The sequence below is a fragment of the Streptomyces sp. NPDC002889 genome, from assembly GCF_042888425.1.
Classification (GTDB): Bacteria; Actinomycetota; Actinomycetes; order Streptomycetales; family Streptomycetaceae; genus Streptomyces.
On sequence record NZ_JBIAPT010000001.1, the window covers coordinates 570,176 to 620,297 of the forward strand.

The 50,122-nt window shown below is 69.6% G+C and carries 39 protein-coding genes (1 of these 39 only partly in view); 24 read left to right on the plus strand and 15 right to left on the minus strand.

Translation table 11 applies throughout. From position 1 onward, the window contains the following. The 8 genes from nusA to ACFYWI_RS02615 form a co-directional block, all read left to right on the plus strand. A protein-coding gene (gene nusA, locus ACFYWI_RS02580; RefSeq protein WP_389224281.1) for a transcription termination factor NusA crosses the window boundary here: on the plus strand, positions 1 to 960 show its 3' portion. Its footprint begins 36 nt before the window's first position; the window shows 960 of its 996 coding nt (coding positions 37–996); its start codon lies beyond the left edge, outside the window; its stop codon occupies positions 958 to 960. A 119-nt stretch (positions 961 to 1,079) separates the two neighbouring features. Next, positions 1,080 to 1,358: a YlxR family protein gene (locus tag ACFYWI_RS02585; RefSeq protein ID WP_389224284.1), complete on the plus strand. Its 279-nt coding sequence runs from the start codon at positions 1,080 to 1,082 to the stop codon at positions 1,356 to 1,358. 154 nt (positions 1,359 to 1,512) lie between these two features. Beyond that, the gene (infB, locus tag ACFYWI_RS02590; RefSeq protein ID WP_389224287.1) at positions 1,513 to 4,638 is read left to right on the plus strand and encodes a translation initiation factor IF-2; all 3,126 of its coding nucleotides are present in this window, start codon (positions 1,513 to 1,515) and stop codon (positions 4,636 to 4,638) included. A 148-nt stretch (positions 4,639 to 4,786) separates the two neighbouring features. Then, positions 4,787 to 5,080, plus strand: coding sequence for a DUF503 domain-containing protein (locus ACFYWI_RS02595; RefSeq protein WP_389224290.1), 294 nt, complete (start codon positions 4,787 to 4,789; stop codon positions 5,078 to 5,080). A gap of 37 nt (positions 5,081 to 5,117) precedes the next feature. Continuing rightward, positions 5,118 to 5,561, plus strand: coding sequence for a 30S ribosome-binding factor RbfA (gene rbfA, locus ACFYWI_RS02600; protein ID WP_389224292.1), 444 nt, complete (start codon positions 5,118 to 5,120; stop codon positions 5,559 to 5,561). Further along, on the plus strand, positions 5,558 to 6,484 hold the full coding sequence (truB, locus tag ACFYWI_RS02605; RefSeq protein WP_389224295.1) for a tRNA pseudouridine(55) synthase TruB: 927 nt from the start codon (positions 5,558 to 5,560) through the stop codon (positions 6,482 to 6,484). The genes rbfA and truB overlap by 4 nt, the downstream gene beginning before the upstream one ends. Positions 6,485 to 6,849: 365 nt before the next feature. Next, complete coding sequence (locus tag ACFYWI_RS02610; protein WP_389224298.1) at positions 6,850 to 10,596, plus strand: trypsin-like peptidase domain-containing protein; 3,747 nt, start codon at positions 6,850 to 6,852, stop codon at positions 10,594 to 10,596. Between the two features lie 41 nt (positions 10,597 to 10,637). Next, positions 10,638 to 11,594, plus strand: a complete 957-nt coding sequence (locus ACFYWI_RS02615; RefSeq protein ID WP_389224301.1) for a bifunctional riboflavin kinase/FAD synthetase — start codon at positions 10,638 to 10,640, stop codon at positions 11,592 to 11,594. A gap of 143 nt (positions 11,595 to 11,737) precedes the next feature. On the opposite strand, the gene ACFYWI_RS02620 is transcribed toward ACFYWI_RS02615, so the two are convergent. The 9 genes from ACFYWI_RS02620 to eccE form a co-directional block, all read right to left on the minus strand. Then, positions 11,738 to 12,718 (minus strand): ABC transporter ATP-binding protein, encoded by a 981-nt coding sequence (locus ACFYWI_RS02620; protein WP_389224304.1) that lies wholly within the window; start codon positions 12,716 to 12,718, stop codon positions 11,738 to 11,740. Between the two features lie 268 nt (positions 12,719 to 12,986). Next, positions 12,987 to 13,985, minus strand: coding sequence for an ABC transporter ATP-binding protein (locus tag ACFYWI_RS02625; RefSeq protein WP_389224308.1), 999 nt, complete (start codon positions 13,983 to 13,985; stop codon positions 12,987 to 12,989). Beyond that, the gene (locus ACFYWI_RS02630) at positions 13,982 to 14,941 is read right to left on the minus strand and encodes an ABC transporter permease (protein ID WP_389224311.1); all 960 of its coding nucleotides are present in this window, start codon (positions 14,939 to 14,941) and stop codon (positions 13,982 to 13,984) included. The genes ACFYWI_RS02625 and ACFYWI_RS02630 overlap by 4 nt, the downstream gene beginning before the upstream one ends. Next, positions 14,938 to 15,987, minus strand: coding sequence for an ABC transporter permease (locus ACFYWI_RS02635; RefSeq protein ID WP_389224313.1), 1,050 nt, complete (start codon positions 15,985 to 15,987; stop codon positions 14,938 to 14,940). Before ACFYWI_RS02635 ends, ACFYWI_RS02630 begins: the two co-directional genes overlap by 4 nt. Positions 15,988 to 15,990: 3 nt before the next feature. Then, entirely contained in the window at positions 15,991 to 17,886 is a 1,896-nt protein-coding gene (locus ACFYWI_RS02640; RefSeq protein ID WP_389224315.1) for an ABC transporter substrate-binding protein, read from the minus strand. Between the two features lie 198 nt (positions 17,887 to 18,084). Beyond that, a complete protein-coding gene (locus ACFYWI_RS02645; RefSeq protein WP_389224318.1) occupies positions 18,085 to 21,258 on the minus strand; it encodes an SCO5717 family growth-regulating ATPase in 3,174 nt (1,057 codons plus the stop codon). Between the two features lie 541 nt (positions 21,259 to 21,799). After that, the gene (locus ACFYWI_RS02650) at positions 21,800 to 22,033 is read right to left on the minus strand and encodes a DUF397 domain-containing protein (protein ID WP_389224322.1); all 234 of its coding nucleotides are present in this window, start codon (positions 22,031 to 22,033) and stop codon (positions 21,800 to 21,802) included. Positions 22,034 to 22,274: 241 nt separating this feature from the next. Further along, a complete protein-coding gene (locus ACFYWI_RS02655; protein WP_389224325.1) occupies positions 22,275 to 22,991 on the minus strand; it encodes a hypothetical protein in 717 nt (238 codons plus the stop codon). Next, positions 22,991 to 24,325: a type VII secretion protein EccE gene (gene eccE / locus ACFYWI_RS02660; RefSeq protein ID WP_389224328.1), complete on the minus strand. Its 1,335-nt coding sequence runs from the start codon at positions 24,323 to 24,325 to the stop codon at positions 22,991 to 22,993. Before eccE ends, ACFYWI_RS02655 begins: the two co-directional genes overlap by 1 nt. Positions 24,326 to 24,505: 180 nt before the next feature. Between eccE and eccB the strand changes: the two genes are divergently transcribed. The 7 genes from eccB to ACFYWI_RS02695 all read left to right on the plus strand — a co-directional run bounded on the left by eccB (position 24,506) and on the right by ACFYWI_RS02695 (position 31,889). Beyond that, positions 24,506 to 26,032, plus strand: coding sequence for a type VII secretion protein EccB (gene eccB / locus ACFYWI_RS02665; RefSeq protein WP_389224331.1), 1,527 nt, complete (start codon positions 24,506 to 24,508; stop codon positions 26,030 to 26,032). 14 nt (positions 26,033 to 26,046) lie between these two features. Continuing rightward, a complete protein-coding gene (gene mycP, locus ACFYWI_RS02670; protein ID WP_389224334.1) occupies positions 26,047 to 27,288 on the plus strand; it encodes a type VII secretion-associated serine protease mycosin in 1,242 nt (413 codons plus the stop codon). 235 nt (positions 27,289 to 27,523) lie between these two features. After that, on the plus strand, positions 27,524 to 27,985 hold the full coding sequence (locus ACFYWI_RS02675; protein WP_389224337.1) for a hypothetical protein: 462 nt from the start codon (positions 27,524 to 27,526) through the stop codon (positions 27,983 to 27,985). A 6-nt stretch (positions 27,986 to 27,991) separates the two neighbouring features. Beyond that, a complete protein-coding gene (locus ACFYWI_RS02680; RefSeq protein WP_389224340.1) occupies positions 27,992 to 29,761 on the plus strand; it encodes a hypothetical protein in 1,770 nt (589 codons plus the stop codon). A gap of 25 nt (positions 29,762 to 29,786) precedes the next feature. Continuing rightward, complete coding sequence (locus ACFYWI_RS02685; RefSeq protein WP_389224343.1) at positions 29,787 to 31,061, plus strand: S8 family serine peptidase; 1,275 nt, start codon at positions 29,787 to 29,789, stop codon at positions 31,059 to 31,061. Positions 31,062 to 31,180: 119 nt separating this feature from the next. After that, positions 31,181 to 31,519: a WXG100 family type VII secretion target gene (locus ACFYWI_RS02690; protein WP_389224346.1), complete on the plus strand. Its 339-nt coding sequence runs from the start codon at positions 31,181 to 31,183 to the stop codon at positions 31,517 to 31,519. Between the two features lie 67 nt (positions 31,520 to 31,586). Continuing rightward, positions 31,587 to 31,889, plus strand: a complete 303-nt coding sequence (locus ACFYWI_RS02695) for a WXG100 family type VII secretion target (protein ID WP_389224349.1) — start codon at positions 31,587 to 31,589, stop codon at positions 31,887 to 31,889. A gap of 249 nt (positions 31,890 to 32,138) precedes the next feature. On the opposite strand, the gene ACFYWI_RS02700 is transcribed toward ACFYWI_RS02695, so the two are convergent. From ACFYWI_RS02700 to eccCa, 3 genes are all read right to left on the minus strand, one after another. Then, complete coding sequence (locus tag ACFYWI_RS02700) at positions 32,139 to 32,642, minus strand: hypothetical protein (RefSeq protein ID WP_389224352.1); 504 nt, start codon at positions 32,640 to 32,642, stop codon at positions 32,139 to 32,141. 5 nt (positions 32,643 to 32,647) lie between these two features. After that, entirely contained in the window at positions 32,648 to 33,334 is a 687-nt protein-coding gene (locus tag ACFYWI_RS02705; RefSeq protein WP_389224355.1) for a hypothetical protein, read from the minus strand. 247 nt (positions 33,335 to 33,581) lie between these two features. Continuing rightward, positions 33,582 to 37,556 (minus strand): type VII secretion protein EccCa, encoded by a 3,975-nt coding sequence (eccCa, locus tag ACFYWI_RS02710; RefSeq protein ID WP_389224358.1) that lies wholly within the window; start codon positions 37,554 to 37,556, stop codon positions 33,582 to 33,584. A gap of 224 nt (positions 37,557 to 37,780) precedes the next feature. Between eccCa and eccD the strand changes: the two genes are divergently transcribed. The 6 genes from eccD to ACFYWI_RS02740 all read left to right on the plus strand — a co-directional run bounded on the left by eccD (position 37,781) and on the right by ACFYWI_RS02740 (position 44,869). Next, entirely contained in the window at positions 37,781 to 39,280 is a 1,500-nt protein-coding gene (eccD, locus tag ACFYWI_RS02715) for a type VII secretion integral membrane protein EccD (protein ID WP_389224361.1), read from the plus strand. Between the two features lie 156 nt (positions 39,281 to 39,436). Continuing rightward, complete coding sequence (rpsO, locus tag ACFYWI_RS02720) at positions 39,437 to 39,727, plus strand: 30S ribosomal protein S15 (protein ID WP_147988422.1); 291 nt, start codon at positions 39,437 to 39,439, stop codon at positions 39,725 to 39,727. A 272-nt stretch (positions 39,728 to 39,999) separates the two neighbouring features. Next, positions 40,000 to 42,243, plus strand: coding sequence for a polyribonucleotide nucleotidyltransferase (locus ACFYWI_RS02725; RefSeq protein ID WP_389224365.1), 2,244 nt, complete (start codon positions 40,000 to 40,002; stop codon positions 42,241 to 42,243). After that, positions 42,240 to 43,619 carry a M16 family metallopeptidase gene (locus ACFYWI_RS02730; protein WP_389224367.1) on the plus strand — a complete coding sequence of 460 codons (1,380 nt, stop codon included), beginning with the start codon at positions 42,240 to 42,242 and terminating at the stop codon, positions 43,617 to 43,619. Before ACFYWI_RS02725 ends, ACFYWI_RS02730 begins: the two co-directional genes overlap by 4 nt. Before the next feature lie 31 nt (positions 43,620 to 43,650). Further along, positions 43,651 to 44,403, plus strand: coding sequence for a 4-hydroxy-tetrahydrodipicolinate reductase (dapB, locus tag ACFYWI_RS02735; RefSeq protein ID WP_389224370.1), 753 nt, complete (start codon positions 43,651 to 43,653; stop codon positions 44,401 to 44,403). A 13-nt stretch (positions 44,404 to 44,416) separates the two neighbouring features. Continuing rightward, positions 44,417 to 44,869 (plus strand): hypothetical protein, encoded by a 453-nt coding sequence (locus tag ACFYWI_RS02740; protein WP_389224373.1) that lies wholly within the window; start codon positions 44,417 to 44,419, stop codon positions 44,867 to 44,869. Between the two features lie 20 nt (positions 44,870 to 44,889). Here the strand turns inward: ACFYWI_RS02740 and ACFYWI_RS02745 are convergent, their stop codons facing one another. Continuing rightward, entirely contained in the window at positions 44,890 to 45,444 is a 555-nt protein-coding gene (locus ACFYWI_RS02745) for a hypothetical protein (RefSeq protein WP_389224376.1), read from the minus strand. Between the two features lie 128 nt (positions 45,445 to 45,572). Then, positions 45,573 to 45,839, minus strand: a complete 267-nt coding sequence (locus ACFYWI_RS02750) for a hypothetical protein (RefSeq protein WP_389224379.1) — start codon at positions 45,837 to 45,839, stop codon at positions 45,573 to 45,575. A 188-nt stretch (positions 45,840 to 46,027) separates the two neighbouring features. Here ACFYWI_RS02750 and thyX point away from each other — a divergent pair, with 188 nt between their 5' ends. From thyX to ACFYWI_RS02765, 3 genes are all read left to right on the plus strand, one after another. Continuing rightward, complete coding sequence (gene thyX / locus ACFYWI_RS02755) at positions 46,028 to 46,768, plus strand: FAD-dependent thymidylate synthase (RefSeq protein WP_389224382.1); 741 nt, start codon at positions 46,028 to 46,030, stop codon at positions 46,766 to 46,768. A 189-nt stretch (positions 46,769 to 46,957) separates the two neighbouring features. Then, complete coding sequence (gene dapA / locus ACFYWI_RS02760; RefSeq protein WP_389224385.1) at positions 46,958 to 47,857, plus strand: 4-hydroxy-tetrahydrodipicolinate synthase; 900 nt, start codon at positions 46,958 to 46,960, stop codon at positions 47,855 to 47,857. Positions 47,858 to 47,989: 132 nt separating this feature from the next. Beyond that, positions 47,990 to 49,675: a ribonuclease J gene (locus ACFYWI_RS02765; RefSeq protein ID WP_389224388.1), complete on the plus strand. Its 1,686-nt coding sequence runs from the start codon at positions 47,990 to 47,992 to the stop codon at positions 49,673 to 49,675. Between the two features lie 158 nt (positions 49,676 to 49,833). On the opposite strand, the gene ACFYWI_RS02770 is transcribed toward ACFYWI_RS02765, so the two are convergent. Next, positions 49,834 to 50,122: hypothetical protein (locus tag ACFYWI_RS02770; RefSeq protein WP_389224390.1), on the minus strand; the 289-nt coding region annotated here is incomplete at its 5' end.

The window sequence follows — 50,122 nt, forward strand, 5'->3', positions numbered from 1 at the left end:
CAGGAGAAGGAGATTCCCTTCGAACTGCTGGTCGAGGCGATCGAATCGGCCCTCCTCATCGCGTATCACCGCACCGAGGGCAGCCGCCGCCACGCCCGCGTGGTGCTCAGCCGGGACACCGGCCACGTGACCGTGTGGGCCAAGGAGGACCCGGCCGATCTGGAGGAGGGGCAGGAGCCCAAGGAGTTCGACGACACCCCGTCGGACTTCGGCCGGATCGCCGCCACCACCGCCCGCCAGGTCATCCAGCAGCGCCTGCGCGACGCCGAGAACGACGTCACCTTCGGCGAGTACGCCCGCCGTGAGGGCGATGTCGTCGCCGGCATGGTGCAGCAGGGCAAGGACCCGAAGAACGTCCTGGTCAAGCTGGACGACAAGCTCGAGGCGATCCTTCCGGTGCAGGAGCAGGTGCCGGGCGAGGAGTACACGCACGGGCTACGGCTGCGTACCTATGTGGTCCGCGTGGCCAAGGGTGTGCGAGGTCCGTCCGTGACGCTGTCGCGCACCCACCCGAACCTCGTGAAGAAGCTCTTCGCGCTGGAGGTCCCGGAGATCGCGGACGGCAGCGTCGAGATCGCGGCGATCGCCCGTGAGGCCGGTCACCGCACCAAGATCGCTGTCCGTTCGACCCGCTCGGGTCTGAACGCCAAGGGTGCCTGCATCGGCCCGATGGGCGGCCGGGTGCGCAATGTCATGGCCGAGCTGCACGGCGAGAAGATCGACATCGTGGACTGGTCGGACGACCCCGCCGAGATGGTGGCCAACGCCCTGTCGCCGGCCCGCGTCAGCAAGGTCGAGGTCGTCGACCTCGGCGCCCGCTCGGCACGGGTGACCGTGCCCGACTACCAGCTGTCACTGGCCATCGGCAAGGAGGGGCAGAACGCCCGCCTGGCCGCCCGCCTCACCGGCTGGCGTATCGACATCCGTCCCGACACGGAGCAGGGCTCCGACCAGGACTGAGGAATGTATCCGCGCGAGATGCCGTTTCCGACAGGGCGGGGTCTCATGCGGATCTGGACAACAACCGTTCGATTCTTGCCCCGCAGGGGTGAGGTCGGTGCGGGGAGGTAGACTTAGCTGTGTCTGGCCGGACGCATGCCCGCGTATGCCCTGAGCGAACCTGTGTGGGATGCCGGGAGCGAGCGGCCAAGAGCGATCTGCTGCGCATCGTGGTGATCGAGGACGTATGTGTCCTGGATGATCGCGGTACGCTGCCCGGCCGGGGTGCATATGTACACCCCGCCTTGGTCTGTCTCGACCTGGCGGTTCGCCGCCGGGCGTTCCCAAGGGCCTTCAGGGTCCAGGGACCGCTCGAGACCGCCGCACTCCGGCGGTATGTCGAGCAGGCAGCACAGTAAGAAGCAAGAAGTACGGCACGGAAACCGCCGTGCGGTCAGGTACCTCGCGAGTTGGAAGTAGGTCGAGATTGCGATGAGCACTCGATGAGTACGCGATGAGTACGCCCATGAAGTAGCGACGGTCCGGCGGTAACCCGGACCTAAAAGGAGCGAAGTGGCTAAGGTCCGGGTATACGAACTCGCCAAGGAGTTCGGCGTAGAGAGCAAGGTCGTCATGGCCAAGCTCCAAGAACTCGGTGAATTCGTCCGTTCGGCGTCTTCGACGATCGAGGCGCCGGTTGTACGCAAGTTGACTGATGCTTTGCAGGGTCCCGGCGGTGGCGCCGGCAAGACCGCTGCCAAGCCCGGTGCGCCCCGCAAGGCGACGCCCTCCCCCGCAGCGGCAAGCCGCGCGGGTGGTTCCCCCACGCCCGCTGCGCCGTCCTCCGGCGCCGCGGCACGTCCTGCTGCCCCGAAGCCCGGCGCCCCGGCCCCCAAGCCGGCCGCCGCCCCGGTGAGCAGCACCCCCTCCGCGGCCCCGGCTCCGGGCCCGCGTCCGACTCCGGGTCCCAAGCCCGCACCGGCCAAGCCCGCTCCCGCGGCACCGGTGCCCGCTGCCGAGTTCTCGGCTCCGGCCCCGGCCCAGCCCAGTGCGCCGCAGGCCCCGCGTCCCGCGGGTGCCACCCCCGGTCCTCGCCCCGCCCGTCCGGCTCCGGCCGGCGGTCAGCGTGACGGCGGCCGTGACGGTGGTCGTGGCGGCGAGCGTCCGGCGCGTCCCGCCGGCGGCCAGGGTGCTCCGCGCCCCGGTGGCCGTCCGGCCGGTCCCCGTCCGGGCAACAACCCCTTCACCTCCGGCGGCTCCACCGGCATGGCGCGCCCCCAGGCGCCCCGTCCCGGCGGTGCTCCGCGACCCGGCGGCGGCGCTCCCGGCGCCCCGCGTCCGCAGGGTGGCCCCGGTGGCGCTCCCCGTCCGCAGGGCCAGGGCGGCGCCCGTCCGACCCCCGGCGGCATGCCCCGTCCGCAGGCGCCGCGTCCCGGTGGCGGTCCGGCCGGTAACCGTCCGAACCCGGGCATGATGCCGCAGCGTCCTGCTGCCGGTCCCCGTCCTGGCGCCGGTCCCGGCGGTGGCCGTGGTCCCGGTGGCGGTGGCGGCGGCGGTCGTCCCGGCGGTGCCGGTGGCGGTCGTCCGGGTGGCGGTGGCGGCGGTTTCGCCGGCCGTCCCGGTGGCGGTGGCGGTGGCGGCGGTTTCGCCGGCCGTCCCGGTGGCGGTGGCGGTGGCGGCGGCTTCGCCGGCCGTCCGGGTGGTCCCGGCGGTGGCGGCGGTGGCCGTCCCGGCTTCGGCGGTCGTCCCGGTGGTCCGGGTGGCCGTGGTGGCACGCAGGGCGCCTTCGGCCGTCCCGGCGGTCCCGCGCGTCGTGGTCGCAAGTCGAAGCGGCAGAGGCGCCAGGAGTACGAGGCCATGCAGGCCCCGTCGGTCGGCGGCGTGATGCTGCCTCGCGGCAACGGACAGTCCGTCCGCCTGTCGCGCGGTGCGTCGCTCACCGACTTCGCGGAGAAGATCAACGCCAACCCGGCGTCGCTCGTCGCCGTGATGATGAACCTCGGCGAGATGGTCACTGCCACGCAGTCCGTCTCCGACGAGACGCTGAAGCTCCTCGCGGATGAGATGAACTACATCCTCGAGATCGTCAGCCCCGAGGAGGAGGACCGCGAGCTGCTCGAGTCCTTCGACATCGAGTTCGGTGAGGACGAGGGTGGCGAGGAGTTCCTCGTCGCGCGTCCGCCGGTCGTGACCGTCATGGGTCACGTCGACCACGGTAAGACCCGACTGCTGGACACGATCCGCAAGACGAATGTCGTCGCGGGCGAGGCCGGCGGTATTACGCAGCACATCGGTGCGTACCAGGTCACCACCCAGGTCAACGACGAAGAGCGCAGGATCACCTTCATCGACACCCCGGGTCACGAGGCGTTCACCGCCATGCGTGCCCGTGGTGCCAAGTCGACCGACATCGCGATCCTCGTGGTGGCGGCCAACGACGGTGTGATGCCCCAGACGATCGAGGCGCTGAACCACGCCAAGGCGGCCGATGTGCCGATCGTGGTCGCGGTCAACAAGATCGACGTCGAGGGTGCGGACCCGTCCAAGGTGCGCGGTCAGCTCACCGAATTCGGTCTGGTGGCCGAGGAGTACGGCGGCGACACCATGTTCGTCGACATCTCCGCCAAGCAGGGCCTCAACATCGAGAGCCTGCTGGAGGCCGTGGTCCTCACCGCGGACGCCTCGCTCGACCTGCGGGCCAACCCGGAGCAGGACGCGCAGGGCATCGCGATCGAGTCCCACCTGGACCGTGGCCGCGGCGCCGTCGCGACCGTCCTGGTCCAGCGAGGCACCCTGCGGGTCGGCGACACCATGGTGGTCGGCGACGCGTACGGCCGTGTCCGCGCGATGCTCGACGACAAGGGCGGGAACGTGGAAGAGGCGGGTCCGTCGACTCCGGTCCTCGTCCTCGGTCTCACCAACGTCCCGGGCGCCGGCGACAACTTCCTGGTTGTCGACGAGGACCGTACGGCCCGTCAGATCGCCGAGAAGCGTGCCGCTCGTGAGCGGAACGCCAACTTCGCCCGCCGGGGTGTCCGGTTCTCCCTGGAGAACCTGGACGAGGCCCTCAAGGCCGGTCTGGTGCAGGAACTCAACCTCATCATCAAGGGCGACGCGTCCGGTTCGGTGGAGGCTCTCGAGTCCTCGCTGCTCCAGCTCGACGTCGGCGAAGAGGTCGACATCCGCGTCCTGCACCGCGGTGTGGGTGCGGTCACCGAGTCGGACATCGACCTGGCGACCGGCTCCGACGCCATCGTCATCGGCTTCAACGTCCGCGCCGCGGGCCGCGCGGCGCAGATGGCGGAGCGCGAGGGCGTCGACGTCCGGTACTACTCGGTGATCTACCAGGCCATCGAGGAGATCGAGGCGGCCCTCAAGGGCATGCTCAAGCCGGAGTTCGAAGAGGTCGAGCTCGGTACGGCGGAGATCCGCGAGGTCTTCCGCTCGTCCAAGCTGGGCAACATCGCCGGTGTGCTGGTCCGCTCCGGCGAGGTCAAGCGCAACACCAAGGCGCGGTTGCTGCGCGATGGCAAGGTCATCGCGGAGAACCTCACCATCTCCGGTCTGCGCCGCTTCAAGGACGACGTCACCGAGATCCGCGAAGGCTTCGAGGGCGGTATCAACCTCGGAAACTTCAACGACATCAAGATCGACGATGTCATCGCGACGTACGAGATGCGCGAGAAGCCGCGCGGCTGACGCACGGCAGACGCACAGCCCGGTCCGGGGCCGGTCGGCGGAGAGTATTTCCGTCGATCGGCCCCGGCCGTTGCGTGTACGGTTTGGATGTCCCTGCCAAGAACCGGCGGGGCCCCAGAACCCGAACCGGCGGGACATCCGGACATACATGTATGTGGGGACACTGTCCTTCGATCTGCTTCTCGGCGACGTACGGTCGCTGAAGGAGAAACGCTCCGTGGTCCGCCCGATCGTGGCCGAGCTCCAGCGCAAATACGCGGTGAGCGTGGCAGAGGTGGGCGGCCAGGATCTCCATCGCCGGGCCCAGATCGGCCTGGCCGTGGTGTCCGGGAACACCGGGCACCTCACAGATGTACTCGACCGGTGCGAGCGCCTTGTCGCCGGCCGGCCCGAGGTGGAGCTGCTGTCCGTTAGACGCAGGCTCCACAGCGACGAAGACTGAACTGAGCAGGACACAGCAGGAAAAGGGAGAAGGACCAGTGGCCGACAACGCGCGGGCTAAGAAGCTGGCGGACCTCATCCGGGAGGTGGTCGCCGAGAAGCTGCAGCGGGGCATCAAGGACCCGCGCCTGGGTTCGCATGTGACCATTACGGACACCCGGGTCACGGGCGATCTGCGGGAGGCGACGGTCTTCTACACGGTCTACGGGGACGACGAGGAAAGGGCCAGCGCCGCGGCGGGCCTGCAGAGCGCCAAGGGCATCCTGCGCTCGGCGGTCGGCGCGGCGGCCGGTACGAAGTTCACGCCGACGCTCACGTTCGTCGCGGACGCCCTTCCGGAGAACGCCAAGACGATCGAGGACCTCCTCGACAAGGCGCGGGCCTCCGACGCGAAGGTGCGCGAGGCGTCCAGCGGTGCGACGTACGCCGGCGAGGCGGACCCCTACCGCAAGCCGGAGGACGAGGACGAAGCCTCCGAATGACTGAGCAGAACAGGACCCCCCCGGCCACCGCCGGGAGGGGCCCCCACGACGGACTTGTCATTGTCGACAAGCCGTCCGGCTTCACTTCGCACGACGTCGTCGCCAAGATGCGCGGGATCGCGAGGACCCGCCGCGTCGGACACGCGGGGACGCTGGACCCGATGGCCACCGGGGTGCTCGTCCTCGGGGTCGAGAAGGCCACCAAACTGCTCGGGCATCTGGCGCTGACCGAGAAGGAGTACCTCGGCACGATCCGGCTCGGACAGAACACGATCACGGACGACGCCGAGGGCGAGATCACGTCCTCCGCCGATGCCTCCGGGATCACCCGTGAGGCGGTCGACGAGGGCGTCGCCAAGCTGACCGGCGACATCATGCAGGTGCCGTCCAAGGTCAGCGCCATCAAGATCGACGGAAAGCGCTCGTACGCGCGGGTGCGCGGCGGCGAGGAGTTCGACATCCCGGCCCGGCCGGTGACCGTGTCCTCCTTCCGCGTCTACGACGTGCGCGAGGCGACGACCGAGGACGGGCTGCCCGTCATGGACGTGGTCGTTTCCGTCGTCTGCTCCTCCGGTACGTACATCCGGGCTCTGGCCCGCGACCTCGGTGCCGATCTGGGCGTCGGTGGGCATCTGACGGCGCTGCGCCGGACCCGGGTGGGTCCCTACGGACTGGACGCGGCGAAGACGCTCGAGCAGCTCCAGCAGGAGCTGACCGTGATGCCGATCGCCGAAGCGGCCGCGGCCGCGTTCCCGCGCTGGGACGTGGACGCCAGGCAGGCGAAGCTGCTCACCAACGGGGTAAGGGTGGACATGCCCGCCCGGGAGAGGTCGCCGGTCGCCGTCTTCGGGCCGGACGGGCGCTTCCTGGCGCTGGTCGAGGAGCACCGGGGCAAGGCGAAGAGCCTCGCGGTCTTCGGCTGAACCGGCCGGCGGTCGCGGTGTGACGGTCGGCGTGCCACACGGTGGTGTGCCGTGCGGTGGATTCCTCTGCTGCGGGGTGCCACGCGGTGGCGTCCTCTTCAGCGACGCCGCACGTGGTGGTGTGCGACTGTCCGGCTGCCGGCGGGCCGCCTGGCCCAGCGGGTTCACCGGCTTTCTCGTGGAACGGGCAGCGGCGCGCTGCCCGTTCCACGATCCCCCTCGCTTCCCCCACGCAAAGGTCTATCCCGCACAGACCCGGTATTCACCCCATCGGGCAGGCGCACGGAGTGAACCGCGGGAGCACTGGGGGGCGCGTTCACTCCAGGGCCTCTTCTGGTGATCATCGGCGACCTACCGTCGACGTCATGGGACGCGGGCAGCTGGCAACGTTGGTACGGATCTGCGACATGGCCGGGCGGCCGCGCGGCACCGGCTTCGTCGCCGACGGCATCGGCACGGTGGTCACCAGCCACGAGGCCGTCGACGGGCAGACGAGGGTGATGCTGCACGCCCCCGACGGACGCGCATGCCTCGCCGAGGGCGACGCCATCACCGCACTGCCCGCATCCGGCGTCGCCCTGCTGCGCACCGACGGGCTGGGCATGCCACCACTGCCGATCAGCACCCGGGACACGGTCCGGCCAGGAACGTACGTACGGCTCGCGGCGCACGGTTGGCGCGAGGCCCGCGTGCTCGGCACGACCCGGGCCGGCTACAGCGCCGCCGACCACAGTCGCGTCGTCGTCGAGGCGCTGGAACTGGCGATCGGCACGGACGGCAGCGACGCACTGCACTTCGGGAGCGCGGCCGCCGGGGGCCCGGTGCTCGACGCCCGCACCGGGGCGGTGCTGGCCGTTCTGGGCACCAGCCTGCGGTGCGGCCACCCCGCGGCCCGGTGCGCGGTCCCGCTGCGCACGCCGGACCGGTCACCGGACGGGCCGCTGGCCGCGCTGCTGCGGCGCAATGGGGCGACGGCGCCCGCGTACGGCGACGATCTGAACCTGGCGGCCGTGCTGGAGCTGACCTCGAGGGGGCGCATGGACCCCCCACCTGTGGAACGGCCGGCCGTCGTACGGCAGTTGGACCGCTTCGCCGACGGCGCCACGGCCCTGGTGGCCGGGCTCGTCGGCGCGCCCGGCACGGGCCGCACGAGCGAACTCGCCGCGCTCGCAGCCCGCCGCGCGCAGGCCCCGGCGCCCGCTCCCACGCTGTGGCTCCGCGGAGCCGACCTGTGCGCCGACGACATGTCGCTGGCCGACGCGGCCGCCCGCGTGCTGTCGGCATCCGGCACCGATGCGGTGACGGCCGGCGTCACCCCCGACCGGGTTGCGCACCTCGCCCACGAGGCGGGCCGTCCGCTGCTCGTCGTCCTGGACGGCGCCGAGGAGGCGCCGCCGTTGGCACCGGCCCGACTGTCGCTGTGGACGGCGAACACGGTCGCATGGCTCACCGCCACGGGAACGCGCCTGGTGATCGGCTGCCGCCCCGAGCACTGGGAACAGGCCGGGGCGCTCTACCCGCCGGGGGCGCTGTTCGACCCGGCTGCGTCCGGAGAGCCGCTGCGCGTTCCAGGGCCGCGCACGGGGGCGTACCCGGATGCCCGCACCGCGTCGGAGCCATGGCCTGCGGCACAGAACCCGGCGGGAACCGTCCCCGGTGTGCCGTACGGGCGATCGGGCCTGCCCTCGCCGGACGTATCGGCGGGCGCCGTGGGGCGCCCGGCCCGCGCACCGGCCGGACTGCTCCCCGCAGACACGTCGGGTCGGCCCGTGGCGGGCCGAGGCGTCGCCCTGGCACTGAGGGTCGACGGCCCGGCCCCGTCACAATCGCCTGTCGGCACATCCGGTCGGCCCATGGCGGCACGAGGCGCCCCGGCGCTGTGGCTCGAGGGCCCGGCCGCCTCGCAGCCGGCCGGGCTGCCGCCCGCCGTGGACATCGGGCCGTTGAGCCCTGACGAGGCCCGCCGGATGCGCGAGCACTACCGCGTGCCGGCCGGGGCGCTCGGGGTCGACGACGAACGGCATCCCCTGGTGCTGCGGATCTACACCGAGGTACGGGACGCGCTCGGCGGCGACGTGGCCGGCCGGCCCGTGCGGGAGGACCTGCTCGGGGCTCATCTCGATCTGGTCTGTCTGCGGATCGCCTCCAGGAACGCCGCTGACGTGCCGGGCAGCGCCGTGCGCCGTCTCGCGGCCTCGGTGGCCGGTCAGGTGCACGAGGCGGCCCGGCGGTGCCTCGGCACAGGGCTGGGGGAGCTGGACCGGGCGACGTTCGAGGAGCTCTTTGCCGAGTGGGGTCCCGCCGTGCTCGCCGAGGGACTGCTCGTTCCGGCGGGCGGTGGGTACCGCTTCGGCCATGAGGAGGTCGCCGACTGGATCCATGGCGCCCACCTGGACCTCGACGCGGCGCTCGACCGGCTGGTCCACCGCCCGTGGCTGCGAACCGCGCCTCCCGTCCCGCGCCACCGCCTCGGCATCGTCATCCACTCCCTGCTGCGGCTCGGCCGGTTCCACGGGGCGGCGGCTCTGGAGCGCAGGCTGGCGGCGCTGGCCCGGGCGCTGGAGTCAGGGGCCGAGACGCCCGACGACGCCCGCTGGTGGGCCGCCCGGCTCGTCGCCGAGACCCTGCGCCGGGTTCCCGACGCGCAGCCGTATCTCGGCGTGCTGCGGCTGCTGGTCCCCCAGCGGGGTGCCGCCGAGTTCGGGCCCGCTTTCTGGGAGCGGATTGCGCTCCCGGATGCCTGCCGCCTCGAGCTCCTGCGCCGTCTCGTTCCCGCCGACCCGCCGCACGGCAGCCGCGCCGGCCGGGGCGCCGGGCGCCGGTACCTCGACGTGGTCGCCGCGCGGCTCGCCGCGGACCCCGAAGCCGTACAGCCGCTGCTGTGCCGTTGGTTCACCGACACCACCCCGCTGGCCGTCGGGCCCGACGCCGCAGTACGGCCCACCGTCGCCACCGCCGCCCAGGCCCTGCTCCACGCCCTCCGGGGCCACGCCGTCGACGGCCTCACCGAGGCACTCGTCGCCTCCGACCACCCCCGCGCACACGAACTGCTCGCCGCACTCGTCGACGACGAACCGTCCGCGCTCTGCCGGGCCGTCGCACGCTGGGCCCACGATCCGCGGCCGAGGCGCCGTGCCGCGGCCGCCGTGTACGCGCCGGTCACGGCGGCGAGAGCGACCACCCCGGCAGACCACGCACTGCTGAGGCACGCCGCGCTCGCGCTGCTCAGCGACACCGCCGACCCCGCCGTGCGCGGCCCGGCGCTCGCCCTCCTCGTCCAGGACCCGGTCAGCCGGGCCAACTACGTGGACACCGCGCTGGCGGCGTACGCGGCAGGCGAGCCCCACCTGCCCTCCCGGGCGCTCGCGGCCGCACTGGGCACCCACACCGAGCCGGTTCTCGCCGCCTTCCGGGCCCGGCTGCTGGGCCCACGCGACAGGCAGGGCGCCGACTCCGAGGACGGCGAGATCCTGGGCATTCTCGCCGAGATCGAGATCACCGCCCTCGGCCCGGCCCGCCGCGCCGCCGCCCTCGTCTGCGAGTTCATCGACCACCGGCCCGAGGCGGCCCCGGACGCCGCCGCCTACCTCGACCGCCTCATCGAACAGGGGCCGGCCGCCGGGGCCGTACTGTTCCCGCTGGTCATACACCTGCTGCGGGGCCGCCGGCCCCAGGTGCGCAGCGCCCTCGCCCCGGTGCTCGCCGCCCCCGGCAGCGCCGTGTCCCGCTCGCTGCGCGCCGAGCTGCTCGACGTGCTGCTGGAGTACGAGCAGTACGCGGCACGCGACCTGGCCGTGCTGGAGGCCGTGCTGCGCGCCGCCGCGCACGGCTGCGGGGCTCGCACCGAGGCCCGGACCCGGGCGCTGGTGCACCGCACGGGCCGGGTGCTAGCACGCCGCCCGGGCGGCGCGGCCTGTCTCGACCGGCTGCTGGTGGAACTGGCCCGCGAGCTGCCCCGTTTCGCCTTGCTGCTGGCCGGATGGCTGGCCGCGGCACCGCAGGAGTGGGCCGCGGTGGTCGGTCCGGGCACCCGTCGGCTCCTCGCGACGCACGCCCTCCCGGTGCCGATGCCAACCGCGAGCCGCGGGCATGGCAGTCTTAGACCTGCGTAAGAGGCAATCACGTACACAGGTTCGGGCGAGGAGCGGTCACAGTGCAGCGCTGGCGTGGCTTGGAGGACATCCCCCAGGACTGGGGACGCAGCGTCGTCACCATCGGCTCCTACGACGGCGTGCACCGCGGGCACCAGCTGATCATCGGCCGGGCCGTGGAGCGGGCGCGGCAGCTGGGTGTGCAGTCGGTCGTCGTCACCTTCGACCCGCACCCCAGCGAGGTCGTCCGTCCCGGCAGCCACCCGCCGCTGCTCGCTCCGCACCACCGGCGCGCCGAGCTGATGGCCGAACTGGGCGTCGACGCGTTGCTGATTCTGCCCTTCACCAGCGAGTTCTCACAGCTGTCGCCGGCCGACTTCATCGTCAAGGTGCTCGTCGACAAGCTGCACGCGCGCGCCGTCATCGAGGGACCGAACTTCCGCTTCGGACACCGCGCGGCGGGCAATGTCGCCTTCCTGACCGAGCTCGGCGCGACCTACGACTACGAGGTCGAGGTCGTCGACCTTTATGTGAGCGGTACGGCGGGCGGCGGCGAGCCGTTCTCCTCGACCCTGACCCGCCGGCTCGTCGCCGAGGGCGATGTGGAGGGCGCGGCCGAGATCCTCGGCCGCCCGCACCGTGTCGAAGGTGTGGTGGTGCGCGGTGCACAGCGCGGGCGTGAGCTCGGCTACCCCACGGCGAACGTGGAGACGCTGCCGCACACCGCGATCCCGGCGGACGGGGTGTATGCCGGATGGCTGACCGCGGACGGCGAACGGATGCCCGCCGCGATCTCGGTCGGAACGAACCCGCAGTTCGACGGCACCGAGCGAACCGTCGAGGCGTATGCGATCGACCGCGTGGGGCTCGATCTGTACGGGCTGCACGTCACCGTGGACTTCCTGGCCTATGTGCGCGGCCAGGCGAAGTTCGACTCGATCGAGTCCCTCCTGGACGCGATCGGTGAGGACGTCAAGAAGTGCCGTGAACTGGCCGGCGCGTACGACGCACGGGGCTGACACCACCGGGACGGCCGGCCCGTCGGCGCTGCGTCCGCGCCGCGTCCTGTCGGTGGGCGTCGGCCCCGCCCGTACGTGTCCGCGGTGTCGGGCCGGAACCCCGCTCACCGATCCGGCCTGATCCACAAGAACCGCCCGAGGCGTTACTGGGGCCGTGTCGCCCAGTGGCACGCCACCTGGGCGCCGGTCGTGCTCGGCAGCACCGGCAGGTCCTGGGCGTGGCACAGGTCGGCCACCCCCGCGCGGGCCGCCTCGCCCGACGACAGCACCTGGCAGCGGACGTGGAAGCGGCAGCCGTCCGGGATGCGGGACGGGTCCGGTGGTTCGCCCGTCAGCACCACGGGCGGCTCGCCCGACTCCGGCAGTACCGACAACAGCGCCTTGGTGTAAGGATGCTGAGGTGACGTCAGTACATCTTCCACCGGTCCCGACTCCACGATCCGGCCCAGATACATCACCGCGACCCGGTCCGCGATGTTCCACGCCAGACCCAGATCGTGTGTCACCACCAGCGCGGACAGGCCCAGTTCGTCGCGCAGCCGCAGCAACAGTGCGAGGATCTCGCCGCGTACGGACGCGTCCAGCGAGGCCACCGGCTCGTCGGCGACGATCAGTTCGGGCCGAAGCACCAGCGCACCGGCGATGACGACCCTCTGCCGCTGACCGCCGGACAGCTCGTGCGGATAGCGCAGGAAGAACCGATCCGGCGGCCGCAGCCCGGCCCGCGAGAGCGCCTCGGCGACGGCTTCGCGCTCGTCGCCGGCGTATCCGTGGATCCGCAGCCCCTCGGCGACCGCGTCGTAGACCGTGTGTCGCGGATTGAGCGAGCCGCTCGGATCCTGGAGGACCAGCTGCACGCGCTTGCGGTACGCCTTCAGGGCCCGCGACCCGTAACCGAGCGGCACACCGCCGAAGGCGATCCGCCCCGAGGTGGGTGGCACCAGGCCGAGCAGGGATCGCGCCAGCGTGGTCTTGCCACAGCCGGATTCGCCGACCAGGGCGACGATCTCACCGGCGCCGATGTCGAGATCGACCCCGTCCACAGCGCGCGTCGCCCGCCCGCCGCGTCGCCCGGGAAAGGCGACATGGAGACTCTCGGCCGACAGCAGGGGTGAAGTGGTCATGGCTGGCTCCTGAATGCGGCCCCGGCGGCGGTACGAACCGGGCGGTTCGACGGGCGAGTTCGAGAAGGGAGGCAGTCGGCGTGGCCCCGTGCACGGAGGCCCGGGGCCCGGTGGTCCGGGCTGGGAACAGCGCCACGGGCGGTCGAGCCCGGTGCCCGGCGGCCACCGCGGGGCCGGGGCGCAGCCGCCGCGCACTCCGCGCCGCGGACGCCCGGGGCCCGGCCGCCCCGATTCGGGCCGAAGACCCGGCGGACGACGGCGTGCCGCATCACAGGAGCTTCGTCCCCGAGGCGCCCCCGACTCCCGCCGCGCCCACATGGACGCACGCCGCCCGGTGGTCGTCGCCGGCCGTCGCAAGCACCTGGTCCATCTCGGCGCACATGTCCACCGCGACCGGGCAGCGCGGATGGAACGTACAGCCGGACGGCAGTGCCGCCGGGTCCGGGGGGTCGCCGGGCAGACCGCGAGGGGCGCGGCGCGAGGCCGGGTCGCCGATGCGGGGGAACGCCGCGGACAGCGCCCGCCCGTACGGATGCTCCGCCGCCCCGTACACCGCCCTCGCCGGGCCCTCCTCGACCACCCGGCCCGCGTACATCACCGCCAGCCGGTCGCAGGTCTCGGCGAGTACACCCAGATCGTGGCTGATCATGAGCAGGCTGATGTTCTGCTCGGCGACCAGTTGCTCGATCAGCCGCAGGATCTGGGCCTGGATCATCACATCGAGCGCGGTCGTCGGTTCATCGGCGACGATCAGCCGTGGATCGCAGGCGAGCGCCATCGCGATCATCACGCGCTGCCGCTGCCCGCCGGACAGCTCGTGCGGATACGCGTCCGCGCGCCCGAGGGGCAGCCCCACTTGCTCCAGCAGCTCGCCGACGCGCCGTGCCGCCGCGGTCTCGGTCGTCGTCCTGCGGTGCAGCAGGATCGGCTCGGCGATCTGGTCGCCGACGCGCTGCACCGCGTTCAGGGAGTGCATCGCGCCCTGGAAGACGATTGACGCACCCGCCCATCGCACGGCCCGCAGCCGGCCCCACTTCATGGCGAGGACGTCCTCGCCGTCCAGCAGGATCTCTCCCGTGAGCCGGGCGGAGGCGGGCAGCAGCCGCAGCAGGGCCAGCGCGATCGTCGACTTGCCGCAGCCCGACTCGCCCGCGACGCCCAGCTTGCGGCCGGCGGCCAGGGACAGGTCGACGCCGCGCACGGCGGGTACGGCTCGCGCCCCGGAGCCGTAGGTCACATGCAGGTTCCTGACCTCGAGCAGGCTCAACGAGCCACCCCCAGCTTCGGGTTGAGCACGGCCTCGATCGCGCGCCCGCACAAGGTGAAGGCGAGCGCCACGACCGCGATCGCGATACCGGGCGGTGCCAGATACCACCAGTGGCCCGAGGAGACCGCGCCCGCCTCGCGCGCGTCCTGGAGCATGCCGCCCCAGGAGACGACCGTGGGATCGCCCAGCCCGAGGAAGGCCAGCGTCGCCTCCGTCAGGATCGCGCTGGAGATGCCGAGCGTGGTCTGCGCGAGCACCAGCGGCATCACGTTGGGCAGGACATGGCGGTTCATGATGTGCCCGTGACCGCCGCCGAGCGCCTTGGCGCGTTCGATGTAGGGGCGGGACTCGACGGCGATGGTCTGCGCGCGCACCAGTCGTGCCGTGGTCGGCCAGCTGGTGACGCCGATCGCGATGATCACCGTCCAGATGCTGCGTGACATGACGGTGGCCAGCACGATCGCCAGCACCAGCGTCGGCATCACCAGGAACCAGTCCGTGATCCGCATCAGCACCGTGGAGAACCAGCCGCCGTAGTGACCGGCGATGATGCCGACGAGTGTGCCGATGGCCACCGAGAGCGCGGCCGCAAGCAGGCCCACGGTGAGCGAGATCCTCGCCCCCCACACCAGCAGGCCAAGCAGTGAGCGTCCGAACTGGTCCGTCCCGAGGGGGAATTGGGCGCTCGGCTTCTCCAGCGCCGCCCCCGGGGCAGTCGTCACACTCTGCACATCGGCGCCGACGAGCCACGGCGCGGCGAGCGCGACCAGGGCGATCAGCGCCAGAGCACCGAGGCCGAACAGCCCGGCGCGATGCGTGCGGTACGCCCTCCAGAAGCGGGCCACCGAGTGGCGGCGGCGCGCCCAGGCCAGCGAGGTCGCGGTCTGCCTCGTCTGCTTGCCCGGCTTCTTGTCCTGCTTGGGCTGGTCGGTCTTGGCGACCGGCGTTGTCGTCATCGGCCCACCCGGGGGTCGAGCAGCGGATACAGCAGATCGGCGAGCAGGTTCATCAGAATCATCGCACCGGCGAAGACCACGAACAGTCCCTGCACCAGCGGCAGATCGGGCACACTCAGCGCCTGGTAGAACAGCCCGCCCAGGCCCGGCCAGGAGAAGACCGTCTCGACGAGGATCGAACCGGCCGCCACATGGCCCAGGTTGATGAAGACCATGGTGACGGTCGGCAGCAGCGCATTGGGCACCGCATGCCTGCGGCGGACCGAGTCGTCACGCAGCCCCTTCGCCCGGGCTGTCGTCAGATAGTCGCTGCCCATCTCGTCCAGCAGCGAGGAGCGCATCACCAGCAGCGTCTGCGCGTAGCCGACGGCGACCAGCGTGACGACCGGCAGCACCATATGGTGCGCGACGTCGAGGACGTAGGCGAAGCCGCTCTCGTCGCCCGACTCCATACCGCCGGTCGGGAACATGCCGGGGATCGGGCCGATGCCCACCGAGAAGGTGATGATCAGCAGCAGCCCCAGCCAGAACGACGGCACCGACCACAGGGTGAGCGCCACCGAGGTGTTGAGCCTGTCGCCGATGCTGCCGTGGCGCCACGCCGAGCGGGTGCCGAGCCACAGTCCGATGGCCGAGTAGATCACCACCGCGACGCCCGTGAGCAGCAGCGTGGCGGGCAGCTTCTGCCAGATCAGCTCACCGACCGGCGCCCGGAACTGGTACGACATGCCCAGATCGCCGGTCAGCGCCCTCGCACAGTAGTCGGTGAACTGCTGCCACATCGGCTGGTCGAGCCCGAACTGACGCCGCAGCGTGGCCATCTGTTCCGCGGACGTCGGCATGCCGTGCGTCATGGCCTTCACCGGGTCGCCCGGGATGACCCTGAAGAGGAAGAAGCTGGTGACGAGCACCGCGAGCAGCGACACCGCCGCCCCGGCGAGCCTGCCGCCGACATAGACGAGATAGGCGCGCGCGCCGGCGCTCGTGGCGCGGGCCTCGGGGGCCCGCGCCACGGCCGTGGTACCGGTCGTGCTTGTGGTGCTCATCGACTATTCACGGTCTTCCGCGGTGGAACGGCGACGCATCGCGACGAAGAGCCCGAGGGCGACGGCGAGGACGACGGCCGCGCCGATGCCGATGACGACACCCGTCGACGAACCACTGTCGGAACCGCCGTCACCCGCGGCCGGCTCGGCCGACCACCAGCTCCAGTAGCCGTCCTGGCCGTAGATGTTGCCGGCGGCCTCCGGCATCGTCGTGATGGACTTGATCTGGTCGGTACGGTACGCCTCGACCGCGTTCGGATAGGTGAGGACATTCATGTAGCCCGTGTCGTACAGCCGCGACTGCATCTGCTTGACCAGATCGGCACGCGTGGCGGGGTCGTACTCGACCGCCTGCTGCGCGTACAGCTCATCGAGCTTCTTGTCACAGATGAAGTTGTCGGTCGCGCCGGTGTCCTTGGGGGTCGCGGGCAGCGCCGAACAGGTGTGGATCGACAGGACGAAGTCCGGGTCGGGATTGACGGACCAGCCGTCGAAGGCCAGGTCGTAGTCGCCCTTGAGCCAGGGGTCGGAAACGTTGTCGAGGCAGTCGACCTTCAGCCCGATGCCGAGCTCGCCCCACCACTCCTGCAGATACTTGCCGATCGCCTTGTCGTTCGGGTCGGTCGCGTGGCAGAGGATACGGAAGTCGAGCGCCTTGCCGTCCTTGCCGACACGCTTGCCGCTGCCGTTCTTCCTGTAGCCGGCGTCGTCGAGGAGCTTGGCCGCCTTGGCCGGGTCGTACGCGACCTTCTGGCTGCCTTCCGGTTTCCAGAAGTACGTCGCGAAGCGCGGTGGGATGTAGCCCTCTCCCTCGACCGCGTGGCCCTGGTAGACCTTGTCGACGATGGCCTTGCGGTCGGTGGCGTGGAACAGGGCCTTGCGCACGGCCGGGTCGAGCAGCGCCTTGTGGCCGTTGCCGAACTTCTTGCCGTCCTTGGACCGGGCGCCCGGATTGGTGGCGAGCGCGAAGAAGCGGCGGCCGGGGGCGTCGTTGACCTTGATGTTGCCGGTGTTCTTCAGGGCCGCCGCCTGAGCCGGGGTCAGGCCCTGGACGAAGGAGACCTCCCCCTTCTGCAGCGCGGCGACCGCAGCGTCCCCGTCCTTGTAGTACTTGAAGACCAGCTCGTCGAACTTGGGCGCACCACGCCAGAAGTCCTTGTTCGGCTTGAGCTTCACATACTGGTCGACCTTGAAGCCGCTGATGATGAAGGGGCCGTTGCCGACGATCGGGAACTGTTTGTCGTTGTTGAACTTCGAGAAATCGCCGACCTTCTCCCAGACATGCTTGGGCACGATCGGGACATCCAGCGCCGTCATCGTGGCCTGCGGCTTCTTCAGCTCTATCACCAGCGTCCTCGCGTCGGGCGCGGTGACCTTCTTGAAGTTGGCCGTGAAGCTGCCGTTGGCCGTGGCGGCGTTCTCGTCCTCCATCATCTTGTTGAACGTCCACGCGGCGTCCTCGGCAGTGGCCTGCTTGCCGTCGGACCACTTGGAGTCCTCGCGGATGGTGTACGTCCACGTCAGCTTGTCCGCGGACGGCTCCCATACGGTCGCCAGGCCCGGGACCGTACGGCCGTCCTTGGCGTCGTAATTCGTCAGGTAGTCGTAGGCCAGACGGTGGACCGAGGTGCTGATGAGCCGTTGCGCGAGGAACGGGCTCAGGGAGTCCACGCTCTGCGACACGGCAACGGTGAGGACCTTCTTGCCACCCTTGTCGTCCTTCGCGGCGGCCGCCGCACGCACCTGCGCATGCGACGGGGCGAGGGCGCGGTCCTGGGCCTGTGCCTGGGGGACGACCGCGCCCGCCATCACCAGCGCGGAGGCCGCGGTGCCCGTGGCGAGGACGAGTCGGAAGCGGGGGCGTTGCCGGGTGCTGTGTGGTGAAGCCGTTGTGACCATGGACGGTGACCTCGCGTCATTACTCGCTCGGAGAAGGCGGGTTGGTGATCTCTGGTTCGCCAGCTGGTGAAGCGAGGTTTATCAGCGTGATGATGCCGCGTCAACGGCCCCTCAAACCCCGTGTGGTCTGCGGGAATGCGATGAGGGCCCGCACCGTGGAGACGGTGCGGGCCCTCATTGGTTCAGACCTCTGAAACGCTACTGCTGAGGGGCTGGCGGTGCCTGCGGGGGCTGCTGCTGCGGCCAGCCGGCAGGCGGAACGGGCCCTTGCAACTCGGGCTGATCCGGACCGGCCGGAGCGCCGGGCGGCAGGGCCTGGCCCTGCTGGACCGGCTGTCCGGGCGGGGCGCCGGCCGGGTTCGCGGGCGACTGGGCCTGCGACGGCGGCGACTGCTGCCAGCCCTGCGGAGGGTAGCCCTGCTGCGGGCCGCCGTACGGCTGCTGGGGCTGCTGAGGGTGCGGGTGCTGCTGCGGCGGGTACGGGTGGCCGGGCATGGGCTGGCCCGGTACCTGCGGTTGCCCCTGCGCCGGGGGCCCGACCTGCCACTGGGGCCGGCCCTGACCCTGGCCCGGCATCGGCGGGGCCGCCTGTGGCGGCGGGTTGCCGTTCGCCGTCCACAGTCCCTGCTGCTGCTGAGCCCGTACGAAGTCCTCCGCGATCAGCGCGGAGAGGTTGAAGTACGCCTCACGGGTCTTCGGGCGCATCATGTCGAGGTCGACCTCCGCACCGGCCGACAGATGCTCGTCGAACGGAACCACTATCACGCCGCGGCAGCGCGTCTGGAAGTGCTGCACGATGTCCTCGACCTTGATCATCTTTCCGGTCTCGCGAACCCCGGAGATGACCGTGATCGAACGCTGCACCAGCTCGGCGTACCCGTGTGCGGACAGCCAGTCGAGGGTGGTCGAGGCACTGCTCGCGCCGTCGACGGAGGGCGTCGAGATGATGATCAGCTGGTCGGCCAGGTCCAGCACACCCCGCATGGCGCTGTAGAGCAGGCCGGTTCCGGAGTCGGTGAGGATGATCGGGTACTGCTTGCCCAGCACATCGATCGCGCGCCGGTAGTCCTCGTCGTTGAACGCCGTCGACACGGCCGGGTCCACGTCATTGGCGATGATCTCCAGACCGGAGGGCGCCTGCGAGGTGAACCGGCGGATGTCCATGTACGAGTTCAGGTACGGGATCGCCTGCACCAGGTCACGGATGGTGGCCCCGGTCTCGCGGCGCACCCGGCGGCCGAGCGTACCGGCGTCCGGGTTGGCGTCGATCGCGAGAATCTTGTCCTGCCGCTCCGTGGCCAGCGTCGCGCCCAGTGCGGTGGTCGTCGTGGTCTTGCCGACGCCGCCCTTGAGGCTGATGACCGCGATCCGGTAGCAGGACAGCACCGGCGTACGGATCAGGTCGAGCTTGCGCTGCCGCTCGGCCTCCTCCTTCTTGCCGCCGATCTTGAACCGGGCCGCGCTGGAGGGGTTACGGCTGGACTTGGGCTTCTGCTTGTTGTTGCGCAGAAGACGGTCGGAGGAGAGCTCGACGGCGGCCGTGTAACCGAGCGGCGCACCCGCCACGGAACGCTCTCGCTGGTCGTGCGTGACCGGGGTGGGCCAGGCGGCACCGGAGCGAGGGTCGGCGGGCGGCTGACCGTGCTGTATCTGCCCGGGCTGCGGCCCGCCCTGCTGTGCGGGCAGCTGCGGTGTCACGGGCGCGGGCAGGTTGGGCTGCGGTGCCTGTGCCTGGGGCGGGAGCGGTACGGGCGCGTTCGCGCCGGTCTGGCCTGGCTGGGGGAAGCCGTAGCCGCCTTGGGGCGCGGGCGGGTCGGTTGCCTGTGCGGCAGGCGGCATCGGTACACCGGGCTGCTGGCCGGGCTGGGGGAAGCCGTAACCGGGCTGGGGCGCGGGAGCACCGGGCTGCTGGCCCAGCTGCCCCGGCTGCGGGAAGTCGTAGCCGCTGTGGGGTGCGGGCAGGTTGGGCTGCGGTGCCTGTGCCTGGGGCGGGAGCGGTACGGGCGCGTTCGCGCCGGTCTGGCCCGGCTGGGGGAAACCGTAGCCACTCTGGGGTGCGGGCGGGTCGGTTGCCTGTGCGGCAGGCGGCATCGGTACACCGGGCTGCTGGCCGGGCCGGCCTGGCTGGGGGAAGCCGTAGCCACTCTGGGGTGCGGGCGGGTCGGGCGTCTGCGCGGCGGCCGGCAACGGCGCACCGGGCCCAGGCTGGCCGGGCTGCCCCGGCTGGGGGAAGCCGTAACCGCCCTGCGGTCCCGGCGCGGGCGGCTGCGCGGGCCACCCGGGCTGGGCCGGCGGACCGTCCTGCTCATGCGGCTGAGCGTGCGGCGGGGCGGACTGGTCGGCGGTCGGGGCGGGGACGGGCCACTGAGGCGCGGGAGCCGGTGCGGCCGGCTGGAAGGCAGGTGGCAGCGGCGGCAGTCCGGTCTCCTGTGCTGCCGGAGCCTGGGACCAGGGCTCAGCCCCCGCCGGCGTCGCGTCCTGCGGTTCGACGGTGGCCGGAGCGACGGCCGGAAGCGCGTCCTGTGGCGCGACGGCGTCCGGGACGGCGTCGGCGGGCACGGCGTCGGACGGTTCAACGGCCGCGTCCTCGGCGACCCCTGCGGAAGGCGTCTCGGCAGATGCATCCGAGCCCGGCTCGGCGTCGTCGCCCGCCGTACCCGTACCGGTGTCCGAGCCGGCGATTGTCTCGCCGAGGGACTCCTGGGCCGTGTCGGCTTCGGCGCCGGCCTCTTCCTCGGACGCGGCGCTCGTCTCGTCGGCCTGGTCCGAGTCGTCGGTGGCATCGGCGACTTCGGCAGGCGCGTCGGCAGGCGCGGCCGAGGTCGGGGTGGAGGCCGCTTCGCCGGAGCCGGACTCCTCCGTCTCCTTCGCCGCGGCACGCTCCGCCATCTCGCGCTTCAGTGCGGCGGGGGAGAACCGCATGGTCGCGCCACTCTCCACGTCGCCGCCCCCGAAGGGCGTCGGCGACGTGTCGGCGCCCGGGGCGGACGTCTCGGCGACCGGCTCAGCCGCGGGCGCAGGGGCCGACGCAGGGGTTGCCGGAGCGGCCGGAGCCGGATCGGAGGCAGCCGGCGGCGTGGGGGGCAGGGGCGCTGACTCCTGTGCGGGAGGAGCCGTCGGCGCCCAGTTCGGCTCGTAGCCACTGCCCGCGGGCAGCCCGGGGACGGCGACCGGCGCCCCGTGCGGAGGCGGCGGCGACGCAGGCGTGTGGGGAGCGGCGCCCCCGCTCGACGTGTCGCCCGCGTTCTGCGTGTACCAGGCCGGCGGGGTGTAGTCGATGGTGAACTCACCCGTCAGTTCGGCGGGCTCCGCGTCGGACTCGTCGACGGGAATGTTCCAGCCCCCGTGGATCTCGTCCCGATCGCCGTTCACTTTGCCTCCTGGTGTGCCTGGTGTGGTCGAGCACCCTCGTGCCGTGTTGAGTGGGGGCCACCGCTGATGTCCGATCGGCCCGGCTCTCCCATTGAGGGACGCGGTGGACACGCCCGCAGGTTCTCGTGCCGTGCCCTGACCCACCCTAATCGTCAACAATGCCGGACCGGCAGGGCGGACCGGCCGCCGACTGCTGTCCTGTGCATCACGCCCTGCCCTCAAGTAGTGCGCGTGCGGCAGAGCGTAAGGAAGCCGGCGGGCCAAATCAGGACAACTATGTATGGAATTCCGGCAGATCGTTCGGTCCGGCTCCGCTCATGCCACCCGTCGGCCGCCGCCCAACAATCCGGTCTCGGCATCCGTGGCCCGCGTCACCACGAACCGGTTGTCCGCGGCGCGCCCCAGTGGCCCGCGGATGCCGACCAGTCCCGGGCTCTCCACCAAGGGCCGTGCCTCTGGCGACCGGACGTGCGACCGGTGCGCCTCGCGACCGATGCGCACCGCGGCGATTGCGCCCCTGCGGCATCGGCCGCTCGGCCGCTCAGTGCAGGTCGAACTCCCCGTCACGTGCTCCGAGTACAAATGCCCGCCACTCGGCTTCGGTGTACCGCAGCACGGTCTCCGGATCCAAGGACGACCGCATGGCGACGGCACCGCCCGGCAGATGAGCGATCTCGACCCGCTCCTCGTCCGGGCTCGTGCCGGGGGCGCCCTGCCACTCGACGCCCGAGATGTCGAGGGCGTACAGCTCGTCCTTCTCTTGTGCGCTCCCCATCAGTCTGGCTTCCTTTCGATCACAGCCGAGATGAACGTGCCCCATGCGCAGTTGCGCCGCGTATGTCACTGTCGCTCTGCGTCACTTCGGGCATCTTAGGTCAGCTCGACCTCGAGAGGTGGGCCGGTTCGGGGACCGTTCACGGCAAAGAGGCACCTTGCGAGCCCGCTTCGGCCCCGCCCCATCTGCCTGTTGACGCCTCATCCTTGAGGACGTCCGGGAGGGGTTGTGAGAGGGGCGATCAGTCCATCCGACGGGCTACGCCCAGCAGACCGGACTCGGCATCAGTGGCACTTGTCATCACCCAGTGGCGCTCACGTCCGGCGCACCAGAGCGTGACACCGTCCGCGAGGGTCGGCAGCGCGTCCATCTCGCCCTGGGACAGTCCCAGGATCTGGCCTATCTGCTGTGCTTCCTGCGGCGAGACGCGCTGGACACCCACCAGCGTGGACGCCCGCAGCAACCGGGGCGCAACCGGGCTCAGATACGGCAGCAGGGTCAGCACGGACTGCCACGGCGCCGACACCACGCGCCCCCGCGGCGGTCGCATACCGCAGTCGCGTACCACCACGACCGGACTGCCCACACTCGCGCCCATCGGCGGGACGCGCCCCACGCCGTGGAGCGTGATGCACTCCAGGCCGGCACCCGCCGCCTGCGCCAGGACTGTCCAGTCCTGGGCGCGCCCGGTCTCCACCGCCACCCGCGCGCCGGTGCCCGCCGCACGCAGGGCCAGCACCTGGGCCGTCCACAGTCCGCCGATCAGCAGCACGTCGTACGGTGTCGAGCGGTGGAACCCCACCATCTGCGGGCGCCCCTCGGCGTCGTCACCGATCACCACACCGTCGTCGCCCACAGGCAGGGACAGCGCGCCCAGATGGTCCGCGACCACGGAGTGCCCCGCGTGGCGCGGGCCGAGCAGTCCTCGAAGACCACGCACAGATCCGGTACGGCCCATCACCGCGCACCTCCCAGCGGCAGCGTCGCCAGTGCGCCCGGCAACTGCTCGCGATCCAGTCGTTGCAAGCCGACCTTCGCCGACCGCGCGGCCTGCTCCAACGCCCGCCGTACCCCGACCAGTTCGGTGTCGGAGCCGCCGGTGATCCGAACGTTGCCGGCCACGGTCATCGCCCCCTGTCGCGAGCCGCGCCGCAAGGTGAGGCTGAAAGTCGTCGCGTAGGCGGGCGCCGATGTGAGCAGGGAGACCAGCTTGGGGAGCGGAGAGGCCCCTCGTCCCAACTCGGGCCAGCGGCCAACCGCGTACGTGGTGTGCCAGCGGTCGTCGCACCGCCAGACCCGCGACGTCTCCGCTGTACGCCGCTGCGGCGCGTTGTCCGGTCGGCCGGCGCGGGCCGTCAGTCTCGGACTCGCACAAGCCGCGGTCGCCACAGTGGAGTTCAGCTCCTCCTGGTCCAGTACCACGGCTTGGAATCCGGCGCCCGTGATACGGCTCGCCACATGGTCCGCCGCACGCACCAGGCAGCGCTGGGCCCCTTCGACTCCGCCACCGCGGGCCTCGACCGCCTCTCGGCACAGTTCCGGGTCCAGTTTCACGGCCACCCAGGTCAGCCGCAGTGCCGGTGCGCCGGTCCGCTCCTGGAGCGGCGCGTACGAGAGACGTGCCACCGACTGCTGAGGCAGATGCGGCGCCGGGGCCGACCGGACCTGCTGCACCAATTGCACCGACTCCAGCACGATGTCGTCCACTTCGAGGGCGCTGCCCAGGAGGGACAGCGGGAGCGCACGAGCACCGAAAGCGGGGCGCAGCGCGGACCCGCTCGCCTCGACCCTCACCACCGCGGTCAGGAACGAGCCGTCACCGAGCATCCCCACGGTGCGGCGATTCCGGTCGACGTAGGTGAACGGGCCGAAGCCCGGAACGCTCTCCGCGACCGGGGCCAGCGAGGGATCCACGTCCGCCCCCGCGGGTTCCGCCCGTCGCCTGCGCGAGCGAAGAGCGAAGGCTGTCGACGTCCAGTCCTGCAGGGCGTGACCACGTCGGCGAATCACGGCCAGCAGCACCAGTACAGAGGCGACGGCACACGTGGGGACCAGCCAGAGACCGCCGAGCGCGACACCGACCGCGGCCAGCCCAAGAGCAGCCTCCACCAGCACCAACTGCCGCAACTGGAAAGGGCCGAGGCGGCTGGTACGCGCCAAGGGGCGCAGAGTCGTCGTTGCAGGGATGCCCTGCGCGGACGGGGCGACCTGTGCGTTGCTGCGTTGCCGTCGGGAAGATTCGGGGGCTTGTCCGGAAGTCCGCCCGTTGCGCGAGCGCGTCGCCGTACTCATCGCCGCGTTGCCCCCTCGTGTCCGTAATTACCAAATTCCTATGGGCGTTGACCGGGCGATCACCCTACCTGAGCAGTGTGACGCGAGCGCCAGCAGGCATAGTAGGGGGCGGTACGACGGCAGCCCCTCTCGATGAGTGTGGGAACCTGGTCGCCCAGCGGGGAGAGGGACAGCGGACAGATGGCATCACGACGGGACGAACTCAACGCCTACACCTTCGCGAAGCGGAGGCTGATCGCGCAGTTCGTACAGCCGAACGCGACCGGCTCGGAGGAGGGCGCACCGCGCCCGCTGCGTGCGGTGCTGCCCGGAGCCATCGTCGGTGTGGTGATCCTTGCCGTCTTCGGAGCCTGGGGGATGTTCAAGCCGGTCGCCCCCAAGGACTGGGACACGCCGAACGAGAACGTGATCATCGCCAGCAAGTCCACCACCCGCTATGTGGTCCTGGAGACCGACGGAGAGAAGCAGCTCCATCCGGTGCTCAACATGGCGTCGGCCAAGCTGTTGCTCCTGCCCGACAAGGGCAAGGTCATCAACGTCGACGAGTCCGTGCTCGACAAGGGCAAGATCCCGCACGGCGCCACGCTCGGCATCCCCTATGCCCCTGACAGGCTGCCCGACCCCAAGGAGGCCGGGACGGCCAAGCGCTGGGCGGTCTGCGAGCGGGCCGGGCAGGGCGGCCGTGCCATCCAGAAGGCCGCGTTCGTCCTCTCCGAACGGGAGCAGAAGAACACCGAGGGCGCAGGCCGCCTCACTGGCGGGCAACTCCTCTACGTCGAGGGGCCCGACAAGGTCCGTTACGTGGTGGACGCCGCCGGCACGGCGTACCCGGTGGAGAACAACGACCTTCTCCTGAGCCAGGTCGTGGGCAGTAACCGAGCGGCTCAGCGCGTGTCCCAAACCTGGCTGGACACCCTCCACAAGGGCGACAGCATCACCTTCCCCACGGTCCCCGGCTCGGTCGGCACACCCGCGAACGCGCCCGGGGAACTGGAGCCGGGGGACAACAGGATCGGCATGGTCCTGTCCGCGACGGACGGCACCAGGAACCAGCACTACGTCGTCCTGCAAGGCCGCGTCGCGCCCATCTCGGACTTCACGGCAAAGCTCCTGCTGGGCAGCAAGCAGCTGATCGGCGTGGGCCAGCCCGGCAAGGCGAAGCCGGTCAGCCCCGGCGTCCTCGAGCCGGGACAGCCGTTCGGCCAGGACAAGAAGTGGCCGACCGCCAGGCCGGTGCCCGTCAATGACCCGGGTAGCGCCGAGAACAACCGCGACACCGTCTGCAACGTGCTGCGCAAGGTCGACGAGGCCAACGGGGAAACCACGCTGAGCACGTGGGCGGGCACGGACTTCCCGGCCCCGCTGCCGGCCGGCTCCAGCAGCGCCTACGTCACGCCCGGATCCGGCCAGCTCTTCCGCCAGTTCAAGGGCTCCACGACCGGCAGCGGATTTCTCTTCCTGGTCACCGACACCGGACTGCGCTACGCGATGCAGTCCAACGGCGACACCGCCACGGACGACTCCGGCATCGGCTCCTCCGGCTCCGAACAGGAGAAGCAGCAGCGGGCGCAGGAAGCGCAGCAGGCCCAGAACCGGCTCGGCTACAAGGGCGTCGACCCCCTGCCCATCCCGGCAGAATGGTCGACATTCCTGCCCACCGGGCCCCGACTGTCCACCGGCGCCGCACGCCAGCCACAGGGCTCCTGAGGGCTGAGGCTCAGATGACGAACCACACCCGACGCCTGCTCACCACAGCGGCCGTCGCCGCTCTCACTCTCATCGGCCTGCCGACACCGACCGCGGTGGCGGACGATACGCAGTGCAACTTCCCGGGAAACAAGTACGTGGGCCGCCCTTGGTCCCTGCAGCGGGTCCTGTTGGACGAACTGTGGAAGCAGTCCACCGGCAAGGGCGTGCGGGTCGCTGTCATCGACACCGGCGTCGACGTCAAGAACAAGCAGCTGACGCGCGCGGTGGACGTCAGGAGCGGCCGCAACCTGCTGCCCAAGAACATCAAGGACGAGAACGGCAACAAGGTCGAACGCGGCAAGGAGAACGGCACCACGGACACCGTGGGCCACGGCACCAAGGTCGCCGGCATCATCGCCGCCCGCCCCGACAAAGGCACCGGCTTCGTCGGCCTCGCTCCCGACGCCACGATCATTCCGATCCAGCAGAACGACGCCGAGGGCCACGGCACCGCCAAAACGCTCGCCGACGCCATCAACTACGCGGTCACCGCACGCGCCGACGTGATCAACATCTCCCAGGACACGGCCAACGCCGTGGAGCCCGCCCCTGCGCTGAAGCAGGCCGTGGACGCAGCCCTGGACAAGGACATCGTGATCGTCGCCTCGGCCGGCAACGACGGGCTGGGCGGCAACGTCAAGAGGACCTACCCGGCCTCGTACCCAGGGGTCCTGGCGGTGGCCTCCTCGGACCGCAACAACGAACGTGCCCAGTTCTCCCAGTCGGGAGACTTCGTCGGTGTCGCGGCCCCCGGTGTGGACATGATCTCCACCGTCCCCGGAGGCGGCCACTGCGCCGACAACGGCACCAGCTTCTCAGCGCCTTACGTCGCCGGCCTCGCTGCGCTGGTCAAGGCGAAGCACACGAAGTGGACGCAGGAACAGATCGTCGCCCAGATCCAACAGACGGCCGAGCGCTCGGTCGCGGGCCACGACCGCCTGGTGGGCTGGGGAGTGGTCGACCCGGTCCGCGCCCTGACCGAGGACGACAAGCCCATCGAGAAGCCGGTCGCCAACGAGGGCGTGACCAAGGTCGAGGCGCCGACCCCGGCGAAGCTCCACCTGGGCGAGACACCGGAACAGCGCAACACCCGCCTCGCGACGTACGTGGTGGTGGGCGGCGGAGTCCTGGTCGCGGCGATCGCGGGCGGCGCGGTGGCACTGCGCGACGCGCGACGGCGGGCAAGGCGGATCGCGCGAAGAACGACCGGGTGAACGGCTGGCGTTGCGGGTGACAAGGTGTAGACCGTTGCAACCGCACAGGGCCCACGGGGCGTCCTGGAAGTGAAGTGGCGTGACGGATAAGACACTTGGGCCTGTCCTAGCCAGTGGCTAGAGTGGGACGGGTGCAATCAGTGGATGGCGAGTCACCACGATCGCAATGTGTGACAGCTGAAGCAAACGGGGAGGAATGGCATCGTGCTCGAGGTAGTTGGCAGTGGGGGCAGCTATGGCGGGTGACCTCGAGCGCGGCGTAGGCGCGCTGAAGAAGTTCCGGACCAAGGTGGACGGCGCACTGAAGGAGCTGGAGGGCGGCGACGGCGGCTCCGCCAAGATCGCCATGGAGCGGGTGACGCGCAATTCGCTCGGAGTCGGTGCGCATATTGAATTCGGGGAAGCGGACGACTTCTTCAAGGAGTACAACCGCGTCCACAAGGCACTCGTTTCGCTGTCGAAGTCCCTCAGTGACCAGATCGACATGCTGAGCATCGGTGTGCACGCCGCCGATGTCGGCTACGACAACGTGGAAGAGGAAAAGCGTCAGCGATTCCACGAGATCCAGGCGCACTTGGCGAAGGAACGGGACGCGGCTGCCGAGCGGGAGGCTGCAGCGGAGCGGGAGAAGACACAGGGCGACAAGCCCGACGGTGAAGAGCGTCAGAACACCAAGCACGGGACATACGGGGGGTGATGACCCATGAGTGAAGAGAAGCAGCCGAGCGCGAAGCCGCCTCTGACGACTCAGGAGCAGGTGGAGAAGCAGCAAGAGGACGAGGCGCTGATCGATGTAAAGTTCGTCGTCACCGATGTTTCACAGCAGCTCTCGAATGCGATGGGTGTTCTCGGCCTAGGCACTGGTGGCCGCACTTCGTTCGACGGATACCGGTTGAACCAGATGCTCGACCTCCTGGAGAGCGCAAGCCCGAGTCACCTGGAACACGCCGCTGAGTCGCTGAAAGCGGCGAAGACGGCCCTTAACGAAGCCGCCAAGGAACTGGACGCATTCGTCAAGGCGACCCATTGGGAGGGTGAAGGCGCCGCAGCGTTCAAGGCGTACGGCTCCGACGTGGTCGCGTACGCCTGGGGTATCGGCAAGATCGCCAACGCCGTCGGCGCCCAGATGGAAGTGGCCAGCACTGGCCTGACCTCGGTTCGCAACGCGCAGCCACCGCGCGACACCCGTGCGGTACAGAAGAAGCTGGAAGACTTCCCGCTCGCAGAGCGGAGCAATGACAACCCCGAGTACCAGAGGTATCTCCAGGTCGAGAGGGACCGTCAGGAAGCCATCAACCAGATGAACCGCCTGGCGTCCTTCTATGCCATTTCGCAAGAGACGCTGGCGGTTCAGCCGATGCCCGATCCGCCGCGGGCGTACATGGCTGCGGTGCCGCCGCCGACGACCGGCACACGGCGTGTTGAGTCCGGCGATTCTTCATCAGGTGATGAGGTCTCGAACTCGACCAGGCAGCAGTCGGATGTTCGACAGGTCGAGATCACCGGAACAGATGGCAGACCTCGGACTGACACAATTGGTCTGGTAGCGCCGACTCCATCCCGAGATCCATCGATGGAGATCGACACCGTCGCAGCGCCGCCTGCACCCACCACGTTGCCGGGCCAGGCGCCGGCTCAGACTGTCCCTGGAACCGCCCCGCCAGTGGTGTCTATGCCTCCGGTGACAGGCGGCTTTCCGCCTGTACGAGGCGGAACACCTCGTGTGACGGGAACTTCCGGCGTTCCGCGGCCAAGGGCCGAGGGCGTGAATCCACCCGGCCGAGCCGCAACAGCTGGCAGGGGCCCGGCGGAGGGACGGGCAGGGGCTGCGCGAAGCGGGCCCGCACCCATGGGAGGCACCGGTGGCACAGGCCGTGTTGGGCCGGTGGGTCAGAGCCCTGTGGCGGGTCGCCCAGCCGGCACAGGCCGTGTTGGGCCGGCGGGCCAGAGCCCCGTGGCGGGTCGCCCAGCCGGCACGGTCGGCCAGCCCACTGCGGGCCGTACTGGTACGGGACCATCGAATGGGGCTGCCCGTGGAGGTCGTGCGGACGGAATCGTGGGTGGTAACCCCCAGCGTGCCACCACCACAGGTTCCTCAGGATCCCGTATTCCGCGCGGCACGGTCATTGGAGGCGAGGGAACCACGCCGGGGCGTAGTGCTGCGGGGAGGGTCGGCCAGCAGGGTGTCATCGGCGCGAATCCTGCGAACAACTCGTCACGGCCTGGCGGTCGGGTGACAGCTGGTCCGAATGGAGTTGTGGGTACGCCGCGGGCTGACTCCTCCCGCTCACGTCCTGGTGCAGGTGGCTTTACGCAGGGCGGTTCGGGGCTTGTCCGCGGCTCCAAGGGCCGGAACGAGTCTGAGAACGAGGAGCAGGAGCCCACCGGATCGACGCGTCCGGACTACCTGACGGAAGACGAAGAGACGTGGACGGCCCGACGCCGCGGTGCCGTGCCGCCGGTGATCGACTAAGCACTGGGAAGGTTCGGAAGTCAGGATGACGGCAGGAATGAGCCAGATCCGGAAGCGCAGCAAGCCGTACGTCTTTCGGCGAGGCCTGCTCTCCACGGTGGCCGTGATCGGCACCATTGCGGCAAACGTCGCTGGTACTGCTCCTGCAGCTCTTGCTGCGGACGTGCAGTCGAAACAGTGGTACCTGGACGCGATGGGTGCCGAGGAGATCTGGAAGACTTCCACTGGAAAAGGCATCAAAGTTGCCGTCATCGATACGGGAGTCAATTCCTCCACGCCTGCGCTGACGGGTCAGGTCCAGAAGGGCTTGGATCTCACCAACGTTGCCGGCGAGGCTACCGACGACTACGACGGACATGGGACAACCATGGCCGAGCTGATCGCTGGAACTGGCCGGGGTGGCGGCCTACGTGGTCTGGCACCAGACGTAAAGATCATTCCGTATCGCATCGCGGACGAGAATTTCGAGGCCAAGCGCAAAGTCAATGACTGGGACGTAAAGGAAGCCATCAGGGCGGCAGCCGACAGCGACGCGCAGATCATCAGCATGTCGTTCGGTAGTAAATACTGGATTGCCGAGGAGGAGGAGGCAGTCAAGTATGCGCAGAGTAAGGGGAAGCTCTTTTTCGCACCCGTCGGAAATTCGGCGAAAAAGGGAAACAAGCCAGAATATCCGGCCAACTATGCGGAAGTTGTCGGTGTCGCTGCAACTGGCTCCGACGGTGAAGTAGCCGACTACTCGCAGCACGGCGACTTCGTGGACATCGCCGCCCCTGGTAATGACATTCCGTATTGGTGCGACGAGACCTTCAAACGCTATTGCGACGGCGACGGTGGAACCAGCGCCGCCACAGCCATCACGTCTGCCGCCGCCGCCCTCATCTGGTCCGCCCACCCTGACTGGACCGGAAACCAGGTGCTCCGCGTCATGTTCGAGTCCGCCGGCCGGGGCGATGGCTGGAAGAAGGGCACGGTCAGCAATTACCTCGGCTACGGCGTCGTCCGCCCCGGCGCCCATATCAACCGCGGGGTCGGCAAACCCGGCGACCCCAACGTCAACCCCCTCACCAACGAGAGGGTCGGTGGCTCCTCCGGCTCCTCCGCCTCTCCCAATCCCTCTGCACCAGCCTCGTCACAAGCCCCGAAGCCCAAGCCCGGCTCCAACACCACCGTGGCAGGCTCCAGTTCGGAGTCCTCGGACGGCAGCGGCCAGCTGGGGTGGGTACTTGGAGCCGTGGCCGCCGTGGTGGTGATCGGAGGCGGAGCCGTCGCCATCCTCCGGAAGCGTCGCAGCGCGTGACCGTCACCAGCGCTCTCCGATCAGGCGCCATCGCCTCACGTCAACCTCTGCCTCTCACTTCCCGGTGAAGCGGCACAGGCCAGCAAGTTGCAACGACAGTTCAGAAGGGAAACGCAGTCATGTCACAGGGCCAGCAGCTATCAGATCAGCAAGTAACCAAGCTTCAGGAGCACATTCTCCAGAAGTTCAACTCGATCAAGGGGCAGCTGCACCAGATTCAGGGCACGATCGACAGCCTCGAAGGTCAGTGGAAGGGCATCGGCGCCGGTGCCTTCGACGCGAAGCAGTATGAGATCAACAACTCGATGGTGCGCATCGGCAACATCCTTGCCAACTACGTCGAGTCGATGAGTGCGACGCGCAAGATCAAGGACGGCACGGAGGACGACATCCGTGCGGCTGTGCAGAGCATCAACGTCAACGATGGCGCCCCGCAGTCGAGCCTCCGCGGCCTCTAGACCACTGAGCGTGCTCGACCTCAGCAAGTAATCACTGAAACGCAACCATCAAGGAGATGGGGGAACCATGGCTTTGGGTTCGTACGATGAGCTCGTCGTCAAATACGGTGCACTCGATGCGACGGCCACGGTGCTCGGCAACCAGGCCAAGCAGCTCGAAGAGGACCTCGCGGACATCAAGAAGGCTGTGGCCACCGTGGCCGCCGGGTGGCAGGGCGATGCGCACACGGCCTACGTCGACGCGCAGGTGAAGTGGGACCAGGAGGCCAACATCATTCACCAGGCTCTCGTGTCCATCACCCAGGTCGTCGCCCGCGCCGGCGGTGACTACATGGGCGGCGACAAGAAGGCTGCCGGCTACTTCTCATAGGGCTGAGGCTGTTCGCAGCCGTCCGGGGTGGGCACGCGCGAGGGGTGCCCACCCCTTCCCATGCCCGAGGACACCGTGTCCCGCTCCGGCGTGCCACTGCTGTCGCCCGATCGTGCCGTCGCGCCCCTGCCCGTTACGGCCCTCGCACGTCCGTCTGCTCAGCTCCTTCCGCGCCGATCTGCTTCCTCCAGCCGTCCACGACCAGGACCCGACTGTCGCGCTAGGGGCCGCCGCAGGCGTCCTGCGTCTTCAGTGCGGATGTGCGGATGTGTACGCGGTGATCAGGTCCTTCATCGCCGACTCCTCCGGTACCCCGGGCTCGATGACCTTGATGACCGTCGAGATGCCCTCCTCGGCGTTGCCCTCCCCGCGGCAGCTGATGACCGGGACCGCGGCCCAATCGGCGTACGCGATCGTGCGGTTCGCTGCGGACTTCGGTTGCCGGACGGAGATCTTTTTGACCGCGATGTCGCGTGCCGAGGCGCCCGCCTCACGGCGTTCCCGTTCGACGGAGAGCACCTGATCGCCGTCCACGGACAGCTTGCACGTGGTGATCGCGTCGGGGACCGGCGTGTCCTCCTCAGCGGTGAGGTTCTTACCGGGAGGCAGCAGCGACGAGAGTGCATTCTCCGGGATCGCGGCCCCGCACAGGGCCTTCGGTACGGCGTACTCCCGCTGCGGATCGTCCGAGCAGCCCGCCACCGCCACGGCGATCGCGGTCGCGGCCGGGGTCATGCAGATGATGCGCGCCATGCGCGTCAATTCGAGTCACTCTCCGAGTCCCACTGAGCCCCGTCCGAGTGGCTGATGCCCGCGGCGGTCCGCGCTGCGCGCTTGAGGGCGTCGGCCGTGTCCGGGTTGATGTCGTGGTTGTTGGCCAGCGCCTGCCTCACAGCGTCCTCCGCCGAGCGGATGGCCTGCGAACGGCCGTTGGAGTATTCGCCGCCCGCCTCGGGCTCCGCCTCGGTGGTGGTGTCCTTCTCGATGCTCTTCGTGATGGAGTCCTGGACGTCCTCGGAAATCCATCCGAGAACGTCGCCCGCGATCGGCACGCACTGGGCGGCCTTGTCCATGCCCATGCCGAGAATGCCGTCCACCCACTTCTGCTTGTCGGCCGCGGCTTCGTTGTAATCCTTGTCGGACGCGACGTGATACTCGTAGGTGGCGTCGGCCCGCGAGTCGCTCGGGATGCCCGCGCCCGGCGCCACCGCGTCGCGCACCCGGCCGTGCATCGAGGTTGTGGACCGGTTGCCGCCGTTGATGACGTCGTTGACCCCGTTTGCGGTGTACGCCCGCCGTGCGGAGGCGTACGCGTCGGGATCCTGACCCACCTCGCTGAGGAACCGCTGTGCGTGCCCGGGATCCAGTCCGGCACCGGCGCTGCGACGAGCAAGCGCTGTCCAGGACGTGGGCTTGGATGCTGTGTACCAAGTTGTTGACGACATGAATCATTTCGCACTGCCCCGACAGGGGCGCCGTCACCGACAGACGGATTCCGTCGACCTCGTGCCGGCGCCCCATGAACGTGTCCCGAGGTCCGGCCCTGCCAAGCGAACGACGCCACTGGCGGCTCGTGCGTCTGCGGGGTCGCGAAGTGGCGTGCCCGGAAGCGCCGATGGAGCTCCCGGGCACCCAGCAGGGTGAAGGCGAAGAACGCGAGGGAGAACACGGCAGTCCGGACCGCCGCGACGGTCATCCGTTCGCGTCCCCCGGCATGAGGCCCGTCTGGACGAGGGGGTTACCGCGCTGGCGCGAGACGAAGGTGCCCCGGCCCGCCGGCATCGGCCGCATCCGGACGCCACCGAGCACGTCGCCCTCCTGCGGGTCGCCGGAGAGCAGCACACCCTGTGCGCCGAGCTCCATCATCCGCTGCATGAAGGGTTCGTACGAGGACCGGCTGGCTCCGGCGGCGCTGCGGGCGATGATGAACCGGACGCCCACATCGCGCGCGAACGGCAGGTGCTCCGTGAGCTTGGCCAGCGGATTGCCGCTCGAGGTGGACACCAGGTCGTAGTCGTCGACGACGACGTACACCGAGGGGCCCCGCCACCAGCTTCGGTCCCGCAGCTGCTGCGCGGTGACATCGGCCGACGGCGTACGGCGCTGCATCAGGTCCGCCAGGGCGTCCACGTGGTGCTCCATGTTGTTCGACATGGGGACGTACTCGGCCAGGTGCGTGGCCGGGGTGACGTCCAGCAGTGCACGCCGGTTGTCGATCACGAAGAACTTGGCGGAGTCCCCGTCGTACCGCTCCGTGAGCTGCTTGATGAGCAGCCGCAGGAGGTTGGACTTGCCGGACTCGCTCTCGCCGAACAACAGGAAGAACGGATCGCGCTCGAAGTTGACGAAGACCGGTTCCAGGCTGTTCTCGTCGATGGCGAAGGCCACTCCGCGCTGCGGCTCCGCGAAGCCCGCCGGAAGGTTCTCCACCGGCAGCTCGCGCGGCAGCAGCCGCACGGGCGGGGCTCCCGGCGCGGTCCAGTGCCGTGTGACCTCCTGCGCCATCGCGGCCGTGGCCTCGGACAGATCACTGTCGGAGTTGATGCCGTCGATACGCGGCACAGCCGCCATGAAGTGCAGCTTTTCCGGAGTCAGACCGCGTCCGGGCACGCCCGTCGGGACGTTGACGGCGACCTTGCGGTCCACCTCCGAGTCCATGGTGTCGCCCAGCCGCAGCTCGAGCCGGTTCATCAGGTGGTCCTTGAGGTTCGACCGGACCTCCATCGAGCGCGACGCCGTGAGGATGACATGGATGCCGTAGCCGAGCCCGCGCGCCGCGATGTCCAGGACCGCATGCTCGAGGCCTTCGTAGTCGGTACGGAAATTGCCCCAGCCGTCGATGACCAGGAAGACGTCACCCCACGGCTGCTCCGTCACCGAGATGTCGCCGCGCGCCCGCAGTCTGCGGTACGTGGCGATGGAGTCGATGCCCGCGCTGCGGAAGTACTCCTCGCGCCGCGCCAGGATGCCGTACACCTCGGCCACCGTGCGCCGCACCTTCTCGGGGTCCAGGCGCGAGGCGACACCGCCGACGTGCGGCAGGCCGGCGACCGACGACAAGCCGCCACCACCGAAGTCGAGGCCGTAGAACTGCACTTCCTGTGGCGTGTGGGTCAGGGCGAAGGCAGAGATGATCGTCCTCAGCAGGGTCGACTTGCCCGACTGCGGACCGCCGACGATCTGCATGTGGCCGGCTGCCCCGGAGAAGTCCCGGAAGAGCGTGTCGCGGCGCTGCTCGTACGGCTTGTCGACGACACCCAGGGGTACGACGAGCCGGCCCGCACCCTCGTACCCGGGCTGAGTCAGACCGCGGCCCTGCACATTGGCGAGTCCGGGAAGAATTTCGTCCAGCGGCGGCGGGTTGTCCAGCGGCGGCAGCCACACCTGATGGGCCTCCGCGCCCCGGCCTTCGAGCCGCCGCACGATGACATCGAGGACGGAATCGGCCAGCGCGTCGTCCTCGGACGTACGCGCTTCCGGCACGCGCGGCCCGGCGGTCGGTTCGGCGTAGTGGACCGTGACGGGCGCCGCGGTGAACGGCACCGGCCTGCGGTCGACGGGCAGCGAACCGCCGGGGACCGCCGCGTGCTGGTTGTCGCGGTACACCCCGGAGACGTATGCCGCCTTGAACCGCACCATCTCGTCCGTACCGAACTTCAGATATCCGGAGCCGGGAACGTTGGGCAGCTGGTAGGCGTCGGGCACACCGATCGCCGCACGCGACTCGGCCGCGGAGAAGGTGCGCAGACCGACCCGGTACGACAGATACGTCTCGAGGCCCCGCAGCCGGCCCTCCTCCAGTCGCTGGGACGCCAGCAGCAGATGCACGCCCAGCGAGCGTCCGATGCGGCCGATCTGCACGAACATCTCGATGAAGTCCGGCATGGCGGTGAGGAGTTCGCTGAACTCGTCGATGACCAGAACGAGTGACGGAATGGGCTGCAGCGGGGCCCCCGCGGCGCGCGCCTTCTCGTAGTCGTGGATGTTGGCGTAGTTGCCGGCGTCGCGCAGCATCTCCTGGCGGCGGTTCAGCTCACCGCGGATGGAGTCGCCCATGCGGTCCACCAGCGTCAGGTCGTCCGCCAGGTTGGTGATCACCGCTGCGACATGCGGCATCTGGGACATTCCGGCGAAGGTGGCGCCACCCTTGAAGTCCGCGAGGACGAAGTTGAGCGTCTCCGAGGAATGTGTGACGGCCAGGCCCAGTACGAGCGTGCGCAGCAGCTCGGACTTCCCCGAACCGGTGGCGCCGACACACAGGCCGTGCGGGCCCATACCCTCCTGCGCGGCCTCCTTGAGGTCGAGCATCACGGGAGCACCACCCTCGCCGACACCGATCGGCACGCGCAGCCGCTCCGACTGGGATCGGGGGCGCCAGGTGCGGGTCACGTCGACCGACGCGGCGTCGCCAAGGTTCAGAAGGTCGGTGAAGTCGAGGTTGGCGAGCAGCGGTTCGTCGTCGTCCGAGCCCGAGGCGACGCGCAGCGGCGCGAGCTGACGGGCGAGCGCCTCGGCGGCTTCGAGACTCAGCCGGTCGGGCGCTCCGTCGTACACCAGGCCGTGTCCCGACGCCAGTTGCAGGGAATCGGGGTGCACGACCACCGACAAGCCACCGCGCGCACCGGTCATTTCGCCCGGTACGACCTCGATGATGGTCACACCCTGCAGTCCCTCGGCCGCGGCGAGCGCGGACATCGCGGGCACCGACTGGCCGTCGAGCACGACGACGATGTGCGGCTGGTCCAGGAGCGGGTGATTGCCGCCCTGGAAGCGCGGACGTCCGTCGAGACGTGCCGCGAGCATGTCCTGCAGGTCCCGCGCATCAGTGGTGATCAGACGCCGGCTGCCCGCGCCGTCGCCGGCGCCCGGGGCCTGGACGTGCGGCAGCCACTTCGCCCACTCCCACTGCGGGGCCGCGCTGCTCCCCGCGGCGATGGCGATGACCACGTCCTCGGGAGAGTGCAGAGAGGCGAGCGAGCCGACCATCGCGCGGGCCGCCGACCGGACGGACTCCGGCTCACCGCTCACCGTCAAGTGGTAGAAGGCGCGCAGCGATACGGCCATGGGCAGGCCGTCCAGTGTGCTGTGCGCCGTCAGGAACTGCTGCATCGCGCCCGCCGTGAGCGGCTCCAGCTCGTCAACGGGCGCGGTGTCGGGGGCGATGAGCGGTGTGGCCAGCTGCTGACTGCCCAGACCGATGCGTACCTGCGCGAAGTCCTCGTCGCCGACGCGCCGCTCCCACACCCGGCTGCCCTCGGCGACAAGTGCCCACAGCTGCTCGGGGGACGGGTGAAGGTAGAACTGCGCATCGCGCTGCAGATGGGCGGTGCGCAGCACGGTGCGCCTGGTCTGCGTCAAGTACTTCAGGTAGTCGCGTCGCAGATCGGCGAGCTGCCCCTGCGTGCCGCGCCGGTAGCGGACGAGCATCGCGATGGCCATGCCGACCGTGGAGGCGATCATCACCATGCCCATGATCCGCATGATCGGATTCGGGGTCATGAAGAAGAAGACGACCGAACCGCCCATGCCCAGCATCGGCAACAGCTGCATCAGCGCGCCCTCCTGCTGCCCTCTCGGCAGCTCGGGCGGGGGTTGCAGCTGCACCTGCTCGCCGGGTACTTCGGACGGCAGGGCCCGTGGTGGGCGCTTGACGACGATCTGACTCACAGCTCACCAATTCCCTTGCCGGACGGAAATGTTCCTATCGGCGCCCCCGTGGCGACGGGTTCCATCCGCGGGGAGGGATCCTACTGGCGTACCGGGTAACGGGTGGGCGGTAGGGTGGCGCGACGTGTTTGCGCACCCATGAACTACCGCAAAAAAAGGGTCATTCGGAGCGCAACGCCAGTCCAGCGATGCAAGAGAATCACGAGGGGAAGCAGCAGGTGAGTATGACGGCCCCAGCCGCGGCCACCGGAGCCGGTCAGCCGGCTCCCGCGACTCCGTCCAGCGGCGGAACCGGTTTCTGCCGGATCACGGTCGTCGCGCCGGACGGTCGCGTCGACGTGGCGCTGCCCGAAGACATCCCCGTCGCCGACCTGTACCCGGAGCTCCTCCGGCTGTCCGGACAGAGCCCCACCCCGGGCGCTCCGGTCGGCTATCACCTGGTGCGCCGCGACGGCACCGTGCTCGACGGTGCGCGTTCCCTTGCCGCCCAGCGCATCCTCGACGGCGAGCTGCTGTCCCTGCGGCCCTTCGCCGAGTCACTGCCGCCGGCGGTCTTCGACGACGTCTCCGATGCCGTCGCCTCCGCGGTCGCCCGCGATCGCACGCTCTGGACCGACGACCTGATGCGCGGTGCCGGGCTCTTCGGCGGGTCGGTCCTGCTGGTGCTGGTCGCCTTCGTGCTGTGGACGGCCGGCCCCCGGCATGACATGCACGGGCTGCCGGGCATCCTGGCAGCCGTCACCGGCGTCCTGCTGCTCGCGCTCGCGGGGGTGCGGGCCCGGGTGTACGACGACCGTGGCTCGTCCGTCGCTCTGGGTATCGGCGCGATGGCGAACGCCGCCGTGGCCGGTGCCGGACTGCTGCCGCCGGCGGAGGGGCAGGGAATCGGCAGGCTTCAGTTCCTGCTCGCCTGCGCCGCGGTTCTCGTCGTTTCGGTGATCCTGATGATCGTCGCCCCCGGCGGGGACGGCCCCTTCGTGGCCTTCGTCTTCGCCGCCACCGTCGGTCTGCTGGTGACCTTCGTCGCCATCACGGCCAAGCTGGAGCCGATCGAGACCGCCGCGGTGTGCTCCCCGCTCGCCGTGGGAGCCCTCGCCTTCCTGCCGGGTCTTTCCACACGCTTCGCCCGCCTCCCCATCGGCTTCGACCCGCCCCGGACCGCCGTCGGCGGCTACGGGGCGGACCCCGAGCCCCAGGGCCCGGTCGACGCCCGGCGCATCGCCGCTCAGGCCCGGCGCGGCCACGAACTGCTGGTGGGCCTCGTCGGCGGCTGCGCACTGGTGGCCGTCGGGTCCGCGGCGGTACTGGGCTTCTCCGACAACGTGTGGGGACAGCTGCTCGCGCTGGCCACGGGCATCGCCATGCTGATGCGTGCCCACCTCTTCCGCTACACGACCCAGGTCGGCTGCGCCCTCGCGGCGGGCCTCGGCTCCCTGGTGCTGCTCGGGCTCGGACTGTGCCTCAACCCTCCGACGGAGCTGATGCGCGACGCCCTGCGCGGCGACAGCGCGGCACTCGACATCCGCACGATCTGGCTCACCGCCGCGGTCGCCGGGGTCGCCGCGTTGATCACCGCCATCGGGCTCATCGTGCCGCGGAAGGGCGTCACCCCCTTCTGGGGGCGATTCCTGGAGGTCGCCGAGACGTTTGTGCTGCTCACGCTCATCCCCCTCTGCCTCGCCGTCTTCGACGTCTACCACTCCATCCGTGCGCTGACCTCCTGAACGGGCTGGTAGGCTGTGTGACGGCCGTTTGTGTACGCGCCCCCGGATCATCTGGGTGCAGCGCTCATCGGACCTTCGCCTCCGAGTAACGGAAGCTCTCCTGAGACCAAGACCAGGGGCACTCGCGGGCGCATCGAACAGCAAGAGGAGTACCGAGTGTCTCTCGACGCCGCTACGAAGAAGCAGATCATCGGCGAGTTCGGCACCAAGGAGGGCGACACCGGCTCCCCCGAGGTCCAGGTCGCGATGCTTTCCCGCCGCATCTCGGACCTGACCGAGCACCTCAAGACCCACAAGCACGACCACCACTCCCGCCGTGGTCTGCTGATCCTGGTCGGCCAGCGCCGCCGCCTGCTGCAGTACCTGGCCAAGAAGGACATCCAGCGCTTCCGTACGCTGGTCGACCGCCTCGGCATCCGCCGCGGTGCGGCCGGCGGCGCCAAGTAGGACAGCCGTGGAGGGAGCGGTTCCCACTCTGAGGGGGCCGCTCCTTTGCTGTACGTGCGAGATGTACCGGACGGCAATTAGTCTGGTCACACAACGCCACACTCATCGAGCGAGAAGCCGCCTCCTCGCCGCCGGTCCTCGGTAGTGGCGCCCGGACACAACATCCCGGGTGCTTCGATCGAAGACCGGCCCGCACACAAGGCGCGCTTCTCCACCACCGTCCTCGCCACACGGGCAGAGGACGAAAAGACGAAACGTAGGAGAAACCGCTAGTGGAGAACGAGACCCACTACGCCGAGGCCGTCATTGACAACGGTTCCTTCGGCACCCGCACCATCCGCTTCGAGACGGGCCGCCTGGCCAAGCAGGCCGCCGGCTCCGCCGTGGCGTACCTGGACGACGACACCATGGTGCTGTCGGCCACGACCGCTTCCAAGAAGCCCAAGGACCAGCTCGACTTCTTCCCCCTGACGGTGGACGTCGAGGAGCGGATGTACGCAGCCGGCAAGATTCCCGGCTCCTTCTTCCGTCGTGAGGGCCGGCCCTCCGAGGACGCGATCCTCACCTGCCGCCTCATCGACCGCCCGCTGCGCCCGTCCTTCAGGAAGGGCCTGCGCAACGAGATCCAGATCGTCGAGACGATCATGGCCCTCAACCCCGACCACCTCTACGACGTGGTCGCCATCAACGCCGCCTCCTGCTCCACGCAGCTGGCCGGCCTGCCCTTCTCCGGCCCGATCGGCGGCACCCGTGTCGCCCTGATCAAGGGCCAGTGGGTGGCCTTCCCGACCCACACCGAGCTCGAGGACGCCGTCTTCGACATGGTGGTCGCCGGCCGCGTCCTCGAGGACGGCGACGTCGCGATCATGATGGTCGAGGCCGAGGCCACCGAGAAGACCATCGAGCTCGTCAAGGGCGGCGCCGAGGCGCCGACCGAGGAGGTTGTCGCCGCCGGTCTCGAGGCCGCGAAGCCCTTCATCAAGGTGCTCTGCAAGGCCCAGTCGGACCTCGCCGCCAAGGCTGCCAAGCCCACCGGCGACTTCCCGGTCTTCCTCGAGTACCAGGACGACGTCCTGGAGGCGCTGACCGCCGCCGTCAAGGGCGAGCTCACCCAGGCGCTGACCATCGCCGGCAAGCAGGAGCGCGAGGCCGAGCTCGACCGCATCAAGGAGATCGCCGCCGAGAAGCTGCTCCCGCAGTTCGAGGGCCGCGAGAAGGAGATCTCCGGTGCCTACCGCGCGCTGACCAAGAAGCTGGTCCGCGAGCGCGTGATCAAGGACAAGGTCCGCATCGACGGCCGTGGCGTGACGGACATCCGTACGCTCGCCGCCGAGGTCGAGGCCATCCCGCGTGTGCACGGCTCGGCGCTGTTCGAGCGTGGCGAGACCCAGATCCTGGGCGTCACCACCCTCAACATGCTCCGTATGGAGCAGCAGCTGGACACCCTTTCCCCGGTGACCCGCAAGCGCTACATGCACAACTACAACTTCCCGCCGTACTCCGTCGGTGAGACCGGCCGCGTGGGCTCGCCCAAGCGCCGCGAGATCGGCCACGGTGCGCTCGCCGAGCGCGCCATCGTGCCGGTGCTGCCGTCGCGCGAGGAGTTCCCCTACGCCATCCGCCAGGTCTCCGAGGCGCTGGGCTCCAACGGCTCGACGTCCATGGGCTCGGTCTGCGCCTCCACCATGTCGCTGCTGAACGCCGGTGTGCCGCTCAAGGCCCCCGTCGCCGGTATCGCCATGGGCCTGATCTCCCAGGAGATCGACGGCGAGACGCACTACGTCGCCCTCACCGACATCCTCGGTGCGGAGGACGCCTTCGGCGACATGGACTTCAAGGTCGCCGGTACGAAGACCTTCGTCACCGCGCTCCAGCTCGACACCAAGCTCGACGGCATCCCCGCCTCGGTCCTGGCCGCCGCGCTGAAGCAGGCCCGCGACGCCCGCCTCCACATCCTCGATGTGATGAACGAGGCCATCGACGTCCCGGACGAGATGTCCCCGAACGCCCCGCGGATCATCACCGTCAAGATCCCCGTGGACAAGATCGGTGAGGTCATCGGCCCCAAGGGCAAGATGATCAACCAGATCCAGGAGGACACCGGCGCCGACATCACGATCGAGGACGACGGCACCATCTACATCGGTGCCGCCGACGGCCCGGCCGCCGAGGCCGCCCGCGCCACGATCAACAGCATCGCCAACCCGACGATGCCGGAGGTCGGCGAGCGCTACCTGGGCACGGTCGTCAAGACGACCACCTTCGGTGCGTTCGTGTCCCTGCTCCCGGGCAAGGACGGTCTGCTGCACATCTCGCAGATCCGCAAGCTGGCCGGCGGCAAGCGCGTGGAGAACGTCGAGGACGTCGTCGCCGTCGGCGCCAAGGTCCAGGTTGAGATCGCCGAGATCGACTCCCGCGGCAAGCTCTCCCTGATCCCCGTGATCGAGGGCGAGGAGAGCGCGTCGGACAGCGGCTCCGCCGAGGGTTCCGAGAACAAGGACGACGCTGCCAAGTGACGTCCCGTAGTTCCAGGACGACGGCCCGCCCCTCCTCGGAGGAGCGGGCCGTCGCCCGTACCCAAACCCTTCTCAAGGGCGAGCACGGCATCGGTACGGTCCGTCGCACCGTCCTCCCCGGCGGCCTGCGCGTCGTCACCGAGACCCTGCCCTCCGTGCGCTCGGCCACCTTCGGGATCTGGGCGAACGTCGGCTCGCGCGACGAGACTCCGTCCCTGGGCGGTGCCACCCACTACCTCGAGCACCTCCTGTTCAAGGGCACGCACAAGCGCTCCGCCCTCGACATCTCCGCCGCGATCGACGCGGTCGGCGGCGAGATGAACGCCTTCACGGCGAAGGAGTACACCTGCTACTACGCACGGGTGCTCGACACCGACCTGCCGCTCGCCATCGACGTGGTCTGCGACATGCTCACCGGCTCGCTGATCCGGCAGGAGGACGTCGACGCGGAGCGCGGCGTCATCCTCGAGGAGATCGCGATGACCGAGGACGACCCGGGCGACTGCGTGCACGACCTGTTCGCGCACACGATGTTCGGCGACTCTCCCCTCGGCCGCCCGGTCCTCGGCACCGTCGACACCGTCAACGCGCTCACCGCTGACCGCGTCCGCCGTTTCTACAAGAAGCACTACGACCCCACCCATCTGGTCGTGGCCGCAGCCGGCAACATCGACCACGCGACGGTCGTACGCCAGGTCCGCAGCGCCTTCGAGAAGGCCGGCGCCCTGTCCCGTACGGACGTGGTCCCCACCGCGCCCCGTGACGGACGGCGCGCCCTGCGCACCGCGGGCCGGGTCGACCTGGTGAACCGCAGGACCGAGCAGGCGCATGTCGTGCTCGGCATGCCGGGCCTGGCCCGCACCGACGAGCGCCGCTGGGCGCTGGGGGTACTGAACACCGCGCTCGGCGGAGGGATGTCCTCCCGGCTGTTCCAGGAGGTCCGCGAGAAGAGGGGCCTCGCCTACAGCGTGTACTCGTACACCTCGGGCTTCGCCGACACCGGTCTGTTCGGCGTCTACGCCGGCTGCAGGCCCAGCCAGGTCCACGACGTCCTCAAGATCTGCCGCGACGAGCTCGACCGGGTCGCCTCCGAGGGGCTTGCGGACGACGAGATCGGCCGCGCCATCGGCCAGCTCTCCGGCTCCACCGTGCTGGGCCTCGAGGACACGGGCGCGCTCATGAACCGCATCGGCAAGAGCGAGCTGTGCTGGGGCTCTCAGATGTCGGTCGACGACATGCTGGCCCGGATAGCCGCGGTCACCCCCGACGATGTGCGTGCGGTGGCCCGCGACGTACTGGGTCAGCGCCCGTCGCTCTCCGTCATCGGCCCGCTGAAGGACAAGCAGGCCGACCGGCTCCACGAAGCGGTCTCCTAGAAGCGGTCTCCTAGAAGCAAGGGAAGCAACAATGAGCAAGCTGCGCGTGGCCGTTCTCGGCGCCAAGGGCCGTATCGGCTCCGAGGCGGTACGAGCCGTCGAGGCCGCCGACGACATGGAACTGGTCGCGGCCCTCGGCCGGGGCGACAAGCTGGAGACCCTGGTGGAGTCCGGCACCGAGGTCGTGGTCGAGCTCACCACTCCGGCCTCGGTAATGGGCAACCTCGACTTCTGCGTACGCCACGGGATGCACGCCGTCGTCGGCACCACCGGCTGGACCGACGAGCGCCTCGCGCAGCTGCAGACCTCGCTCGCCGCCTCGCCGGAGACCGGTGTGCTCATCGCGCCCAACTTCTCCATCGGCGCGGTCCTGACGATGAAGTTCGCCCAGCAGGCCGCGCGTTACTTCGAGTCCGTCGAGGTCGTGGAACTGCACCACCCGAACAAGGCCGACGCCCCGAGCGGCACCGCCACCCGCACCGCCCAGCTCATCGCCGCCGCCCGGGCCGAGGCCGGCTGCGCACCGCAGCCCGATGCCACCGTCGCCGCCCTGGACGGCGCACGTGGCGCGGACGTCGACGGCGTCCCGGTGCACGCGGTGCGGCTGCGCGGGCTCCTCGCCCACCAGGAGGTCCTGCTCGGCGGCGAGGGCGAGACACTGACCATCCGGCACGACTCCCTGCACCACAGCAGCTTCATGCCGGGCATCCTGCTCGGCGTGCGCCGCGTGGTGTCCGCTCCCGGCCTCACCTTCGGCCTGGAGAACTTCCTCGACCTGGGCTGATCAGGACCTCACCATGCGCGCAAAGATCTCGTACTTCGTCACGGCAGCCGTCCTGGTCGTCTACTTCGTCCTGGTCGGCAGCCGCGGTGTGATGCTGATACAGCAGGGCACCGCGCTCACCGTCACATTCGGTGCCGCGGTGCTGATCCTGCCGGTGATCGGTGTCTGGTTCCTCTGGAAGAACACACAGTTCGTGAGCCGGGCCAACCAGCTCGCCGCGGAGCTGGACGCCGAGGACGGACTGCCGGTCGACGAGCTGGTCCGTACGCCCGGCGGCCGTATCGACCGGGACTCGGCCGACGCCGTGTTCGCCAAGCGCCGCGCCGAGACCGAGGATTCACCGCAGGACTGGCGATGCTGGTTCCGGCTCGCCGTCGCCTATCACGACGCCCGGGACACCCCGCGTGCCCGCAGGGCGATGCAGCGCGCGATCGCCCTGCACGACGGCAGGCCCGCTCCCAGCTGAGTCGTCCGCCCGCCCAGGACCTAGCCGCGACGGTATTCGTCGCCCCAGGCCTCCACGCTGTCGGTGGCCCGCTCGAAGGCCTCGGCCCGCGACAGGAAGTCGGCGTTGTGGTCGGTGAGCAGCAGGAGCGGCTCGTTGTTCTTCCGTTCGAGGACGAGTGCTTGGCCCTGCACGGTGCGTGGCAGCCCGAGCCAGCGCACCGGCTGCTGCACCGTGCGTAGCGCCGGGGCGCGGTTCCAGGACAGCGTGGTGGTGGTGAAGAAGGCCACCCGGCGCACGCCGTGGCGGCTGACCCAGGTACCCATGCGCAGCAGCCGCAGCGCGGTCGAGATCAACAGCGCACCGATCGCCATGCACAACGCCGCGCCCGGCACTGCTCCGGCGAACGCGATGATCATCGCCGCGAGCAGCACGAACGAGGCGAGCAGCAGCAGCAGTGCCGCAGTCCCGACCCGCCACGGACCTGGGCGGTACGGACGCCGCCAGTGGTCGTGGTCGTCGAAGGGCAGCGCAACGTCCTCGGAACCGTCGGCAGCGCCGACAGCCCGGTCGGCCGTCAGAAAAGGCAGGGGCACGACTGATCCTCACTCACCAGCACACTCGATTGGGCTGTGCCCGGTGAGGCTACCGAGGCGGCCGTGACACGACCACCCCAGGGGGCCATGGGGGTGCCCCCCACGCCCGTCAGAGCAGTGGGGGAGGGTCAGCGACCGTCCGACGCCTCGGACTGCTGCCCGTGCCCCGTGGCCTTTCCGGTCTCCAGCGCGGGAATCCCGAACAGCAGCGAGCCGACGAGCCCGGCGACGATGGTCAGGCCGATCAGCGCACGGCTCGCGAGCTGCGACGTGCTGGGCCGTTCACGGGGCGGTGGAGCGACGTTGCTGCGGAAGCGCTCGGCCTCGGCGACGAACGAGAACGGAACGGCCTCGCGCCTGGGGGTACCTCCCGGCGGTGGCGGGGGGAGGGACATCAAAGGACTCTCCTGGTCATCTCGTGAAAGGACACTGCTACGGGTACAGACGTGCAGAGCTGTCATTCGGTGCCCGAATTCCCCGTATTGACCAAAGGACACCCCACAACGTCGGCCTGTCCTGCGCTGTCGGTGGTGCGCCGTAGAGTGGGCGCCGCCCGAGCGATGCAACTGGAAGGACCCCGCCGGTGAGCGCGACCCCCGCAGAGAACGCCAAGCCCACCTACCGCAGCGATGTGACTGTCGAACTGGTGAAGCACACCGCAGGAGACTCCGATGTGCTGTGGGCTGCCCGCGTCTCCACCGCAGGCGAGCAGTCGCTCGAAGAGCTCTCCAAGGACCCGGAGCGCTCCCAGGGGCTCATCAACTACCTGATGCGCGACCGCCACGGCAGCCCGTTCGAGCACAACTCGATGACCTTCTTCATCAGCGCCCCGATCTTCGTCTTCCGCGAGTTCATGCGCCACCGCGTCGGCTGGTCGTACAACGAGGAATCCGGTCGCTACCGCCGTCTGGAGCCCGTCTTCTACATCCCGGACGCCGAGCGCAAGCTGATCCAGGAGGGGCGCCCGGGCAAGTACGTCTTCGTCGAGGGCACCCAGGCGCAGCAGGAGCTCACCGGCCGCGTCATGGAGGACTCGTACCGCCACGCGTACGAGGCGTACGAGGAGATGCTCGACGCGGGCGTGGCCCGCGAGGTGGCCCGCGCTGTGCTCCCGGTCGGCCTCTACTCCTCGATGTACGCGACGTGCAACGCCCGCTCACTGATGCACTTCCTCGGTCTGCGCACCCAGCACGAGGACGCGAAGGTCCCGTCCTTCCCGCAGCGCGAGATCGAGATGGTCGGCGAGAAGATGGAGCAGCAGTGGGCGAAGCTCATGCCGCTCACGTACGCGGCCTTCAATGCCAACGGCCGCATCGCTCCGTAGGGCACAGATGTCCGATCCGCCCGGTGAAGTGTCCGGATTGCGGCGTTTCGAGAAGTTCATCTAGGCTGATCAAACGGACCCGGCACTGCTTGAACCCCCGAGCAGGCAGTGCCGGGCTCCACATTCCACGTTGTACGTCACGTCCCCCAAGGGGGCACCGTGCACTGAGCAGCGAGTAGCGTGTTACCCATGGCTCCGATCTCCACTCCGCAGACCCCCTTCGGGCGGGTTCTCACCGCCATGGTCACGCCTTTTACGGCGGACGGCGCACTCGACCTCGCAGGCGCCCAGCGACTGGCCGCCCATCTGGTCGACGCAGGCAACGACGGCCTGGTCATCAACGGCACCACCGGTGAGTCGCCCACCACCAGCAACGCGGAGAAAGACCAGCTCGTACGGGCCGTGCTGGAAGCGGTCGGAGACCGGGCCCACGTCGTCGCCGGCGTCGGCACCAACGACACCCACCACAGCATCGAGCTCGCCCGCGCCGCCGAGCGCGCCGGCGCACACGGCCTGCTTGCGGTGACGCCGTATTACAACAAGCCCCCGCAGGAGGGCCTGTTCCGTCACTTCTCGGCCATCGCGGACTCCACCGAGCTCCCGGTGATGCTGTACGACATCCCCGGCCGCAGCGGAGTCCCGATCGACACCGAGACGATCGTCCGCCTCGCCGACCACCCGCGCATCGTCGCCAACAAGGACGCCAAGGGGGACCTCGGCCGCGCCAGCTGGGCCATCGCCCGCAGCGGCCTCGCCTGGTACTCCGGCGATGACATGCTCAATCTTCCGCTGCTCTCCGTCGGCGCGGTCGGCTTCGTCTCCGTCGTCGGCCATATCGTCACGCCGGAGCTCCGCGCCCTGCTCGACGCCCATCTCACCGGTGACGTCCACAAGGCCACCGAGATCCACCAGCAGCTGCTGCCGGTCTTCACCGGCATGTTCCGCACCCAGGGCGTCATCACCACCAAGGCGGCCCTGAGTCTCAAGGGACTGCCCGCCGGCCCGCTGCGCCTGCCCCTGGTGGAGCTCTCACCGGAGGAAACCGCCCAGCTCAAGGTCGACCTGGCTGCCGGCGGGGTACAGCTCTGAACACAGACTTCAAAACTGAATACCTGAAGAAAGCCGGCCCTCAGTGGCCGGTCACAGACAACAGCAAGTGCACGAATGTCATGTACGCCACGTGCCCCAGCGGTACGTGGCGTATGTGGTGAGGAGAGTCTTTTGAGTCATCCGCATCCCGAACTCGGCGCGCCCCCCAAGTTGCCCAAGGGCGGCCTGCGCGTCACCCCGCTCGGCGGCCTCGGCGAGATCGGCCGCAACATGACGGTCTTCGAATACGGCGGCCGGCTGCTCATCGTCGACTGCGGCGTTCTCTTCCCCGAGGAGGAGCAGCCCGGGGTCGATCTGATCCTGCCGGACTTCACGACCATCCGTGACCGTCTCGACGACGTCGAAGGCATCGTGCTCACGCACGGCCACGAGGACCACATCGGCGCCGTCCCGTACCTGCTCCGGCTGAAGCCGGACATCCCTCTGATCGGCTCCAAGCTGACCCTCGCCCTGATCGAGGCAAAGCTCCAGGAGCACCGGATCCGCCCGTACACCCTCGAAGTCACCGAGGGCCACCGCGAGCGCATCGGCCCCTTCGACTGTGAGTTCATCGCGGTCAACCACTCCATCCCGGACGCCCTGGCGGTCGCCATCCGCACCCCGGCGGGCATGGTGGTCCACACCGGCGACTTCAAGATGGACCAGCTTCCGCTGGACAGCCGCCTCACCGACCTGCACGCGTTCGCCCGGCTCAGCGAGGAGGGCATCGACCTCCTGCTGTCCGACTCGACGAACGCCGAGGTCCCGGGCTTCGTCCCGCCCGAGCGCGAGATCTCCAACGTGCTGCGCACGGTCTTCGCGAACGCCCAGAAGCGCATCATCGTGGCCAGCTTCGCCAGCCACGTCCATCGCATCCAGCAGATCCTCGACGCGGCGCACGAGTACGGCAGGCGCGTCGCCTTCGTCGGCCGCTCGATGGTCCGCAACATGGGTATCGCCCGCGACCTGGGCTATCTGAAGGTCCCGCCCGGCCTGGTCGTCGACGTCAAGACGCTCGACGATCTTCCGGACCACCAGATCGTGCTCGTCTGCACGGGGTCCCAGGGTGAACCGATGGCTGCCCTGTCCCGGATGGCCAACCGCGACCACCAGATCCGTATCGTCCAGGGCGACACGGTGATCCTGGCCTCGTCCCTCATCCCGGGCAACGAGAACGCGGTCTACCGCGTGATCAACGGCCTGACCCGCTGGGGTGCGAACGTCATCCACAAGGGCAATGCCAAGGTCCATGTCTCGGGCCACGCCTCGGCCGGCGAGCTGCTGTACTTCTACAACATCTGCAGGCCGAAGAACCTGATGCCGGTCCACGGCGAGTGGCGCCATCTGCGTGCCAACGCCGAGCTCGGTGCGCTGACGGGCGTACCCAAGGACCACATCGTCATCGCCGAGGACGGAGTCGTCGTCGATCTCATCGACGGCAAGGCGCGAATCGTCGGCAAGGTCCAGGCCGGCTATGTGTACGTCGACGGCCTCTCGGTCGGCGATGTCACCGAAGCCTCTCTCAAGGACCGCCGCATCCTCGGTGAAGAGGGGATCATCTCCGTCTTCGTCGTGGTGGACTCCACGACAGGCAAGGTCGTGGGCGGTCCGAACATCCACGCACGAGGCTCCGGCATCGAGGACGCGGCGTTCGACGCGGTGGTCCCCAAGGTGGAGGAAGCCATCCAGAAGTCAGCTGCCGACGGTGTGTCCGAGCCCCACCAGGTGCAGCAGCTCATCAGGCGCGTGCTCGGCAAGTGGGTCTCCGACACCTACCGCCGGCGCCCGATGATCCTGCCCGTCGTGGTCGAGGTCTGACACCGACGCTCTTGGAGTGGAGCCCCCGATTTGCATCGGGGTGCTCTGCTCCAGTACGTTTACGTCTCCGCCTGAACGGAACGTGGCGCACATCCATGTGCGATTCCTCGTGTCGATGGGGGCGGGAATTCCGGCTCAGAATCTCTGATAAAGTCGGATCAGCCGAAAGGCAAAAGGCTCCCAACGGCCACTGGAAACAAATTCTGAACCGGAAACGGAACGGGAAAAGGATCTGGTAGGGTTGGAAACGCAAGACCGAAGGGAAGCGCCCGGAGGAAAGCCCCAGAAATTGTTCTGCGGGTGAGTACAAAGGAAGCGTCCGTTCCTTGAGAACTCAACAGCGTGCCAAAAATCAACGCCAGATATGTTGATACCCCGTCCATCCTTCGGATGGTCGAGGTTCCTTTGAAAAAGTCCATCCCGCTTGCGGGGTGGCGAAACACAGCG

Excerpts from the sequence above, each read along its gene's own strand:
- dapB (WP_389224370.1), top strand. The coding sequence starts at position 43,651 with ATGAGCAAGCTGCGCGTGGCCGTTCTCGGCGCCAAGGGCCGTATCGGC.
- ACFYWI_RS02685 (WP_389224343.1), top strand. The coding sequence starts at position 29,787 with ATGACGGCAGGAATGAGCCAGATCCGGAAGCGCAGCAAGCCGTACGTC.
- ACFYWI_RS02695 (WP_389224349.1), top strand. The coding sequence starts at position 31,587 with ATGGCTTTGGGTTCGTACGATGAGCTCGTCGTCAAATACGGTGCACTC.
- ACFYWI_RS02740 (WP_389224373.1), top strand. The coding sequence starts at position 44,417 with ATGCGCGCAAAGATCTCGTACTTCGTCACGGCAGCCGTCCTGGTCGTC.
- truB (WP_389224295.1), top strand. The coding sequence starts at position 5,558 with ATGACTGAGCAGAACAGGACCCCCCCGGCCACCGCCGGGAGGGGCCCC.
- ACFYWI_RS02690 (WP_389224346.1), top strand. The coding sequence starts at position 31,181 with ATGTCACAGGGCCAGCAGCTATCAGATCAGCAAGTAACCAAGCTTCAG.
- mycP (WP_389224334.1), top strand. The coding sequence starts at position 26,047 with ATGACGAACCACACCCGACGCCTGCTCACCACAGCGGCCGTCGCCGCT.
- ACFYWI_RS02680 (WP_389224340.1), top strand. The coding sequence starts at position 27,992 with ATGAGTGAAGAGAAGCAGCCGAGCGCGAAGCCGCCTCTGACGACTCAG.
- eccB (WP_389224331.1), top strand. The coding sequence starts at position 24,506 with ATGGCATCACGACGGGACGAACTCAACGCCTACACCTTCGCGAAGCGG.
- ACFYWI_RS02705 (WP_389224355.1), bottom strand. The coding sequence starts at position 33,334 with ATGTCGTCAACAACTTGGTACACAGCATCCAAGCCCACGTCCTGGACA.
- ACFYWI_RS02635 (WP_389224313.1), bottom strand. The coding sequence starts at position 15,987 with ATGAGCACCACAAGCACGACCGGTACCACGGCCGTGGCGCGGGCCCCC.
- ACFYWI_RS02650 (WP_389224322.1), bottom strand. The coding sequence starts at position 22,033 with ATGGGGAGCGCACAAGAGAAGGACGAGCTGTACGCCCTCGACATCTCG.
- ACFYWI_RS02655 (WP_389224325.1), bottom strand. The coding sequence starts at position 22,991 with ATGGGCCGTACCGGATCTGTGCGTGGTCTTCGAGGACTGCTCGGCCCG.
- ACFYWI_RS02675 (WP_389224337.1), top strand. The coding sequence starts at position 27,524 with ATGGCGGGTGACCTCGAGCGCGGCGTAGGCGCGCTGAAGAAGTTCCGG.
- eccD (WP_389224361.1), top strand. The coding sequence starts at position 37,781 with ATGACGGCCCCAGCCGCGGCCACCGGAGCCGGTCAGCCGGCTCCCGCG.
- eccE (WP_389224328.1), bottom strand. The coding sequence starts at position 24,325 with ATGAGTACGGCGACGCGCTCGCGCAACGGGCGGACTTCCGGACAAGCC.
- ACFYWI_RS02620 (WP_389224304.1), bottom strand. The coding sequence starts at position 12,718 with ATGACCACTTCACCCCTGCTGTCGGCCGAGAGTCTCCATGTCGCCTTT.
- ACFYWI_RS02630 (WP_389224311.1), bottom strand. The coding sequence starts at position 14,941 with ATGACGACAACGCCGGTCGCCAAGACCGACCAGCCCAAGCAGGACAAG.
- ACFYWI_RS02700 (WP_389224352.1), bottom strand. The coding sequence starts at position 32,642 with ATGGCGCGCATCATCTGCATGACCCCGGCCGCGACCGCGATCGCCGTG.
- ACFYWI_RS02640 (WP_389224315.1), bottom strand. The coding sequence starts at position 17,886 with ATGGTCACAACGGCTTCACCACACAGCACCCGGCAACGCCCCCGCTTC.
- ACFYWI_RS02750 (WP_389224379.1), bottom strand. The coding sequence starts at position 45,839 with ATGTCCCTCCCCCCGCCACCGCCGGGAGGTACCCCCAGGCGCGAGGCC.
- ACFYWI_RS02610 (WP_389224298.1), top strand. The coding sequence starts at position 6,850 with ATGGGACGCGGGCAGCTGGCAACGTTGGTACGGATCTGCGACATGGCC.
- dapA (WP_389224385.1), top strand. The coding sequence starts at position 46,958 with ATGGCTCCGATCTCCACTCCGCAGACCCCCTTCGGGCGGGTTCTCACC.
- ACFYWI_RS02595 (WP_389224290.1), top strand. The coding sequence starts at position 4,787 with ATGTATGTGGGGACACTGTCCTTCGATCTGCTTCTCGGCGACGTACGG.